40 protein-coding genes and 5 pseudogenes are annotated in these 43,827 nt (G+C 68.3%); 16 read left to right on the top strand and 29 right to left on the bottom strand.

Features of this window, described 5'->3' with window-relative positions; genetic code table 11:
- Positions 1-97: 97 nt before the first annotated feature.
- The 5 genes from ABEA87_RS35435 to ABEA87_RS35455 form a co-directional block, all read right to left on the bottom strand.
- Positions 98-754, bottom strand: coding sequence for a tetratricopeptide repeat protein (locus ABEA87_RS35435; protein WP_345637343.1), 657 nt, complete (start codon positions 752-754; stop codon positions 98-100).
- Positions 755-1,005: 251 nt separating this feature from the next.
- Positions 1,006-1,812, bottom strand: coding sequence for a GOLPH3/VPS74 family protein (locus ABEA87_RS35440; RefSeq protein ID WP_345637268.1), 807 nt, complete (start codon positions 1,810-1,812; stop codon positions 1,006-1,008).
- Between the two features lie 765 nt (positions 1,813-2,577).
- Positions 2,578-3,822 carry a Clp protease N-terminal domain-containing protein gene (locus ABEA87_RS35445; protein ID WP_345637270.1) on the bottom strand — a complete coding sequence of 415 codons (1,245 nt, stop codon included), beginning with the start codon at positions 3,820-3,822 and terminating at the stop codon, positions 2,578-2,580.
- 274 nt (positions 3,823-4,096) lie between these two features.
- Positions 4,097-4,687, bottom strand: a complete 591-nt coding sequence (locus tag ABEA87_RS35450; protein ID WP_345637272.1) for a VanZ family protein — start codon at positions 4,685-4,687, stop codon at positions 4,097-4,099.
- 103 nt (positions 4,688-4,790) lie between these two features.
- Positions 4,791-5,483 (bottom strand): serine hydrolase domain-containing protein, encoded by a 693-nt coding sequence (locus tag ABEA87_RS35455; RefSeq protein ID WP_345637274.1) that lies wholly within the window; start codon positions 5,481-5,483, stop codon positions 4,791-4,793.
- Between the two features lie 112 nt (positions 5,484-5,595).
- Between ABEA87_RS35455 and ABEA87_RS35460 the strand changes: the two genes are divergently transcribed.
- The 5 genes from ABEA87_RS35460 (at position 5,596) to ABEA87_RS35480 (ending at position 9,745) form a co-directional block, all read left to right on the top strand.
- Complete coding sequence (locus ABEA87_RS35460; RefSeq protein ID WP_345637276.1) at positions 5,596-6,252, top strand: response regulator transcription factor; 657 nt, start codon at positions 5,596-5,598, stop codon at positions 6,250-6,252.
- Complete coding sequence (locus ABEA87_RS35465; protein WP_345637278.1) at positions 6,249-7,322, top strand: sensor histidine kinase; 1,074 nt, start codon at positions 6,249-6,251, stop codon at positions 7,320-7,322. Before ABEA87_RS35460 ends, ABEA87_RS35465 begins: the two co-directional genes overlap by 4 nt.
- Positions 7,323-7,426: 104 nt before the next feature.
- A complete protein-coding gene (locus tag ABEA87_RS35470; protein WP_345637280.1) occupies positions 7,427-8,383 on the top strand; it encodes a S66 peptidase family protein in 957 nt (318 codons plus the stop codon).
- Between the two features lie 354 nt (positions 8,384-8,737).
- Entirely contained in the window at positions 8,738-9,169 is a 432-nt protein-coding gene (locus tag ABEA87_RS35475) for a hypothetical protein (protein ID WP_345637282.1), read from the top strand.
- Between the two features lie 246 nt (positions 9,170-9,415).
- On the top strand, positions 9,416-9,745 hold the full coding sequence (locus ABEA87_RS35480) for a hypothetical protein (protein ID WP_345637284.1): 330 nt from the start codon (positions 9,416-9,418) through the stop codon (positions 9,743-9,745).
- A 250-nt stretch (positions 9,746-9,995) separates the two neighbouring features.
- Here the strand turns inward: ABEA87_RS35480 and ABEA87_RS35485 are convergent, their stop codons facing one another.
- From ABEA87_RS35485 to ABEA87_RS35500, 4 genes are all read right to left on the bottom strand, one after another.
- The gene (locus tag ABEA87_RS35485) at positions 9,996-10,709 is read right to left on the bottom strand and encodes an alpha/beta hydrolase (RefSeq protein ID WP_345637286.1); all 714 of its coding nucleotides are present in this window, start codon (positions 10,707-10,709) and stop codon (positions 9,996-9,998) included.
- Positions 10,710-11,034: 325 nt separating this feature from the next.
- A complete protein-coding gene (locus tag ABEA87_RS35490; protein WP_345637288.1) occupies positions 11,035-11,424 on the bottom strand; it encodes an HflX-like GTP-binding protein in 390 nt (129 codons plus the stop codon).
- A gap of 124 nt (positions 11,425-11,548) precedes the next feature.
- On the bottom strand, positions 11,549-12,148 hold the full coding sequence (locus ABEA87_RS35495; protein ID WP_345637289.1) for an AAA family ATPase: 600 nt from the start codon (positions 12,146-12,148) through the stop codon (positions 11,549-11,551).
- Positions 12,149-12,213: 65 nt separating this feature from the next.
- On the bottom strand, positions 12,214-12,684 hold the full coding sequence (locus ABEA87_RS35500) for an SUKH-4 family immunity protein (RefSeq protein ID WP_345637291.1): 471 nt from the start codon (positions 12,682-12,684) through the stop codon (positions 12,214-12,216).
- Positions 12,685-12,789: 105 nt separating this feature from the next.
- On the opposite strand from ABEA87_RS35500, the pseudogene ABEA87_RS35505 reads away from it, so the two are divergent.
- Positions 12,790-13,313, top strand: a pseudogene (locus ABEA87_RS35505) (IS5 family transposase); the annotation flags it as partial.
- A gap of 359 nt (positions 13,314-13,672) precedes the next feature.
- Here ABEA87_RS35505 and ABEA87_RS35510 read toward each other — a convergent pair.
- A complete protein-coding gene (locus tag ABEA87_RS35510; protein WP_345637293.1) occupies positions 13,673-14,122 on the bottom strand; it encodes a hypothetical protein in 450 nt (149 codons plus the stop codon).
- Between the two features lie 239 nt (positions 14,123-14,361).
- On the opposite strand from ABEA87_RS35510, the gene ABEA87_RS35515 reads away from it, so the two are divergent.
- A complete protein-coding gene (locus ABEA87_RS35515; RefSeq protein WP_345637295.1) occupies positions 14,362-15,267 on the top strand; it encodes a haloalkane dehalogenase in 906 nt (301 codons plus the stop codon).
- Between the two features lie 164 nt (positions 15,268-15,431).
- On the opposite strand, the gene ABEA87_RS35520 is transcribed toward ABEA87_RS35515, so the two are convergent.
- The 4 genes from ABEA87_RS35520 to ABEA87_RS35535 all read right to left on the bottom strand — a co-directional run bounded on the left by ABEA87_RS35520 (position 15,432) and on the right by ABEA87_RS35535 (position 19,037).
- Positions 15,432-15,923, bottom strand: coding sequence for an SgcJ/EcaC family oxidoreductase (locus ABEA87_RS35520; RefSeq protein ID WP_345637297.1), 492 nt, complete (start codon positions 15,921-15,923; stop codon positions 15,432-15,434).
- 110 nt (positions 15,924-16,033) lie between these two features.
- Entirely contained in the window at positions 16,034-17,038 is a 1,005-nt protein-coding gene (locus ABEA87_RS35525) for a sigma-70 family RNA polymerase sigma factor (RefSeq protein ID WP_425571017.1), read from the bottom strand.
- A gap of 695 nt (positions 17,039-17,733) precedes the next feature.
- On the bottom strand, positions 17,734-18,795 hold the full coding sequence (locus ABEA87_RS35530; protein ID WP_345637300.1) for a hypothetical protein: 1,062 nt from the start codon (positions 18,793-18,795) through the stop codon (positions 17,734-17,736).
- Between the two features lie 2 nt (positions 18,796-18,797).
- Complete coding sequence (locus tag ABEA87_RS35535) at positions 18,798-19,037, bottom strand: TrfB-related DNA-binding protein (RefSeq protein ID WP_345637301.1); 240 nt, start codon at positions 19,035-19,037, stop codon at positions 18,798-18,800.
- Between the two features lie 61 nt (positions 19,038-19,098).
- Here ABEA87_RS35535 and ABEA87_RS35540 point away from each other — a divergent pair.
- Positions 19,099-19,350, top strand: a pseudogene (locus tag ABEA87_RS35540) (transposase); the annotation flags it as partial.
- Between the two features lie 383 nt (positions 19,351-19,733).
- Positions 19,734-20,222, top strand: coding sequence for a hypothetical protein (locus tag ABEA87_RS35545; RefSeq protein ID WP_345637303.1), 489 nt, complete (start codon positions 19,734-19,736; stop codon positions 20,220-20,222).
- A gap of 239 nt (positions 20,223-20,461) precedes the next feature.
- On the opposite strand, the gene ABEA87_RS35550 is transcribed toward ABEA87_RS35545, so the two are convergent.
- Positions 20,462-20,902, bottom strand: coding sequence for a tetratricopeptide repeat protein (locus ABEA87_RS35550; protein WP_345637305.1), 441 nt, complete (start codon positions 20,900-20,902; stop codon positions 20,462-20,464).
- 321 nt (positions 20,903-21,223) lie between these two features.
- Here ABEA87_RS35550 and ABEA87_RS35555 point away from each other — a divergent pair, with 321 nt between their 5' ends.
- Entirely contained in the window at positions 21,224-21,724 is a 501-nt protein-coding gene (locus ABEA87_RS35555) for a hypothetical protein (protein ID WP_345637307.1), read from the top strand.
- A 63-nt stretch (positions 21,725-21,787) separates the two neighbouring features.
- Here the strand turns inward: ABEA87_RS35555 and ABEA87_RS35560 are convergent, their stop codons facing one another.
- Entirely contained in the window at positions 21,788-22,024 is a 237-nt protein-coding gene (locus ABEA87_RS35560) for a hypothetical protein (RefSeq protein ID WP_345637309.1), read from the bottom strand.
- A 609-nt stretch (positions 22,025-22,633) separates the two neighbouring features.
- Here ABEA87_RS35560 and ABEA87_RS35565 point away from each other — a divergent pair.
- Positions 22,634-23,065, top strand: coding sequence for a hypothetical protein (locus ABEA87_RS35565; RefSeq protein WP_345637312.1), 432 nt, complete (start codon positions 22,634-22,636; stop codon positions 23,063-23,065).
- A gap of 477 nt (positions 23,066-23,542) precedes the next feature.
- Here the strand turns inward: ABEA87_RS35565 and ABEA87_RS35570 are convergent, their stop codons facing one another.
- The 4 genes from ABEA87_RS35570 to ABEA87_RS35585 form a co-directional block, all read right to left on the bottom strand.
- Entirely contained in the window at positions 23,543-24,346 is an 804-nt protein-coding gene (locus ABEA87_RS35570) for a HEAT repeat domain-containing protein (protein WP_345637314.1), read from the bottom strand.
- Between the two features lie 277 nt (positions 24,347-24,623).
- Positions 24,624-25,529 (bottom strand): DUF3592 domain-containing protein, encoded by a 906-nt coding sequence (locus ABEA87_RS35575; RefSeq protein WP_345637316.1) that lies wholly within the window; start codon positions 25,527-25,529, stop codon positions 24,624-24,626.
- 250 nt (positions 25,530-25,779) lie between these two features.
- Positions 25,780-28,731: a helix-turn-helix transcriptional regulator gene (locus ABEA87_RS35580; protein ID WP_345637318.1), complete on the bottom strand. Its 2,952-nt coding sequence runs from the start codon at positions 28,729-28,731 to the stop codon at positions 25,780-25,782.
- 360 nt (positions 28,732-29,091) lie between these two features.
- On the bottom strand, positions 29,092-30,999 hold the full coding sequence (locus ABEA87_RS35585; protein ID WP_345637320.1) for an Ig-like domain repeat protein: 1,908 nt from the start codon (positions 30,997-30,999) through the stop codon (positions 29,092-29,094).
- 368 nt (positions 31,000-31,367) lie between these two features.
- Here ABEA87_RS35585 and ABEA87_RS42785 point away from each other — a divergent pair.
- Positions 31,368-31,526 (top strand): annotated as a pseudogene (locus ABEA87_RS42785) (isocitrate lyase/phosphoenolpyruvate mutase family protein); the annotation flags it as partial.
- 71 nt (positions 31,527-31,597) lie between these two features.
- Here the strand turns inward: ABEA87_RS42785 and ABEA87_RS35590 are convergent.
- The 4 genes from ABEA87_RS35590 to ABEA87_RS35605 form a co-directional block, all read right to left on the bottom strand.
- Positions 31,598-32,065 carry a monooxygenase family protein gene (locus ABEA87_RS35590; RefSeq protein ID WP_345637322.1) on the bottom strand — a complete coding sequence of 156 codons (468 nt, stop codon included), beginning with the start codon at positions 32,063-32,065 and terminating at the stop codon, positions 31,598-31,600.
- Positions 32,066-32,433: 368 nt separating this feature from the next.
- Positions 32,434-32,634, bottom strand: coding sequence for a hypothetical protein (locus ABEA87_RS35595; protein ID WP_345637324.1), 201 nt, complete (start codon positions 32,632-32,634; stop codon positions 32,434-32,436).
- A 97-nt stretch (positions 32,635-32,731) separates the two neighbouring features.
- Complete coding sequence (locus ABEA87_RS35600; RefSeq protein WP_345637326.1) at positions 32,732-34,033, bottom strand: amidohydrolase family protein; 1,302 nt, start codon at positions 34,031-34,033, stop codon at positions 32,732-32,734.
- Positions 34,034-34,105: 72 nt separating this feature from the next.
- Positions 34,106-34,720, bottom strand: a complete 615-nt coding sequence (locus ABEA87_RS35605) for a TetR/AcrR family transcriptional regulator (protein WP_345637328.1) — start codon at positions 34,718-34,720, stop codon at positions 34,106-34,108.
- Between the two features lie 105 nt (positions 34,721-34,825).
- On the opposite strand from ABEA87_RS35605, the gene ABEA87_RS35610 reads away from it, so the two are divergent.
- The 3 genes from ABEA87_RS35610 (at position 34,826) to ABEA87_RS35620 (ending at position 36,942) form a co-directional block, all read left to right on the top strand.
- Positions 34,826-35,119: a hypothetical protein gene (locus tag ABEA87_RS35610; RefSeq protein ID WP_345637330.1), complete on the top strand. Its 294-nt coding sequence runs from the start codon at positions 34,826-34,828 to the stop codon at positions 35,117-35,119.
- A 23-nt stretch (positions 35,120-35,142) separates the two neighbouring features.
- The gene (locus tag ABEA87_RS35615) at positions 35,143-35,274 is read left to right on the top strand and encodes a hypothetical protein (RefSeq protein WP_345637332.1); all 132 of its coding nucleotides are present in this window, start codon (positions 35,143-35,145) and stop codon (positions 35,272-35,274) included.
- A gap of 309 nt (positions 35,275-35,583) precedes the next feature.
- Entirely contained in the window at positions 35,584-36,942 is a 1,359-nt protein-coding gene (locus ABEA87_RS35620; RefSeq protein WP_345637333.1) for an outer membrane protein assembly factor BamB family protein, read from the top strand.
- 347 nt (positions 36,943-37,289) lie between these two features.
- On the opposite strand, the gene ABEA87_RS35625 is transcribed toward ABEA87_RS35620, so the two are convergent.
- The 3 genes and pseudogenes from ABEA87_RS35625 to ABEA87_RS42795 all read right to left on the bottom strand — a co-directional run bounded on the left by ABEA87_RS35625 (position 37,290) and on the right by ABEA87_RS42795 (position 40,529).
- The gene (locus ABEA87_RS35625) at positions 37,290-38,522 is read right to left on the bottom strand and encodes a tetratricopeptide repeat protein (RefSeq protein ID WP_345637335.1); all 1,233 of its coding nucleotides are present in this window, start codon (positions 38,520-38,522) and stop codon (positions 37,290-37,292) included.
- Between the two features lie 178 nt (positions 38,523-38,700).
- Positions 38,701-40,011: pseudogene (locus ABEA87_RS42790) on the bottom strand (AfsR/SARP family transcriptional regulator); the annotation flags it as partial.
- A complete protein-coding gene (locus ABEA87_RS42795; protein ID WP_425571016.1) occupies positions 39,912-40,529 on the bottom strand; it encodes a response regulator transcription factor in 618 nt (205 codons plus the stop codon). The pseudogene ABEA87_RS42790 and the gene ABEA87_RS42795, both read right to left, overlap by 100 nt.
- A 268-nt stretch (positions 40,530-40,797) precedes the next feature.
- On the opposite strand from ABEA87_RS42795, the gene ABEA87_RS35645 reads away from it, so the two are divergent.
- Positions 40,798-41,205: a hypothetical protein gene (locus tag ABEA87_RS35645; protein ID WP_345637339.1), complete on the top strand. Its 408-nt coding sequence runs from the start codon at positions 40,798-40,800 to the stop codon at positions 41,203-41,205.
- Positions 41,206-41,355: 150 nt separating this feature from the next.
- Here ABEA87_RS35645 and ABEA87_RS42800 read toward each other — a convergent pair.
- Positions 41,356-41,859 (bottom strand): annotated as a pseudogene (locus tag ABEA87_RS42800) (DUF2399 domain-containing protein); the annotation flags it as partial.
- A 3-nt stretch (positions 41,860-41,862) separates the two neighbouring features.
- Positions 41,863-43,620, bottom strand: a complete 1,758-nt coding sequence (locus tag ABEA87_RS35650; protein WP_345637341.1) for a S8 family serine peptidase — start codon at positions 43,618-43,620, stop codon at positions 41,863-41,865.
- Positions 43,621-43,827: the final 207 nt, after the last annotated feature.

A 43,827-nucleotide genomic window follows, 5' to 3' on the forward strand; every position in this document is an offset into this window, starting at 1 on the left:
TTGATGACCGCGACGTGGATGCCCGCTGGTTGCGCGGCCGGTACGGATACGCTCTGCCAGATTGCGGTACCTGAGGTCCTCAAGGGGGCCACGACTACTATTCGGCTGGTTCGGACCGAGCCATGACCTCCAACTTGATGTGAATTGTCAATTCCACCTGCGCGAAATAGTCTGGCTCGACGCTGGCCGCCTCGCGGTAGCCGGCTATGGACGCATCGAGATCGGCGAGCGCCTCGCGGTAGCAGCCGAGTGTGGCGAGGCTGTCTGCCCGCCACCGTTGGGCGGACGCAAGATATGCACGGTGCTCGTTGTCGGAGGCAGCCAGCGGAGCCCGGAGCTGGATCGCCTCGGCCCAGGCCTTCACGGCCTCGTCATGCCGGCCGGCCGCGTGAAACGCGATCGCCTGGTCGTGGAGTGACTTGACCAGTTCCGGCCCATCCGGGGTGATGTCGCGCCAAAGCGAGATCGCCTCAGCACGGGCTGCGATCTCCTCGTCGTGGCGGCGCTGACGGCAAAGGCAGTAGGACAACGCCGACAGACTTCCGGCGAGCTGCTTACGGGCCCTCAGGTCCAGAACGCTCAGGCGTCGGCATTCAGCGATCGCAACCTGATAAGCGGCGGTGGCATTCGGAGAGCGTCCGGCACGTTCCAGCGTCCAGGCGAGATTGAGTGCAGCGACAACGAGCCGCTGACTGTACCGCGAAGACATCCATGCCGCGACGCGTAGCAGCGCGACCTGAGCCCGCAACTTCATCACCCTCCGAATGGTGCCCGTCATGACCGGCACCGGTCAACGAGGAGGCGGACGAGGAGCGACCGGCCTTGACGCGCCGAAGTCTTGCGGGCCGCTGAGGAAGCCTCGCGGTCAGCGATAGGCCCCCTGAAGAGCTTGGCGATCGAGTTCCCCAGGTGAGTGTCGCGGCGTTGGCGGACCGTCTGGGTGAGGCCCTCAGCTGCGCCCGCAACCCTGACCGCACCCCAGCACCAGCCGTGCGCCGAACCCGATCAATGCCCGTGGTGGCCGCCACCTCCGTGGCTGATCCCACCGTGCCCCGAATGGCCGTGGTGCTCAGCAACCGATACGGCGTGCGTTGCGGCATCCATAATGAATCGCATCGAGTCGCGGACAACGGCGTCGATCGTCGCGCGCGTTACGTCGAGATCCACCTGGTCGTTGGCACCCTGGATGGTTCCGTCGGCAACCACGTTCGTGGGGCTCGGCGAGCCGGCGGCCGCCGGTGCACGCTCAACCGTGGGCGCCGGCCATGTGCCCCGGGCGATGTGTTCCAACCGCTGTCGTCGCGGCCAGCCGGCAAGCCCTGGGTAGACGACGGCGTCTAACCCGGCGGCGTAGATGAGCGCGGCCAGTGTGGCGTCATCCATGGATAGCGGCTTGTCGGACGTCACGATTGCCTCGATCCGCGCGCACAAGTCAGCCCGTGCGACTGCGCGGATGATGTCCCATCTTTCGCGGCCAAGCCGCGTCGAGCGCCGACGCACGATACCCTGTGCGGCCAGCCGGGCGAGATACGCTGCCCGAATGCCGCGCGGCGGATGGCGCATCACCTTGCTCATTCGCGGAGGCGGCTGCTGAACGGCGGCGAGCCGAGCGAGCGTGGCATCCACATCACGGTCACCGAGCGGAAGCGTCGAGGACACCACGACGCGCTGCCGGACAACGCGGATGCGCGCGGCCGTCGCAAGCTGGGCAAGTTCCGCGCCGAGGAGTGCCTGCGGCAATCGTGGCGCCTTAGCCATTCGACCGTCAGCACCGACCGCCAGAAGGACAAGATCTTCACCTAGCCGACCCATGCGGCCAAGGGTAACGCCCCTATCACAACGAGAATTGAAGAGTCACCCCGCGACCCCCTCCCCACGATCTCGAGGAGACGGCTCTGCTCTCCGCCAGCGTGGGGGGTGCAACCTGCCTCGGCGACGGAAGAACCTCACCACCGCACCAACACAGGTTCGGCGGCAAGGACGCCCGAGAAGGGCGGTGAACCGAACCCACACCGGGACTAATCAAACACGAGGTAGTCCCATCGTCGTCAGCAACGCTTCCGCACATCCCGCAGGGATCTCGTGGCCCAGATCTGACGTCCCTTCGACCACTCGAGGTGTCCGAGGCTGTCCTCGAACACATTCCTCAAGATCAGTTGTGCCAGTGGGGAAACCCTGAGTCCTCAGAGGTCCGAGATCGCCGACCGGTTCAGGTCAGAGGGCTGAACGCCGGGGTCGACCTCGGTGGTCCGCGGGAAGCGTTCGCCGTTGGTCCGGATAATCGAGCATTCCAGGGCGACCGCCTCCTTCGCCGGGTTGTAACGGCTCGGGAAGGGCCGAGCCCCAGCCCCCCAACGAGGTATCGCCGCCACCGCCGGCTGATCGTGCTCACCAGGGCTGTGTGTTGATACACCAGGGACGCGTTGTGGCCGAATCGCTGTTGCGACCGAACGGTCCACCGATCGTTAACCGTCGGCACCTACCCGACGGGCGGCTGCTGGTGACGCTGGCTGTCGCTGTGTGCTTATTGAGCGAATACCGTCGCGTCGAGGTACGCGGCGCGCGGCAGGAGCACGTTCAGCTGTACCCGCGGTTGTTGAGATGACGGGTCACCTTCAACCGGACATCGTCGGGGTCCACGCCGAGCTGACGCAGTAACCGCACCGCCGGTCCGTCTGGCTGCGCCAGCAGCGCACCGAGTAGATGGGTGGTGCCCGCGTACGGGTGGCCGAGGCGGTGAGCGGACAGACTCGCGTCGCGCAGGGCGGCCAGCGCGGTTCGGCCCTGCGTCGGTGCACCCAACTCGTTGCGCGGCGGCCGCCAACCTCGCGTCGGTAGCCCGGCCAGGAGCTCTTCCTTGTCGTTCGGGGCGGACGCCAACCGCGTCGCGGCCTTCGTCGCGGCATCCCCCCGCACGCCATGCGCGGCCAAGATCGCACCGGCCTGGCTCCATCGGGCAGCGTCGTCAGGTAAGGCCATGTCGGCCGACTCCAAGTGTTCGTGCAGGTCGATGAGGCTGAGTAGGACATGCGCGGCGGTCACGAACGCGTGCCCGGTGTATAGCGCCTGGCGTGCGGCATCTGTCTGGATCAGGTTCAGGATCGGATGCCCGTAGCAGGCGCCGTGGCGGTGGTACCGGCGCCGGATGTCCCTCCACACCAGCCACATCAGCGCTCGCCAAGGCCAACGCCTCTGCTCGCTGGCGGGCAGGACTTGCCAGAAGGCCAGTTGGGTTACCGCCCGGTTCGGCTGGGGTTCATCTTCAGAGCTGAAGGCGCGATCGGCGCGTACGATCCGATCGAGCGAGTCAGGTTCGGCAATCCGCCACTGGCTCAGCAGCCGGCAGGCCGCGCTGTCGGGCAGCGCCAGCAGACCCACCAACAGGTGCTCCGCACGGGCGTGCTGGACACCTGCGCGGGCGGCTTCCTCCATCGCCTCGTACACCGCGTACCGGACCGCGGGCGAGAAGGCTGGCAACGGCAGCGGGTCCTTCCGGCGATAGCGGCGCGCGAGCATGCTCCTCAACTCGTTGACCGCGGCCTCGCGCAGCACACCATCGACCCGCAGCGCCGCTCCCCCGTCCGGGGTGCCCGGTCGCTTTCTGACGGGCGGGTCCGGATCGGTCAGTCCGGCCTGCCCCTTCCGCACCGGGCGCCAGACCTTCTCCCAGCTGTAGGGAAGCGTGCCCTCGACGCAACGAACGTGCAGTGCCGTATAGCACAGAACCAGATCTGTTCCTATCTCAGCAATGCCGGAACGACACGCGCGCCGGTACGCCCGCCCCAGGGGCCCGAAGAATGTCATGCTCGGTTGTTCGGACATCGTCGCCTCCGCGCCCCATTGTCCCGCGGCCGCGCCACCCCGTTACTCGCGCGCCCGTGCTGCGTACGCAGGCAAGCCGCAATCGCCGGCGGGCGACACCTATCGGGAGTTGCCGCCCGTGCGGCCGCGGCCGGCCACGGCGACAGCACCGAATCACCCCCTGTGTCAACGCCGCTCTCGGCCGGGCCGCCCTCGCCCTGGCTACCGCCGCGGCCGTCTGCCTGTACGCCTCCGGCCACCGCCCAGGGCCGCTGACCGGCATACTGCGGGCGGCTCAGCGTTGCGGTGCCGTGGCCGATCGGGGTCGGTCTGAGGACGCTCTGGCCGTCGCGCGCCACCAGCGGCGCGATGCCAGCGCGGCCAGCCCGGCGCCGGTGGCGTTGAGCAGTACGTCGTCCACAGAGGACACCCGATCCAGCTGCAGGACGTACTGCGCGGTCTCTACCAGGATCGAGCAGCCCGCCGCGAGCGCCAGGATCCGCGGTACCGACGCCAGCGCCGCGAACCGCAGCGGGGCGATGAAACCTAGTGCCGCGAATACCAGCAGGTTGCCGACGACCTGGCCCGTCAGCTCCACCGGTCCCCGGTCGGCGAGGATCGTGAGTAGATCCCGCAGCGGTACCAGGCTCACCCCGGCCCGGTCGCCCGGCAACATGGTCATCCATACCCACGGCACCGTCCCGTAGACGATGCCGACCTCGGCTAGCGACATCCGCCACGCCCACGCCGGCGTGACTGGGGTGCCGCTTCGGCGGCGGGCCAGAGCCCACACCGCCAGCGCGGCCAACGGCAGTGCGGCCACCGTGAGGAATACCACGCCAGTGAACGTACCGACCCAGTCGTGCCAGTCCTTGAGCATGCGCATGCCGCCTCCGCCTCCGTCCGACCATGAAATCCACCCGGGCCGCCCTTGCCGGCGGCTGCCCCAGCAACCGCTGTAAGGGCGTGAACACGTCTTGACAGCGGGCTCAGCCCGGCGCCCGCATCGATGCCAGCAACGTCCACCCGCGAGTACCCACCCGTCCCGCGTGGGCGGTGTCGGGAGCGCCCGGGACACCCACCAGTTTCGCCTGCCGGGCCCGCTGCTCGTAATACTCGTGCACCTCGTCCCGGCTGCCGAAGACGCGTCGCACGTCCTCATCCGGAGAATCCAGCCCGGAGGTGCCGGACAGCAGGTGATGAATGGTCACCTGCTCGGCGATGTCCTTGGCGAAGCCGGGCAGGTGGACGCCCACCGTGTCCGACAACTGCAGCTTGCCCTGCTGGGCCAGCTGCAGCATGGCCACCGCGTGGAACGGTTTGCCCGCCGAACTGAGACTGAATGCCGTGCCCTCATGGTTGGGGATCCCCTTCTGCTTGTCGGCCATGCCGTAGCTGCGGGACAGCACCGTGCGACCCTGGTGCGACAGCAGCACCACACCGGAGAACGTGCCCTGCGCGGCCAGCGCCGCCACGTACCGGTCGTAGGCGCCGCCGGGCAGGGTGTCCGGCGGGAGCCGGTCATGCCCGGACGGATCGGACGCGGCGGGGGTGGTGCCGGCGTGGGCGGGCCCGGCGCCCACCAGCGGCACGCCGACCGCCACGCCGGCAGCCGCCACCCCACCCCATCGGACCAGCCGCCGCCGGTCGATACCACGTACCGAATCCGAATACATGCTCATGGCCCTTTCCCCATCGACCAACGGACCGTCGCAGGTCTACCGGTGATCGCCTATCGGCAACCGATCGACGACCCATACGCGGCCCATATGCGGTGCTGGGGATACTGGGTGGATGCGTGTGTTGCTCGTCGAGGACGAACAGCCGCTGGCCTCCTACATCGCGGCCGGGCTGCGCAAGCACGGCTGCGTCGTGGACGTGGCGCACGACGGCCAGCAGGCGCTGGACAAGAGCGACCTCACCCCGTACGACGTGGTGGTCCTGGACCGGGACCTTCCGGTGGTGCACGGCGACACCGTGTGCCGACTGTTGGCGCAGCGCGGCGCGGCCCGGGTGCTGATGCTCACCGCCTCCGGTGCGGTGTCCGACCGGGTGGACGGGCTGGCCCTGGGCGCCGACGACTACCTGGGCAAGCCCTTCGCGTTCGCCGAGCTGGTCGCCCGGGTGCGTGCGCTGGCCCGGCGCAGCACGCCGGCCCACCCACCGGTGCTGCGCTCGCGGAATGTCGAGCTCGATCCGTCCCGGCGCAGCGCCGAACGGGATGGCCGGCTGCTGTCGCTGACCCCGAAGGAGTTCGGGGTGCTGCACCGGCTGCTCGCCGCCGACGGTGCCGTGGTCAGCGCCGAAACGCTGCTGGACAAGGTGTGGGACGAGCACGTCGACCCGTTCACCAACGCCGTGCGGATCACCGTCAGCACCCTGCGCCGCAAGCTCGGTGACCCACCGCTGATCGAAACCGTGACTGGCGCCGGCTACCGGATCGCCCCATGACCTGGCGACCGACCGCCCGCGGCCGGCTCACCCTGGTGTACATCGGCCTGGTGCTGGCCGCCGGGTCGCTGCTGACGGCGGTGACGTACCTGCTGCTGTTCAACAGCCTGCATCTGCACATCCGGGATGCGATGTCCAAGCTGCTGACCCAGGCGGTACCGGCGCTGCTGGTGGTGACCGCGCTGGCCGGGCTGACGGGCTGGCTGGTGGCCGGGCGGATACTGCGGCCGATCCGGGCGATATCCGGCACCGCGAACCGGCTGTCCGCGGAGAACCTGTCCGAACGGGTACCCGTCCGCCAGCCCGCCGACGAACTCGCCGCGCTGGCCGCCACCATCAACGGCATGCTGGAGCGCATCCAGCACGGCATCGCCGATCGCGACCGGGTCCTCGACAGCCAGCGTCTGTTCGTCGCCAACGCCGCGCACGAACTGCGTACCCCACTCACCACCATGCGCACCGCTATCGACGTCACCCTGGACGGCGAACCCGACCGGGCCGAACTCATCGCGATGGCCGGCGACATCGCCGCCGCCGTCGAGGCCAGCCAGCGCACCCTGGACGGGCTCCTGGTTCTGGCCCGTAGCCAGGCCGGTCCGCTCCGCCGGACGCCCGTGGACCTGGCCGAGGTCGCCGCCGCGGTGGTCGCCGCCGGCGCCGACCTCGCGGCGAACGGGGCGGTCACCCTGCGGGCCGACCTACGGCCGGCGCCGGCCAGCGGCGAGCCGGTGCTGCTGGAGCGGATGGCCGGAAACCTGCTGGAGAACGCGCTGCGATACAACGAGACCGGCGGCCATGTCACGGTGACCTCCGGCACCGCGGACGGGCACGCGTTCCTGCGGATGGTCAACACCGGCCGGCCGGTCACCCCGGAGGAGGAACGACGGCTGTTCGAGCCGTTCGTCCGAGGCGCCGCCCAGGGCACCCGTGGGGCCGGGCTCGGCCTGTCCATCGTCCGGGCGGTCGTCACCGCGCACGACGGCGAGATCTTCAGCACCGCCCGGCCGACCGGGGGCATGGACATCGCCGTACACCTGCCGCAGACCCTGCAAGCCCTTACCTCTGGGTGATGCCTGCCCGGTGCACGGAGCTATCAGATCGGGCATGTTATCGGTATTGGCGAAGGCGCGGGGGTCGCCTAATGAAGCAGATGGTCTCGTGTCAGGATCGGCCAATGGATGTCCGTGAAGTGCTGGAGCCCATCCGGTCTCCGCTGCTGAGTCCTGGGGATCGGGTGCGTATCGTCTCCCCGGCCTGTCCGCCCGGCCGTGACGGCGTCGCTCGCGGCGCCCAGCTGCTGACCTCTTGGGGTCTGCAGGTTGAACTCGGCGAGCACGTCTTCGATCGATGGGGTTATATGGCCGGACGAGACGAGGACCGCGCAGCGGACCTGAACGCCGCCCTCCGAGATCCCGGCGTGCGTGCCATCGTGGCCAGCACGGGCGGCAAAGGCGCCTACCGCATCGTCGACGACATCGACTTCGAAGCGGCGCGGCGCGATCCGAAACCGCTGGTGGGCTTCAGCGACATCACCCATATCCACCTCGCCCTGTGGGCACGATGCGGGCTGGCCAGCCTGCACGGGCCATTCGCCAACTGGAGTGACGAATGGTGCGGGCCCACCTCGGCCGAGGCACTCCGTCGCGCCCTGATGACCGACGAGCCGATCGTCCTGCATCGCGACCCCAACGAAGTTACTGCCGCAGTCACCGTTGACGGCCTGGCCACCGGCATCTTGGTCGGGGGCAACCTCGACGCCATCCGCACCGAGGCCGGGGCTGGCCTACCCAACCTTCGGGGCGCGATTCTCTTCCTGGAGCACCAGAAAGGCACTGGCCTCGGAGAGGTCGACCGCGCACTCACCCAGCTCACCCGCTCAGGAGCACTCGATGGCCTGTCTGGCATCGCGCTCGGCCAGTTCCTGAGGTTCGAGGAGTGCGACAGCGACCCATCACTCGGCGGTTGGCGTATCAAAGACGTCCTGCGCGACCGGCTCACCCACCTCGGCGTTCCCGTCCTTGGAGGACTTCCCATCGGGCATGGACACCACCCGCCGACCCTCCCGCTGGGCACGCGGGCCACCATCGACACGGCCGCGGGCACGCTGAGCGTCGAACCGGCCGTGTATTGACATCAGCACGCCCGCGGCAAACTCTCGAAAGGGTCTGCCAGGGACTGGCCAGCACATCGGGTCAGCACGCGGCGGACGAGTCCGACGGGCGGGCACGCCACCATCTGGGCAGAACCGCCGTGCACATCCCGGCCCGACACGGCGGCCACATCGTGTCGCTGAGATCGGCATGGGTCGAGGGTACGACGTCGCCGGGTCTGCGTACGTCGCGCAGGTCTACCCCGACCATGCCCCGCCCGGTGCGGACCTCGCCCCGATGTGGCGACCGTGGCAGAGAGCCCACCGTGACCGATCCCCTCCGTTTCGTCGTCGCCGATGGACGGCCTGATTGCGGGGCTCCGTTACGATTTGCCGATGGTCGATGCCGACGAGATTCGGGCGCACTGGGGACAACGTCTGGCCACCATCGCCCTCTGGCTGATCGGTGTGGCCTGGCTGTTCGGGTGCGCCCGTCTGACGCTCGCCCTGGTGGTACCCCCGATGTCGTACATCCACAGCAACAAGCTGACCGATCATCAGCGGTACGAGCAAGGCGTTCGGGAGATCGCGTTGGCGGGGGTCAGCGTGGGCTTCGCGGGGCTGGCCGCCATCGTCGCGCTCGTGGCGAGACGGAGAGCGCTGTGCGTCACCCTGCTGATCGTGACCCTGCTGCTGTGTGTGCCGGCGGCGTGGCTCGACCACGCCGGGACTCGGCTGCGGCACCAGTACGGGCCGCGGCCACCGGCACCGGCCCACACCCGGTGCGTCAACTACAGCGGCGCACCTCCGGGCTGCCCCGGCGGGTGATCGCCGCAGAGCTGCCGGAACGGTTTCGGTGGTGACGGTGCGGCCGGAGTGGGTCTCGTCGACGTGGATGCGTTGTCACGCAGGTCCTGTTACCGATCCGTCAAGCAGGTCATGAGACCGGACACAGAGGGCCGAGCCTGTGTCGTGTCACGCCTGATGCTTGACACCGGCGTTCCACCTGATGCTCAACACTCGCGGCGAACGTCCTCCCCCCCATCGGGGAACGACTTCTGCCACACTCAGCCGGTGAAGATCACCAAGCTCCTGGTTGCCGGACTGCTCGTGTCCCTTGCAGGGCAGGGGGTTGCTGTCTGGGTCACCAATGCCGCGGCTATCGCCGCTGGCGGTGGCCCGAATGCTGACCTTGATGCCGGTGAGAAATTCGGGGTGTTCTACTCCTACGCATCAACGTACGGCTTCGCGCAGCTGATGTTATTGGGCAGCTGCGTCGCACTGCCCCTGTCCGTATTCCTGTTCCTCCGCCGTGGGTCAGATCTCGTGGCTGGTCTCGCGGCTGGCTGGGTATTCGGACTGGCCGCGAGCCTGTTCTTCCTGTGCGGCGGGTTCGGCGCCTAACGGCCACCTTCGGTTATGCGTGGCCAGGCATGCTGGGCGATGGGCGCAACTACTAGCTGTGGATATCCGAGCCGGAGGATCTAGACCAACCGTCGAGGATCAGGCGGGACGGGAACGTCAAGCATCAGCTGGGACTCGACATGCTGTTCGTGCTGTGTCCGACTCCGGGTGATGCTTGAGTTCGTGGCCTCGGATGAGGCTTGACATGATCCGGACGACCGCGCGACTCGCGGCATGAGCGCGCGTCGGCTCAGTCGGCCGACGAGCCCCACCTCTTGGTCATGGCGACAATGCGCGCGGTCACCGCGTCTGGATCCACGAGTTGATGCAGGTGCCCGCCGCCGACCTCGGCAACGTCCCAGCCACGCATCTCCGCCTCCCGCGCCATATCATCGTATGGAGGCCCGAACAGCACATACCCGCACGGCCGGTCGTCCCAGCCGGGCGGGACAGGAATCTGCTGCTCGTAGTAACTCAGTGGAAGCCGGGGCTGCTCGGCCGAAACGGTCGATCGGGTCTGCGGATCAGGAAACAGCAGCGCGACATCGTCCTCGGCCCACCACGTCGTCCACCGCGGCAGCCGACCCTCAATCACCCTGGTGCGCAGGTGCTCCAGTCGCTCGGGCGACGCGGCAGGGGTCACCCCGGTACGGGAGGGCAGCCGGGCATCGACGAACATGCACCCGGCGACCGGACGCCGAGACGCTTGCACGAGAACAGGAACGAACGGGCCGGCGTTGCTGTGCGCAACCAGCACGATCGGCTGCTCCCGCGGCAGATGGGAGACGGCATCGCTGACCTCGGCGGCAATGCCCGGCCAGAACGGCGGATCGTCGACATCGGCGACGTCAACCAGCGATGGCACCACCGCCGCCTTGCCTAAGTCTGCCAGCCTCGCCGCAACAGGTGCCCACGTCAGTGGGCCCAACAACAAGCTATGGACGAGTACGAACGCGGGATCCACCCCTGCATCATTCACGACGCCGCCGGTTGGCCGCTACCTAAACCAAGGCCCAAGGCGAGCAGAACCGCTCCCACACCGGTACCGTCCCCACAGCATCCGCGGATCAAGCGGATCCGGTTGCCTCGGTCCGCGCGACTTGCGGCAGATGTGTGCACGTGTTCAAGGCCCGAACGAGCTTCGTGACACTACCGGTTGGTTGGGACGGGACGTAGCGCCCGGGGATCGTCCTGAGACATATACGACGGGAGGTACGGCTGTCGGGCCCTTGAGTACCGTCGATCGGCGAGGACCTACTCAACGCGGCATATCGAGCAGGTGTGGACGCTCACTGGCCGCCGGGAAGGTCCTCGCTGCTGATCACCGGGCACCGGAACATGTCGCCGAGGACGGCTCGTTGGTGTTTCGTCAGCGGGTTCGCGAAGACCGCAACGGCGACCTCCGCGGCTCGGCACGCTTGCGCGATTTCGCGTGCTTTGCCGGGGCTAAGCAGTGTCCGCCGCGAAAATGGCGCGCTCATCTTGGCCACACCGCCATGCGAGACACCACGCCGCTGGACGTGACGGCTCACGACCCGGCCGCCATGCGCCTCCACGGAGCCTGCGAGCAGGTCGAGCTTCTCACTGAACGCTTTATCCTTTGCGGAGAACAGGCCTACAAGCGCCACGTCGGCGCCCGCGAGCACGGAGGCCGACGCTTCGGTCGAATATCGCCGCATAGGGCCATGGTGCCAGACGCGTCACACGCACCCACTCATCGGCAGACCGCACACCGGCCACTCCAGCTGCCGAGACTGTGGGTAGCGCGCGGATCACGGCACGAGAACGAGCGCTCCGCCAGCGTCAAGTCTCGACAATCTCGAACGGTTCGTCACTGCCGAGTTCCTCGAAACGCGCCTTGAGGTCGCGGTACGCGGCCGCGTCGATGATGAACGCGCTTCCCGGGTGGTCGTTACGAGTCAGGCAGCGCGACAAGGCGGTCTCGTCGTCGGTGCGTACCCAATACAGGCGGTGGTTTGCCGATACAGACCTGGCCAGCTCGCGCGTCATGTCGCGTTCCGACCTGCGCCAGAAGCCGAAGTCGAGCACGACGTCCACACCGGCACGCAGAAGCTGGGGCCAATGACCATGCAGCACGCCTGTGAGCCGGTCCAACAGCTCATAGTCCTGATGGGGAGTGGGGGCTCCATCGGTGTACAGCCGGAGGTACCACTCGTCCAACGAGATCAACGCGGCGCCACTGCGGGCAGAGAAATCCCGGGCGAAACGACTTTTCCCGACGCCCAGGTAGCCATGGATGAGATGAACAGTCGCCACGCCACAATCATGCGGCAGGGCGTCGTCTGTGGCTAACGGCGCATTCTCATCGGCACGAGCGGACGTCGCCAGCCCGCCCCCGCAGGCAAGCGTTGGTGATCCGATCATCGTGATCATGTCAAGCATCAGCTGAGGCTGATTCGTCAACCATCACGCGAGCCCAGGCAACGCTGTTGGTGGTGTGTGTCCCGTCACGGCTGAGGCGGCATGACCGACGACCCGTCTTGCGACCAGGCTTGCGGGTCGATCGGCTTCAGTCTGGTGCGTAGCCTGTCAGCAGCGGCTTCGAGATCGGCGTCCGGGTCGGCGTCGTGGTAGGGGAACAGTTCAGTTGCAGCCTTCACGGTTCGGATGAACTGGTCGAGACTGGAGTTAGCCAGGAGGGGACCCCGGACGATCTCTCCCCGTGACGCGACCATGTCGACCACCTGGCCGGTATCAGGGTCGAGGCAGACGAGTCCGTATCCATACGTACCGAACTGGATCAGCTCGCCTCCGCTTGGTGTCAGGACCACACGGAGCTTGGGTTCGGCTGTTATGCCGCCGATTTCCTGGCTCGGTACGCGTAACCGGGGGAAGCGGCTGGCCAGATGCTCTGGAAGATCGCTGCCAGAGAGCTCAACGGTGGCAAAGCGCGGCCATGGCAAGGGCTGGTTAGGCACGGACCGAGTCTCGCAGCATCAGAAGTGTTCCCTCAGCGGTGGACATTGGGCGAGGTCTCCGGTATTTGGAAAATCGACCAAGAAGATCCAGATACCGGAGACCTCGTGGACACCCTAGCGGTAACGAGGCGGTTCGACCTGACCGACGGGCAGTGGACGGTTCTGCAACCGTTGCTGCCCGCGCCGAAGCGCTCAGGTCGGCCGTCGTTGTGGAGTAGGCGTCAGCTGATCGATGGGATCCGGTGGCGGGTCCGGGCTGCCGTGGCGGGACGTACCAGCGTGTTACGGGTCGTGGGCGGCGGTGTATGCCCTATTCAGGCGGTGGCAGCGCGACGGCACGTGGGCGCGGATGTCAACCGCGTTGCAGGCCCAGGCGGACGCGGCCGGGCGCATCACCTGGGACGTGTCGGTGGACTCCTCGATCGCGCGGGCTCATCAGCACGCCGCCGGAGCGCGTAAACAGGGGATCTGCAAGCAGATCCGCCGGGTGGGGTTCGGACAGAGCCGGCTGACCACGCGCTGGGCCGATTCCGCCCGGCGGGCTGACCACGAAGTTTCATCTCGCGTGTGAGCACGGCCAGAAGCCGTTGTCGATCATGCTGACTGCGGGACATCGTGGCGATAGTCCGGGCGGTGGTAAACGCCGCTGCATGGGACCCGAACTACTCGCCAAGGCCCGGAAGGAGACCATCGACGATCAGGCTGACGACACCTCCACCAAGCCACAGCCTCAACTGACCACCGCCGCCTAAACTCGCACCAGGATCACCGGTGGCCGCCTATTGCTACACCACGCCACTGGACGTGACCGCGTGCGGCGGCGAGCGCTTCCGGGTGTAGTTGGCCAGCCACACCGCTGGCGATTCCTCGAATGTCCTCCCAGTCTGAGGCCCTGAGGAACATGAGCACTGGGGCGGCCGACCCCTCCAGTAACTCTTTGAGTTTGTCCAGGACCCAACGGCCGACTTTGAGGAGCTTTTCCGGCTCTTCACGATCCAGGGTGTTGCTGTGGTCTGAACCCGCCGGTCTCGAGTAGCGATCTGGCGATGACCTGCACGGCAATGATCTCCATACCGACGGCCCCAATTAGCAGAATCACACTGAGGAGGACATCCGTCTGTCCCGTCGAGACGGCGAGAGCAGCACACGCGAGCACAGCCACCGTCGCGCCGAGCACGATTACCAGCAACGCGACACCCCAGCGCAGGGTGCCGGACGCAGCCGGAGCCACGAACGAGACGACGGCTCCCGCGATGCTGACAACGACCGCCACGAGCAGGACTGCCACCGATCCGATCCGAGCAAGCACTACATGATCGCCCGGGCGGCCCGGATGAGCGATCCAAATGGTAGCGACTGTACCGATGCAAATAGCAGCAACGACGCCACCCACCAAGCCGTTGTCGCGCCGGCCACGTCCGGTGAACACACCGCTCACGGCCGACGAGGCTAGCGAACATCGAAGCGCTTAGGTGTCTGGTCGGCGGCTTTGGGCCCATACCGGACCAACGTGTTGCGGCGGTGTCGCGCTCCGTCCCCGACGGTGGCCATGCAAAAGGCTCACCATCAGCGGTCTCCGCAGCCCCGAGACTCGCGAATGAGCTGCGATTCGCTGGGTACACCGAGATCGCTGGCCGGGCGGCCGGCTGACAGCAGCAACTCACAGAGGGGACCGGCGTGGCCAAGACCGAAGGGCATCTCCGCAGCGGCGCCTGGGCGCGCGAAAAGCGTTTCGCCGAAGTACTCGGCCGCCGGATGGCCTATGTCGAACGCGGTGAGGGGCACCCGATCGTGTTCCTTCACGGCAACCCGACCTCCTCATTCCTGTGGCGCAATGTCTTGCCGCACGTGGAGGCTCCAGGCCGCCGGCTGATCGCGCCTGATCTGATCGGGATGGGCGACTCGGACAAGATCCCCACCGGTGCGGAGCCTGACCGCTACCGCTTCGCGGGCCACGCCCGCTATCTCGACGCCTTCATCAACGAGGTGGTCGGCACGCAGCCGCTGACGCTGGTCCTGGACGACTGGGGCGGGGCCTTGGGCTTCGACTGGGCATACCGCCACCAGGAGCGTGTCCGCGCGATTGCCTATATGGAGACGTTCGTCGCGCCGCTCACCCTGGACGATCTGCCGGAAACTCTGCGTCCGACGCTGAAGACTGTGCGTTCCCCGCAGGGCGAAGCGCTGGTGCTCGACCAGAACATGTTCATGGAGAAGGCGCTGCCCGCCTTCATGCAACGGACGATGTCGGATGAGGAAATGGCCGAGTACCGGCGACCGTTCCTGCAGGCTGGCGACGACCGCTGGCCGACATTGCAGTGGCCGCGCGAGGTGCCGCTGTCGGGCGAGCCCACCGACGTCCACGATCGGATAGCCGCCTACTGCCGATGGCTGCAAGAGGCACGGTTGCCGAAACTGTTTATTGACGCAGACCCCGGCGTCTTCATCACGGGCCGGATCAGGGCACTGGCCACCAGCTTCCCTAACCAGAACCGTGTCGTGGTCAGAGGTCTGCACCTCGTGCAGGAGGACAGTCCCGACGAGGTCGGACGGGCGATCGCCGAGTGGCTCGATCGAGTCTGACGAAATCATTCGAAAGTCGAGTGCCCCTATGGAGTTAATCTCTAGTCAAGACCTGCTTCTACCAGGGGCTTCACGCGGTTCGACGCAGGGCTCAGACATCGGGTCAGCGACGTCAGAGCCCTGCGCCACTACACACGGTCACTTCCGGTTTACGGGGAAGGGGTTCACTGCCCTGGCGCCAGCACCGGGCTGTTGTGATAGGCGGCGATCCGCCACTGGCCGTCCCGCTTCTCGAAAACCCAGGTCGCGTTCACCTTACCCGTGTCCGCAACCTCGGTCTCGCCAGCGAACAGGATGCCGGATTCGCTGACGACGATCGCGGCGTCCCTGCCGACGAAGCGGAGGCTGAGCTGCTTGTTGTAGGTCGAGCTGCCCTTGAGTGGCCCCTCGAAGGCCAGGGCCATGTTCTGACGGATCACGTCACGGCTGTCGCGGAGCGAGCCGGTCATGATGGCGGTCGCGTCCGCGGTGTAGTTGGCGACCATGCCGTCGGCGTCGCCAGCCTCCCACGCCTTATAGGAGTCAACCAGCACGGCCTGGATGGCGGCCTCGTCTTCCGCACGACTGTCTGACATCGGATTCTCCCTTGTGATCGGTTTGCCCGGGGTATTCCGGCGAACTCGCCAATACATACCGGCGGTGGGGTCGGAACTCATCGCGCCCGCGGTAAAGACTTTTGAGGCGTGCTCGACAGACAGGGGTTCCCGACCAGGAACCCGGCGAACAACCGCGACCGCCGACGAGCGGGGACGGGCGGGCTGCTCTGTCAGGCTTCGAGTTTGGCGGGAAGCTTGAAGGAGGCGAACACCTCGGCCTCCTGGAAGACCGAGTTGCGGCTGATGCCGTTGGTCGTGACCGTAAAGACCTGCAGCGTGTGCAGCTCGAACGCGCCGCTCGGGCCGCGGTTGTAGGCTGCGAACGCCGGCTGCGAATTGGCGCCGACCGGCAGGAAGCGCCACTGGCTGCCGACGTTGGTGAAGACCCAGTCCATGAACGCACCGTAGTTCTCGCGCCCGACGAACCAGTTGACCATCGGGGGCATCTCCATGAGCACGTCTTCGGTGAGCAGTCGTTTAAGCCCTTCGACGTCGGCCTGCTCAAAGGCCTTCATGTACTTGTCCACCCAGGCGCGCTGCTCGGCTTCGGACGGTTCGGCGACCTGCTCCTCCAGAATCCCCGCCTCCTTAAGCCTGGCCCTGGCCCGTTGCAGGGAACTGTTGACCGAGGCGGTCGTGGTGCTCAGGATGTCCGCTGCCTCGGCTGCGGAGAAGTCGAGCACCTCACGCAGGATCAACACTGCGCGCTGCCGCGCGGAAAGGTGCTGCATGGCGGCGACGAAGGCGAGCCGGAGGCTGCCGCGGTCGATCGTGGCAGTCTCCGGCTCGCGCAGGCTCAGCAGAGAGTCGGGAAGCGGTTGGAGCCAGGTGATCTCCCCGCCGTGGACGAACGGTCGGCCCGGGTCGCTCTCGGCGACCAGGCCGGAGGGCAGCGGACGGCGGCTGCGACCCTCAAGCGCGGTGAGGCAGGCGTTGGTCGCGATGCGATACAGCCAGGTCCGCAGGGAGCTGCGGCTCTTGTCATACTGGTCCTTCGCGCGCCACGCTCTCAGATAGGTCTCCTGGACCAGGTCCTCCGCGTCGTGGACCGAGCCGAGCATCTGGTAGCAGTGGGCCAGCAGCTCCGGTCGGTACGGATCGATCCTGCGATCGAACTCTTCCGCCGTCGCCGTCGCCACGTTCATGCCCTTCTTGTGATGTGCCGGGGCGACCATATCGCACCCGATCGGCGGCGCAGCGCAGCCGTGGTGCAGCACAGCCGACTCCTCGAATGACCCCGCCCCAAGGCCGGTACGCAACTAGCCACTTAAACAATCTTGACCCACAGGTCTCGACAATAGCTCAATCATTCGGAGTGGCTGACCGCGATGCGGTTGCCCGTTCGCACGGCGGAACTCAGTGCGGTTCAAGGCGGGTGGGCGCACATGACGTCTGGACCTCACCGCCAGCGGCGGCGGCGCCCCTGCTTGCTCTAGTCGCGGGCGTTGGGGCAGGCGAGCACGGGTCGCCTAATTCACCTGCGCTGCCTCCGGGGCTGAATCATGAGCACCCAATCGCTAGCTGACCTGGACGTACCCCGCAACGCTCAGTCATCTTCACCGCCTGGAACGCCAGGTCGACCCAAACGAGAATTGATCCGCCGGAGTGCGAAGCTCGTCAGGGTCGCCGTCCGCGAGTTCTGCGCCGGGCTCAGCGCGGACAAGACCGATTTTCAGCGGGCTGAGCGGCGCGGGTCGCGGGTCGGCTCCCATGACCCGCCAACGGTGACCACGCTGTCCGGCCGGAACGGGGTGGGCAGCTGGCTCAGCTTCGCCTCGCATGACCGCGAAGCGAGCACCACGCGGGGAACCGGGCCGGCGACAGGTGCCAGGATCATGGTGACGCCTGGCTCGATGGTATGTCGGGCGGGTCAATGGGCAGCGTTCCAGGCGGCAACGGCGTGGAACGACGCCTTGGGTTCCCAGGGCATGTCCGGGTAGGTGCTGCCGTGCTTCGTGCTGTCGAACGGGACCTTCGGAAATTCCTCGGCTAGGTCGCCGAGCCTGCTGGCGAAGCTCTTCACCAGACTGTAGCTGGCCAGGTCGAAGTCGAACCGGGGGTCGGGGCTCCACGGATTCAGGGGCTGGACGAAGGTCTGCACGAACGCGATGTCCGCGCCGCCCGCGTTGAAGATGTCCAGGCATTCGGTGATCTCCTGGGCTTGCCCTGCCTCGTCCCGCATGTAGCCGTTGACGTGGGGCTGATCGCCGCCATGATCGATGATGTCGAAGCCCGAGCCGCCACGGTCCGCGGCCCCCTGGTAGGTGCAGCAGCCGAACTCACCGATGATCAGCGGCCGTCCTTTCGCCTTCTTCTTGAGCACCTGGACGGCCCGGCCGAAGCGGGGCCGGGTGAGCCTATCCCGGTACAGGTCGACGGCGGCCACGTCGAATCGTGTCCAGTCCACCTGCTCAGTCGGCAACGCGCAGTAGGTGATCTGCCCGCCGAACTCCGCCCGGACGGCTGCTGCCGTCCGGGCGAGGAACTCATCCAGCGACTCCTGGGTGGCCTCGGCGCGAAGCAAGACGTCGAGGTCCGGCCGGGCGATCCGTTCGGGCACGGCATCGCCGGGGATGATGCCCTGCATGAAGAGGCAGAGCTCGCCCCCCACGCTGAGGACGACGCGGCCCGGATAGGCGTGCCGCAGTTCTTCGGCGAGGCGCGCTGCGCTCATGACGTGCGCGAGTGTGTCTTCGGCATCGTGGTCCCACAGGTCCGGTGACAGCCACGCCTCGAGTCCCAGTTCTAGCGCGACCTGGGCGGTCCAGCCCAGCCGGGGCAGGTCGGCACTGTGGATCTTCACCGCCGTGCAGTGCAGGTCGCCGGCGATTATCTCCAGCTCTCGCCGTACCTCCCCGGGCCGGAAGTCCGGCCGCCAGCTCCGCCCCTCAAGCTCCCGGCCAGCCTCGTAGCAGACACCCTTACGCCGCACTGTTACTTTCCCCGCCGCTCGGCCCCGACGGCGACCATCTTCTGGATGGCCTGCCGGGTGACGCCCAGTTCCCGCGCGAGGTCGGCCTGCGAGAATCCCTCGGCGAGCAGCGCCTCCAATATCCTCCGTCGGTCCCGCGCCAGTTCCGCCGCCCGCTGCGCCGCCTCAATGGCCGCCGCCCGCACGTCCTTCAGCTGCGCGACCAACTCCCGGTGCTCAGCTGTCTCAACCTGCTTGCCCATCCTTCCATCCTGACAACCAGGGGTTGTCACAGTCAATAGAAAGCCAGCACCGAAGAAGTACCCCGACGAGCTGCGCGAGCGCGCTGTGCGCCTGTACCGAGAGTCGGACCCGAAGCCGGTCATCCGGCGTCTTGCCGAGCAGCTCGGCGTGCATCATGAGGCGTTGCGGAACTGGATTCGCCAGGCTGAGGCCGACGCGGGTGAACGCGCCGACCGGCCCACCACCGACGTGGTCGAGGAGAACCGGCGGCTGCGTAAAGAGGTCTCCGAGCTGCGGCGGGCCAACGAGATCTTGAAAGCCGCGAGCGCGTGAGGAATGCCGTTTGTGCGCGTCCAGCCGATGCTGACGTCGTGGGCGTGCCGCAGCGAGGACCTGACCTTCGACAAGACCAATGCGAAGACGCGATGATCATCGCTCGGGCGTGGCGTTGGTGAACGTCCACGAGCGGTCGAAATGTTCGACGCGACCGATCACTGTCCATACCGTAATGATCTTTCATGCCACCACCCGCACTCAGATCAGAGCCGGTAGCCCCCGGGCGGCAGGTCGGCACGGCCCGGCCGTTCGTTGTTGAGGGTAGGCACCCGGCATTACCGAGGATCAGGAAGTTCGTATGACTCTCGATGAACAGCGGGAGTCCGGCGACGCGTCCGACCTGGTCGACGGCCCCACGGTCACGACTTCGGAAGGAAAGTATGAGACGCACTCGTAAGCTGCAGGCGCTCCTGTGCCTCGCGGCCAGCACCGGTCTACTACTGACACCCGCCGTGGCAGGGCTGCCCGCGACAGCCGGCGGCGCCGCTCAAACCGCCCCACCTCAGGCTGCCCCGCCATCTGAACCGGCTGACGCGAACGGGGTGGACTGCGTCCGGCAGATCACCGTGGCCTACGTCGACTCGATCACCCCCGAGGGCGTCGAGGTCCCCCTCACCCCCGGGCTGGCCACCGTCTATCACTACGACACGGGTTACCCAGGGGACGACGTTTGGGAGGTCGTCCCGCCGGGCGGGTGGGCACCAGTCCAGGCCAGCGACGAAGAGTTGGAGACGTACGGCTTCCCGCCCCGCCCGTCGGACCCGGATCTCCTCGCATCGTGGATTAAAAGCTGGTCGGGGTACCGGTCCGCCGATCAGGGGGCGCCGCAGATGTGCGAGACCAACCGGAGAGCCGGGCTGATGCACTGATCACCCGCAGGCACAGTCCGCCGCGTTGCCCAACACGCCGCGAGCGCATCGGCCCGCAGCATCGGCGGGGTGGCGGTCGACCGCACCTGGGGCAGTGCCGACCGGCGCTACCCGGTGGCACAGGTCTACGAGGAGCCGGGAGTCGAGTAACTGGCCCTGGGACGCCGAGGGCATACCGGTCCCCGAAACCTGGTCACTTAGCGGCTGCCTTGAGCGCCGAAGAGTCTCCGAGCAGTGTCCTATTCGGGGCGGCCATCGGCGAGCCACTGGCCGAGGCCGCGCAGCCCGACCGCCCACCGCCCGAGGTCGGTGACGTCCGCGTGCCCGGTGACAACGGTGAGCAACTCGGCTACCGCCTCGTCTGGCCGCTGGGCGTCGTTGAGGGTCAGGGCGCGAAAGACGCGTACAGAGTCGGAGTCGGGGAACTCCCTGCGGGCGCGGGCGAGTACCGTCAGCGACTCGTCCAGCTTGCCCAGCCACCTCAGAGTGCTGCCGTACTGGCACAGGCACCGGCGCAGGGCGTCGCCGCCGAGGCCGAGGGCGAGCGCCCGTTCGTAGTACCCGCGGGCGGTCTCCTCCTGACCCGCGGTGTCGTAGGCGCCACCCACTCCATACACCAGGACTGGGTGGTCAGGGTGTTCGGCGAGCAGCGCCTGGAAGTAGGCGATCGTCGGCGCCATGTCTGCTACGCCTGCGGGAGCATCGAGGCTCCTCCCACCTCATTGCCGTGGCCGCGGAAGGACTCACGCCGCTGGAGGCAATCCTCTCCGGATCTGGACCACGGAGGGCACGAGCCAATGGCTGGCTCCCACCCTATCCGGAGCCGTCGCAGGGCAACACGAGTCGCCTGGCCGCTGCCGAGCGCCGCACGGAGATACTCACCGGGCAGGCGTACTCAGCTCTTAGCTCACAGGAACGCCCTGCTCGATCCGGGTGCCGCCGTCCCGAAAGGCGTTCGGTAGCGTTCGCTGGCTTGGTGGCCGAGGTAGGAGGGTTGGGTCATGACGCTGTGGGAGGTCAAGGCTGACGCGCAGCGCGGCTATTGGGACTTCGATCCGCTCGTGAGTGTGGGCCCACTGCGGTTCGGGATGAGCTGCGGGGAGGCGTTGACGGCACTCGGCTCACCGGAAGACCCGCCCGCCAAGATCCCCCAACTTGAAGCATCTGAAACCTCGTACCAAAATGTGACAATGTACTTCGCGACCGGACGCCTGTACTGCGTGGCGATCGACGCGCTCGTCGGACCGCAGGTCACGGTGGAGGGCACACCGCTCGTGGGGCGTGTGCCTTCCGAGGTCGAACAGTGGCTGTTGGACTACTCGCAGCAGCAGAATTTAGAGCTGCGCTATACGCACGCCGCGGATCCACATTTGCCAGATCTCGGGTTGATAGTCCGCGTTCAGAGGGCAGGGGACGTTGTTCTCAGCCGGCCTGTCTTCCTCGACGATCGCGCCGAGGTCTCGTGGGACTATGTCCCCTCAAGTGAATGGCACAGGTTTTAACGGCGGCCGCGGGCCTCGTCACAGCCGCCTTTTCCCGCGACCCGTCGATGTGACCGTGGCGCCTCACGACGCGACGAGCGGCACCTCGATCGCGGGGCGGTAGCGCCGGCGGCGTACCCCGACCTTGCCGGCCTCGCAGGCAACGATGTCCGGGGCGCGGAATGCTGGTGCCCGCAGCACGGCGTGGAAGAAATCGGTACGTCCCCCGCAGCTGGCCTCGCCGAAGTCGCTTCCCCGCACCTTGGCGCGTACGCTCGTCAGCTCGGGCCAGTAGGAGTCGCCGAGCCGCAGCCCGGTCACCGTCTCCGCGGCGGCCCAGCCCCGCAGTCGATCACCTTATGCAAAACAGAGTTCCGGGTCCGAGCCCGCAGGCGTACTCCCACTCGTCCGGGGTCATGAGTCGCCGGCCCGCCGAAGCCAGCTCCGTGGTGACCTCGGCGAAGGTGACATGCGCGGCGGTGTGGTCGGTGGTCGGTCACTGGGCGTATGCACCTCACCCAGCTACCCGCTGGTGCGGGTGGCCCCGGCCCCCTCGACCCGGGACCACCCGCACCAATGGAGGATCCGTTGTGGCTGCTACTTGCCCACGGCTGAGCCAGCGTGGTGCCACGGCCGCCCGGCGGCACACTCATCGCGGGCCGTCGGGACCGCAGTGGGCGACGAGGCGTTCGTGAGCGACAACGGCGGCGCGGTGCGACGCGGCGACGCTGTCGTGATGCTGACCCTCCACCGCGGCGGCCGGGGCGGCAGCCGCCCATCTCTCCTGGCTCTGTTCCCGACCCCCCACCCGCCTGGACTGACAAGAGCGGCAAGGGGCGTGGCAAGCATCTTGGCAAGGGGCCCGATCTGTGCTGTTAAGCGCCGGACCGAATGACCGTGTCCGTATCAGGCTGGCCGGAAGGAACATGGATGGTTGCCAGGATTGTCAGAGCCGTAGGCGCCGTACTTCTCGGAATGGTGATAGCCACATCCCTCGCCGCCGCGCCGGCCAGCGCGGCGTACTCGTACGAATGGGATGAAGGGGTTCTCAGCCAAGGGCCGATCGGGGGCAGCTTCTATTGCATCAACACCGACTATTCGGAGGCGTGTTTCAGGCCGGACGGGGACGTGATCTACGTGCTGGACCTGTCCAGTGCCGACCACAACTCGGCAGTCGCCCGCTGGGTAACCGACTACGGTCGCTGGGGCACCTGCCGTAACGCCAATGGCGCCGGCACCTGGGTGACGTGCAACAAGAACTTCAAAGAAGGCGCGCAGCTTGGAATGGTAGCCACCCAGTACGACGGCACGACCGACAGTTGGTGGGGACCCGAAACGTCGCGCGAGTGGATCATTACGTAACGAGATCCGGCGGAGGCCGGTCCTCCGGGGACCGGCCGATCTCCAAGCTTGAGCGCCTGATCCAACACCGCCTGCGAGGCCAGCCTCGGCGGCGCCGGTGTGCTACGCCGCTCCCACCCACACACGGTGGCCGTGGCCAACCCCAGATATTCGGCGAAACCCCGAACACTCATCCGCAACGCCCGCGTCTCCCGCCCCGACCGCCACCGGCCCACCGCAACCCCACACCCACAACCCCCACCACCTGCCGGATCCGGATCGGCCGCCTGGACAGCCCGCCGCTGAGTTTGCGGGTCCCGCACCGGTGACTGCTGCCTCTGGACGGCCCCAACGAGCGCGTCCGCCGCAGGCCTGATGCACGAGTAATCGAGGCCGCGAAGGCTAACCGACTTTACGAGCCCCACAGGCATCGCAGGTCTTCGAGTTCAGTCTCGTATGCGGGCTCGGCGAGGTCGACTACGACTCTGCCGTGGCCGCCTATTCGCGGGAGGCGATCGCTGCCTGGATGCGCCGCAGCGTACGCAGACCCTTCTTCGCCGCGACGTCGACCCGGCCGTCGAACACCGTCGTACCCCGGTCTTCGGCGATCAGCCGCTCCAGGGTGGGGACGGCGCGATCGTCGCCGGTGGAGCCGAGCGCGACGGCGGCCCAGTAGCGCTTGTCCGGGTCCTCGTCCGAGGCCGCGTCGCGCAACCTCGCGATGACCTCGGGGGCGAACAACGCCAGCGCGCTGGCGATGTACCCGATCCGGCGGAACCGGCGGTGCTCGAACTCGTCCCACAACACGGCGAGCGCCTCGTCGCCACCGATCCTCGACAACGCTTCGGCGGCCCGCTGACGCATCCAGTCGGCCGGGTCCCGCAGCAGCGGGGCCAGCGCCGCCACGGCCGATTCGTCCGCGAGTTCGCCGAGCCCGATCACTGCCTGTTCCCGGGCCATCCACTGTGGATGGTCCAGCAGGGCGAGCAGGCCGGGTACCGCGGCGCGGAAACCGAGAGCGGTGCAGCCCATCGCGGCCCAGGCCTGACAGTTGTGCCGGGTGTCGGCAAGCGCGGCGACCAGCGGAGCCTCGAGGGTGTCGTCGCCGAAGAGGGCGGCCTGGTTCAGCGCCCGCGTGTAGAGAGACCGGTGGTAGTCCCGGTAGTCCCGCACCAGCGTGCGCAAGGCTGCCGCCGCAGATTCGTCGCCTCCGGCCCGGACCCGGTCCAGCAGCAGATACAGGCTCGCCTCACGGGCCTCCAGGTCACCAACCTGGAGCGAACGAAGATCAGCGGGGTTCACCCCCTCACGCTACCGGCCGGCTGCCTGCTGCCCGCCGGCAGGCCGCGCATCCGACTGCTGCGTTTCGCGAGTTGACCTGCGCTCGAGCGCCGATCGAGGTTAGTGTGACGCCCAGCGACAGTCGGCAGCGAAAGCGGACATCAGCCCGGGAAGATCCCATGTCCAGCAGTTTGACGGCACCGACTCCTGGGGATTCTTGACGCTGGACGCAGCCGGGTCATGAAACGGCGGGGGTAAGCCCACGAGGACCTTTCGACCCGTGCGCTTGGTCGGGTGTTCACGAATCCGGCGGCAAGGCCGCGGCATCGAGGCAGACTCGAGCCGGGTCGTTCGGGTCGATCCGCACCGGCACCTGCGCCCCGGCAAAGCCGATCTGTGTCCGGCGGACCGCCGATCGGAAGCCGAACCGGGCAGTGGTGGCGTACTCGGTACCGTCCGGCCGCCGTACGCGCAACGCGACATTCGCCAGGGTGGCCTCCGGGTTCGGCAGCGCCTTCGCCGGAACACTGAGGTAGTCGATCCCGGTGATCGTCGCGGTGGCCCGCTGACCGGTAACGCGCAGCTGCTCGGCCTCCGCCAGGGTGACCGGGCGATTCCCGTCGGGCAGGGGGTGGCGGCCGTACCGGCGTTCGAGCTCTTCGTTCGCCAAGTCCCGGAAGCTCGGTGCCGGGCCTGTCTGTGCCGGAACCATCGACGGGGCGAGGCCGAGGCGAACCGCGGCGGCCACCTGCTCGGCGTGCATCTTGTCCCGGATCGCCTTGATGGCTCGATCCTCCTGGGCTGGCCAGGCGATCACGTAGCGGCTCGGGCGGGCTCGGTCAATCGTGGCCAGTAGTTTGTCGCCCTCGGAAGGAGAGTCCACACCGGGCCGGAACGTCCGGCTGACCTGCACGGCCGCCGCCGGAATGCCGTCGCCGCTCAGCACCCCGGAGTAACGGACGTGGCGAGCGCCGTCGTTATCGACGGTGACGGTGGTGTCGGTCACCGAGAACGTGCCTTCCACCGGATCGCGCAGCGTTTGCCCGGTCAGGTTTCGCCATAGACTCATGATCACGATTTTCCCATGATTTGGTGCGATCCCCCAATGGTTGACAGGTGGACTGCGGCGGCCGACACGTACCCCGACGAAGTGCTGAGCGACATCACCTGCCCGACCCCGATGGCCACCAATCAGCGCGGTCACGAGGTTTGAGCCGGGCGTTCTTGCCTCGTTCGGGCTGCCTCGCCTGCTGCCGGCTGCGTCCACGGTGACCTGTGAGTCTGGGAACGCCGACGTTAACGGTGGGTCGGGTTGTGACGCGGCCAGCTGATCAAAGCGGGTCACGGAGACAACTGGCAAGCGGTGGTGGAGCCCAAGGAACTCCATCTCCCGGTTCTGGATTTCGCTCGGCTGGACATCGCGGGCGTCACAGGCCGATCGCCCCAGCCCGCGGCTATGCCGTGGTCAACAGACCAAGCCGGTGCGCATGCGCGGCCGCCTCGGTACGGCTCGAGGCGTTGAGCTTCGTCAAGATGTTCGACACGTGCACGCTCGCGGTTTTGGGGCTGATGTAGAGCGCCGCGGCGATCTGTCCGTTGGAGCGGCCTTCGGCGACTAGTCCAAGGACTTCGAACTCACGGTCGGTGAGCCGGATCCGCAGGCTCGGATGCGTGGCGGCGGTGCCGGCCGGGGCGGGCGCGATCCGCAGTCGAGCGCGTCGGGCCAGGGTGCGAATGTCGTCGGCGGTCGCGGCGGCGAGCCGTTCGGCCAGCAGCATGCACTCGGTCGCGGTGGCGGAGGTGCGGTCCGCGCTGGTGGCCGGATCCGTTGCCTGTGCCTCGGCGAGTCGGAAGAGGCTGTAACACAGCGGGTACGCTTCGGCGGCGGCTCGCGTCGTGTCGACCGCGCGTTGCCAGCCTGCCACCTCGTCACGGCGGTCCAGGCGGGCCGCCTCGGCGTCGACCATGGCCGCATACCCGTGTGCCGACGGCGTGGTGTTCGGCACGTCGCGCGCCAGTGCGTACAGCCGATCGCGCTCGCCGGCGGTGTCGGAGTCGGGTGATGGTGAGGAGTTGGCGATGTCGGCCTCGATACGCATGCCGAGCCACAGCAGCGGCCACACGTACCTGGCGTAGGCGCCGGTGACCGGGCCGCCCAGGTCTCGCAGGGGATTACGCGCCTCGGCGAGTCGACCGCGGCTGCGGGCCAACTCTGCCTCGATGTAGCGCATCGGCGTGACGAACTGGAGTTCGGAGCCGTCACCGAAGTGCCGGCGCGCCTCTCGGAGATCCCGCTCGGCGCCTTCCTCGTCTCCCTGCCACAAGTGGATCTCGGCACGCAGCAGCAGCAGTGTGGCCGCGAACGTGCCGCTCGGCTCGTCGGCAAGTGATTCGGTGATGAGATCGAGCGCCTCACGCCAGCGTCCCAGCCGGACGAGCGGTTCCGCGAGATTCCCAGTGATCATCGCGCCCCAGGAACTGGCCAGCCCGACGCGGCCGGCCAGCGCCACTCCGGCGCGGGCGACCTCGGCTGCCTCGGCGAACCGGCCGAGCATCGCCAGGGCGTCGGACAGGTTGGTGTACCCGCGTACCGATACGGTGTGTAGCCCGTGCCGTTCGGCCAGCTCCACCCCCTCGCGCAACGCGGCCAGCTCGCCACGGCCATCGCCCAGGTACGCGAGCACGCTGCCAAGCGTGATGAGCGCGTCGGCCTGCTGGGCGACCGCACCGACCTCGGCGGCTACGGCGACCGCCTTCCGCGCCGTGCTGGCGGCGCCTTCCATGTCGTCGGTGCGCATCCGGGAGTTGGCCAGCGATGCCAGCACCATCGCACGGATGGGCTTGGCCTCCCCGTCGGGCAGCAGCGCCAGCGCGTCCTGGAGTTGCCGAACCGCTTCCCGGTCACGGCTCAAGGCGCGCAGCATGAACGCGCGGCGCTCCACCAGCTCGGCGCGCCGAGTCACGTCGAGGTCGAAAGCCGTCTCGGCAAGCACCTGGTCCAGGATGAACAAGCCGCGGTTGGGCTCGCCGGCGCCGAACGCCGCCTCCGCTGCCATGATGTTGAGTGCGATCCGATCCACGCCAGCGCCTTCGATGGCGTCTGGAACGCGGGGCCAGATCTGTAACGCACGTTCCAGGTGGCGTGATGCTTCGGCAGGCGCGAACGCTGCGGATGCTTGCCTTCCCGCTTGCACCGATGCCGACAGGGCACGGGGCAGGTCCAGCGCGGCGTACCAGTGGTGCGCCAGTGTCGCCGCGGCGTTGCCGTCCTCGCCCAGCAGCGTCGGGTCGGCGGACAGTGCGGCTCCGTACGCGGCGTGCAGTCGCGCCCGCTCACCGGGCAGCATGTCGTCGTAGAGCGCGTCGCGGGTCAGGGCATGCCGGAACGCGTATCCATGACCTGCCTCGTCGACCACCAGCAGGTGGTGCTCGACGGACTCGCGCAGCACCGGGTACAGCTGCGCCTCAGGGACCCCGGCGACGACTTCCAGCAGGCGCTCTTCCACGGATGGGCCGGCCACGGCCGCGGTGCGCAGGATGCGCTGTGCGACTTCCGACACGGTCTCGGTGCGCGCGAGCAGCACGTCGCGCAGGGACGGTGGCAGCTCGTATGGGTCGGCGCCGCTGTCGGTCGCGGCTAGGATCTCCTCAACCAGGAACGCGTTGCCCTGTGAGCGTTCGAAGACCACGTCCATGAATTCCGGGCTGGGAGTCGTCTCGCAGATCGCGTTCAGCTGCTCGGCCACCTCGGCCCGGGTGAACCGTTCCAGCTCCAGACGCTCCGTGTTGCGCACCCGTTCCCACGCGGTGACGAGCGGGCGCAGCGGGTGCCGCCGGTGCATCTCGTCCGACCGGTATGTGAGCACCATCAGCACGCCGAGCTCACGCAACGTCTGCACCAGGAACGCCACCAGATCCAGCGTCGATCGGTCTGCCCAGTGCAGATCCTCGACGACGATGAGCAGCGGTCGGGTCGCCGCGAGCCGGGTGATCAGGCCCAGCACGTACTCCAACAGCTGAGTCGGTGAACCTTCCTGCGCGGGGCCGCTGCTGCCCGGACTGAGTTCGGGCAGCAGCCGCGCCAACGGCAGACGCGCCGCCCCGAGGCACCGGTCCAGTTCCTCGCTTGAGCTGGACCGGACCACCGCACGCAGCATGTCTGTCAGGGGTGCCAGCGGCAGCCCCTCGCCACCTAGCTCCACGCATCCGCCGACGAGCACGCGCGCACCCGAATCACGCGCGATGCGGGCGACCTCCTGGACCAGGCGGCTCTTTCCCACGCCCGCCTCGCCGGCTACGAGTGCGACGTGCGGCTCCCCGGCGACGGCCTGGTCCAGCAGGGAGCGCAGCCGGCCCAGCTCGGTGCGACGGCCGACCAGGACGGGGCTGACCAACTCACGATTCACGCCGAGACGGTACGTTGCGGGGAGGCGCTCGACCATCGGACCATCGGTTCGACCGTCGCGCAGCCAGCCCCGATCGCGGCGGCCAGCATCACGGCTACGGGCACGGGCGGCGCCACCGCCAGCAATGCCGCGGCACGCGGCTACCTCAGACGCCGCTGAGCAGAGGTTTTAGCCCGTTCGTAGAGATCTGCCCCGCGCTATTCGGTCCCAGAGATCACCCGGACAGGCCCAGGCCGCACGATCCGGAGCCCCGCAGCGGGCTCGGGCGGCTTCGACTACAGCCAGCCCCGGCTGCCTTAGCTCGATGCGCAGCGGGCGGGGCACCGGTTTCCGGTGCCCCGCCGCGAACCCGCCCGGAGCTCAGGCGACCTTGAAGGACTGGTTGGGGTACCCACCGTTCCACGGCCACGCATCGATGGCGGCGTTCCAACTCGTGCTGCCGCCGTACACGTCCATGTAGAGCTGGTAGCCGGGGTTGAGAATCCAGGAACTGCCGCCGGACTCCACGGTGGGGCCGATCTGCCACAGTTGGCCGGGGCCGCCGAGGCAGGGCGCTTGGTACAGGGTGTGGCCGGCGGTGCCGTCCGTGGTGATGCACATGTTGCTGTTGTTGTTGGCGATCAGGTAGTCGTCACCGTACGGCTCGAACGTCCAGAACTCGGTAGGAAAGCCCCACTGCGGCCCCTGCGCGAGCTGGGCTCCGGAGTCGGTGGAGGAGGCCCACACGCCGAGGTCCAGGCTGGGGTTCGAGCCGGGAATGATCCGGCCGCTGAACGTCTTCGCGGACGGCTCGATGATCTGCGTCCTCGTACCGGAGCTGCTGGTGTACCGGCTGTCCCCGCTGTACGTGGCGGTGATCGAGTGCAGTCCCTCGGCCAGCGACGTCGTGCTGCAGTTGGCCTGCCAACTGGAGCCGCCACCGGAGCTGAACAGCACCGCCTCGCAGCCGGGGATCGGGTTGCCGTCGCTGGCGAATTTCACCGTACCGGCGCCGTCAGTGGGCGAGACCAGAGCCTTGAGGTTCAGCGTGCCGCCGACCCGGGCGCTGCCCGTACTGGACACGGTCAGGGTGGTCGGGGTGGCGATGACCTCCTGGCCGGTGGCCATGGCGTTGGTGTACTTGGCGTCGCCGCTGTAGATGGCGGTGATGGTGTGGGTCCCTTGCCCCAGCGTCGAGGTGCTGCAGATGGCCTGCCAGGTGGCACCGCCGCCGGAGCCGAAGCCGACCGAGCCGCAGCCCTGGATGGTGACGCCGTCGCTGAGGAACCGCACGTTACCGCCGCCGTCGGTCGGGTCGACCAGCGCCTTGAGGTTCACCAGGTCACCCACGTGCGCGGGCGGTAGGGTCAGGGAGATGCTGTTGGGGTTCGGCCCGGTATAGGCCACGCAGCCGTAGATGGTGACTTGGCCGCCGGGGCTGCGCGCGGTGTTGAGGTCCCAGGCGTCGGCGTCCTGGGGCGGGTCGTCGCCCTTGTCGCCGCTGGACCAGAAGTACTCGTAGGGTCGCAGCATCGGGTGGTAGTCCGGGCCGAAGTACTTCTGGCAGTAGCCGTCAAAGGTCTTCGCCGCCTCCAGGTACGCGAAGCTCCCAATGATGCTGGTGTCCACACAGTCGGTCGTGACACAGTCCGGCAGGGTGCCCGGCCCCCACATCAGGAACTGCACGTCGCGGAGGATCCTACCGGCCGGGGTGGGGAAGTAGGTGGTCCCCTCCCCCGGGTTGACCTCGTAGGCGCTGCCACCGTTGGAGCCCGGCCGGTGCACGCAGTAGTTCAGCGGGTAGTACGGGTCGACGTCGAAGAAGACGGCTCCCGAGTTCAGGTCGCCGTCGATCTTCGTATCGTCGCCGAGGCAGCTGATGATCCTCTTCGAAGTCACGTACAACTCACCGATGCCGGGGTTGGTTACGTTGAGGCTGGACGTCGGCGCGAACAGCAGGCAGGTGTATACGTAGTCCGCGGTCTCGCCACTGAGCTGCTTCACCTGCGAGTACCCCGTGTTGAGATCCGGGTAGCGCTTCGTGTAACCGGCGGGGCACTGGATGCTCGGGTCGCGACCGGTAATCACCTTGATGTCGGTGACCACCGTCCCGGCGGGCGGCTCGCCGTAGTTGTCGACGGGATCCGTGCTGTACGCCGGGTAATACGGGTCCGCGGTGTGCAGTTCAGCGCCGTCGGCGAAGCCGGGGCCTGTGTTGGCCAGCGCGACGCCGGCGCTGACCGCCAGCACCAGCAGCCAGCCGAGATGGCGGCGGATACGGGAACGCATCGGGACGATCCTCTCTTCTGTGGGGGTCAGCGCCCACAATCTCCGTCTGAGGTACCGGACCGGATCAGTCAACCGCCTTATCCGGTACCTCAGACGTGGCGCGCGGAACCCGCCAGGCCAACCCGATGCTTAGAAGAAAGTCCCGTACCCGACACAGAATCGCGGTCCTAAAGATCCCGCCCGGTCACGGCGTGCCGACGGTCTCGATGCTGCCCGCCTTCGACAACATCCGGGACATGCCTTGCCCTGAGCGTGCCCCGGGTCGGCGTGCCGAGACCGGTGAGCGAACCGGGATTGCCTGACGTAGGGGCCCGCCCGGTCGTCCACCACCCCCAACGGATCCCGCTCGTCGAGGAAGGCAGCGCCGCATGTCCGATACCCCAGCGCGCCCGGAACTGGTCGACGCGTTCCGCGAGCTGCACCTTCCCGGCCGGCCGCTGCTCATTCCGAACCCCCGGGACATCGGCTCGGCCCGGATGCCCGCCAGCCTGGGGTGCCGATCGCTGGCAACAAACAGCAGCGGCTTCGCAACCACCCTCGGCCGCCTGGATGGGACCGTCTCGCGCGACGAGGCGCTGCGGCGACTCCGCTGCCCGTCTCAGCCGACCTGGAACGCGGGTTCGCCGACGACCCGACGGCATGGCGGCCCTGGTGCGGGACGCGACCGGAGTGGGCCGTCGCCAGCTGCTCGACGAAAGATGCCCCGGGACGGCCCGACGACCCGGTGTACGGCCTCCATCCCATCGCTGATCAGGTCGGTCTCGTGCCAGAAGCCGGTGCCGCCGCAGTCGCGCAGGAAGTTGAGCCACCACTGACGGTGCGGCTCGGAGCGGGCCCACGTCAGGAGCGAAGCGTGGTCCCGCCAGTACTGACGCGCCGAGGTGCATGGGAACAGCAACCAGAGCAGTGACTCATGCAGCAGTAGCCCGTCGGGCTGGTAGGTCGCGGACTCGCCGATCTGCGGGCGGTGGCCGATCAGCGTCCGCAAACCGTAGAGCCGGTTGACACGTATTCCCAGGTAGATCACCACGAGGTCTGGATGGGCGGACAGGTCAACAGTCTGCAAGATGCGCGCCAGCCGCTGTTTAAGCGGTCCTGGTCCTGCTCGACCATCCATCCCGGACCGTCGCGCAGCCTGATGGGGCTCGGCCGCGACCCGTTGACGCAGGACTGGACCGCGTCGAGGTCATCGTCGAGTACAAGCTGCCGATGACAGCAAGCGCGCGCCGATGTCGTCCTGGCTGGCAGGCATCCCCGGACCGGAATCGACTCCTTCGCATCTGCTGGCGCCGGACTCGACCGGGATTGGTCGCCTGGCCAGAACGACTGTCTAGGGTGTGTTGCTGAACGCGGTCCCGTTACCGGGTGATTGCCCGCCCGTGGAGGACTCGCCGCTCAGCAGCGGGTCGGTACGCCGCTCGCTTTCGGGTAGATTCATCTCACCCGCTGGCGTACCAGTGCCCCGCCCACGCCCACCATGAGCACCGCGAGCAGCAGGTAGGTCGGCAGCAGGACCGGGTACGCACCTTGCAGCCCCCGCGACCAGCCGAGCAGCTCAATGCACAGCAGCGACGCGGCCGGTGCCAGCATGAGCGCCGCCCCGGCGATCGCGGCCCGGGCGCGATCAGCGACCACACCAGGCAGCCGACGGCCGGGTCTGTCGCGGCGACGTGGCGGCCACCGCACCGCCGCGCAGGCCGATTCGTCAATCTCCACCATGTTCGGTCTGGTGTCAGCCGGCCTTGGTCGGGTCGAAGCCGTACCGGCGTTCGCGGACGGCCGCCACGACCTTGGCGACCCGGGCGTCGAAGGCGTCAAGTTCTTCTGCCTCGGACGCGTCGGCGACGAACGCACGTCGGTCACACGGGACACCTGCCCGCCAGATCCGTTCGATGGCTCGGGTCGCGGTGATGTCGGTCAACGGGTCGCCGGATACGAGGATGAGGTCCGCGCGCTGACCGGGTGCGGTGTGCCCGCGGTCGGCGAGGTTGAACACTCGTGCCGGAGCGGCGGTCGCGGCGGTCAGCGCCTGAGCGGGCGTCATGCCGCAGCGGCCGAGCAGTTCCAGCTCCCGGTGCAGACTTGCCCCGAACACGGTTCCCGGGTTCGGGGCGTCGGTGCCGGCCAGGATCGTGACGCCCGCGTCGATCAGGCGGCCGACATTTTCCTCGGCGCGGGAATAGGGCGGCATTCCGTGCCCGCGCCGCGCTGATGTGCCAGAGGTCGACCGCCGCACCTGTGCGTCCCCAAGTGTCCCGGCGAGTCGGGGGTCTCCGAGTGCAGCGGTTCCGCCTGGTTCGCCCAGGACGTTTTCGATGGTTGCCAGCGTCGGGCCGACCGCGATCCTGGCCTCGGCGATCCGCTCGGCGAGGGCTTTGTCCAGTTCGCCGTCCATGGGCACGTGCGCGATGACGTCGATGCCCGCGGACACGACCTCGCCCACCCCGGCCGTGGAGTTGATGTGCGCGACGACCACGAGTCCGCGACTATGCGCCGCCTTGGTCAACGCGGTGATCGTGTCCAGGTCCAGAGACGGCATCGTCCACGGACCCGTCGTGCCCGAGGGGCCGAAGATCTTCAAGTAGTCCGAGCCTTCGGCGACCCGGTCCGCGACGAACCGCTCGGCCTGTTCCGGGCCGGTCACGGTCGGGAACGAGGCGTACATCATCGAGGGATGCCCGCCCGGGGCAGTGGCGCCGATCCCCGCGGAACGCACGTCGGCCACGTCCGACCGAGCGCCCGCTTGTTGCTTGGCCACGGCCATCACATCGGCCTGGCTGAACATGTCCAGTGCAGTGGTCACACCGAAGGTGAGCCCCTGCGCCAGAGCGCCGGGCACCAGGTGGATGTGCGAGTCAATCAGCCCCGGCAGGATGGTGCCGCCCTCCGCGTCGATCACCTCGTCGCCGTCTTGGACAGTGGGACTGGTGGCGCAGTCGGTGATGATGCCGTCGGCGAACCGGACTGACGTCCAGTCCCGCAGTCGGGTGCCGTCAAAGACCCTCGCGTTGACGATCGCCGTTGCTTTGGGCATGAGGCCCCTTCCGAACGGATGCGGTTGATGGTCAGCGGCGGGACGCTAGAGCGTCACGCAACGTCAGGAGTCTCAGCGGCACAGGCTGCGATCGGCGGTGGTGATCAGTGTTGTCGCGGTCTTCTCGATGGACAGATCCCGGCCGGTGTACAGCAGGTCGAAGCTATCGAAGCTCGTCAGTAGCCATAGCAGGTCGGCGGCTTGGTCGGCGGTGACGTCGGCACGCAGTGCCTCTTGGTCAGCCAGACGCGCAGCGAGGCGGGCCATTCCGCTCGCCCGGTCTTGTTCCATCCGCTGGATCGCGCCGCCGACCGCGCTGGCGTCAAGCAGGGCCATCGAGGACAGCGCTCGCAGCACGTCCCGGTGAGCCGCGTACATCTCCACGACCCCGCAGATCCCCCCGCGCATGGCTTCGCGTGCGTCGGGGTGAGCCGCAGCCTGCAGCATGCGACCGAACCCGCCGCGCTCCTGCAGATCCGCCCCGATTGCCTCGAACAATCCGGCGCGTGAGCCGAAGATCAGGTAGACGGTGGGCCGCGCGACGCGGGCCATATGGGCGATGCCGTCGATGCTGACCGGCTCCGAAGGTGCCTCACGCAGCCGCTGGTAGACCGCGTCGAGAATGCGGAGCCGTGTCTCCGCCGCCGCATCCGCCCGCAGGCGCTGCTCGTACTTCCGGGTGGCCATGACCATCACTCTAGCATTGGATTGACACATCGTATTCCAGAATACATGCTGTCATGCGAAAGGCCGCGGGCGTCAGGCCAGCGGCGATCGAGACAAGGGGCCGTGATGCAGGTGATGATCCGCTGCAAGGTCAGACCCCACGGGGTGGAAGCCGACCTGGAGTTGCTCCAGGAGATGTACGAGGAGATGCGTTCGGTCCAGCCGAAGGGTCTGCGGTACGCGACGTTCCAGCTCGAAGACAAGGTGACATTCGTGTCCTTCGCCGAGATGGACGAAGGCCCTGAGGTGCTTCAGCAGCTGGAGACCTTCCAGCGGCTCCGCGCGACCCCCGACGAGCGGTTCGACGAACCTCCCGTGCTCACGATGCTGCACGAAGTCGGCTCCTACGGCTTTCGCTGACGCCGCCCAACCACACCGAGTCGGTGACGGTCACGCCGCTCAGCGCGACGTTGTTGTGGTTGGTGACCGTGATTGTGCCGGAGACCGACCACGTGCTGGGCGATGCCGCCTTCCCAGTCGATGACACCGTGATGCCTGCGGGAGCGGTTGCATGACGGCGTCCACAGTGGTCGTGCTGTTGGCCAGCAGCTGACACCTCGCCGCGCGGCCACCCATCCGGTCCACCACCATCGCCTCGTCCACCAACACTGGACGGACGGCGCGACGTCAGCCGCAGTCACCCTCCGCGATGGCACACCTGCGGACCGCCGGCACACTCGATGCGCACGAATGTACATATCTGAACTCTCGCGACGACCCCTGCGTGTCAACGACTGTGGATACCTGCCCGCGGTTGTCCGATCGGAGGAGAATTGAGCGCAAGGATGATCTCCCAACACAAGCGAGCGGGAAGCGCCACGCTGGTGGGCGCGGCGCTTCTGGCCATGATGACGTTCGTTGCCGGGTCTCCCGCCATGGCGGCAGCTGGCCCAGCGGTGCCGCAGAGGCCGGCTGACTGGTCGACCTACCACGGCGACAACGAACGCTCTGGTGTGCAAAACGGGCTCCATCCGGTGAAAACTGCGCTGCGGCAGGTCACGTCGCTGCAGCTCGACGGCGCGGTGTACGCGTCGCCGGTCGTTGTCCACGGCAGACGGATCGTGGCCACCGAGAACGACAGCGTCTACGAGTTCGACGGCAACAGGATCGTGTGGCAGAAGCACCTGGGTACCCCGGTGCCGAGGTCGAGCCTGCCCTGCGGAAATATCAACCCGTTGGGCATCACCAGTACACCGGCCTACGATCCGGCCACGGACACACTCGTCGTGGTCGCCGAGGTCGCCAACCCGATCCAGCACATCGCATTCGGCCTCAACCCGGCCACTGGCGCGGTGCGTTGGCAGCGCAATGTCGATGTGCCGGGTGAGACGGGCATCGACCCGGCGGCCATGCAGAACCGCGCCGCCTTGCTGGTCCTCAAGGGGCAGCTCTATGTTCCCTACGGCGGGCTGGCCGGTGACTGTTCGGCCTACCGCGGCAGTCTCGTCAGGCTCGACCTGCGTGCTCCCAAAACCGCGCCGTTGGCACACTTCACGGTGCCGACCCCACGGGAGGGCGCCATTTGGCAAGGTGCCTCCGGACCGGTGGTTGAGCCCGGCGGCGACCTGCTGGTCGGCGTCGGCAATGGCGCGTCCGGCGAGGACGACCCGGACGGCCCGTACGACTTCAGCGACTCCGTCCTGAAGATCGATCCCAAGTCGATGAAAATGGTGGACTCCTACTCGCCTGCCACCTGGCTGCAGGACAACGCCGCCGACCTCGACCTGGGCTCGCAGTCACCGGCCGTCGTCGGTGGGCATGTGTTCATCGACGGCAAACGAGGGGTCGCGTACGTGCTCAACAGGTCACACCTGGGTGGCATCGGCGGGGAGGTTTCGCAGGCACCGCTGTGCGATTCGTTCGGTGGCCCGGCCGTGAAGGGCTCGACGGTTTACGTGCCATGCACCGACGGCCTGCGCGCGGTACGGATCAACGGCGACGGCGCCATGACAGTGCTATGGCACGCCGCGTCCACCATCACCGGTTCACCGGTGATCGGGGCCGGTCGCATCTGGTCCCTCGACACCAAGAACGGCATCCTGTACATGTTGGACCCGGCCACCGGCGCGAGCCTCGGCTCGGTCAGCGTCGGCGCCGTTAACCGGTTCGCCACTCCGGCCCTCTACGACAATTCGGTGATTGTCGGCACCCTCAGCGGAGTCACCGCCTTCAGCTGGAAGTGACCCCGCACGCGGGCAGGTAACCACGTTCGCGGACACGTACCGGTGCGCACGACGCAGATCCATCGTGCGCACCGGTACGAACCGCGCCTGCCCACCAACCCGGTGGGCAGCACATCACCGATGACCGTTGGGCGAGGATGGCGAGTCGAGCTGTTCCAGGCCACGCATTCGACCGCACCCGCACCTCCCACCTCGCCCGCCTCGAACTGAGCCTCGCCGTCTGACCAACCCGAATGACCACCAGGGTCGCGCAACCGCTGAATGACGATCGGCCCACTCGCGTCCCACCTGATGCTTGACAGTGGCCGTGTTCGGCCGTTGATCACGACGAGTTGTCGCTCTCGTGATCAAGGGGCCGGGATTGGCGCCGAATCCTGGTGGGCGGCCAGGGCGTCCGCCTCCGCCCAGCACGCACGAGCCTTCTCGATCAGGGCGCACGACGCGTAAGCGCGCGCGAGCAGGTCGAGCGCGTCGAGGAACTGGCGGTCGACGTTGCCGAGTTCGCGGTTGATGGCCATGGCGCGCTCGTGCTGCGCGAGCGACTCCTCGGAGCGGCCGAGCCGATGCAGCGTGTCACCGATGCCGGTAAGGCAGCCCGCCACGCCGTATTGGTAGCCCTCCGAGTCATGGATCTCCAAGACCGACGTGTATGCAGCTAGTGCCTCGTCATGGGCGCCCATCTCGCGGTAGGAATTGGCCGCGTTCTCCAGGATCATTCCCTGCTCCTGGCGCCTGCCGCACCCGGCCGCGATCGCCGAGGCGCTCAGGTAGTGCTTGACGGCCTCGGCATAACGGCCCTGGTAGTGACGGACGTTGCCGATGTTGTTCAGGGGAGCGGCGCAGCCGGCCTCGTCGCCGAGGCGCTGGCGCAGGTCGAGTGCCTGCTGGTACATCTCGACGGCGCCCTCGGAGTCACCGGTCCGAGCCAGCGCCGCTCCCAGGCCGTTGAGCAGCCACGCCTGCACGGGCTCGACACCCAGTGCCCGCGCGCACTCCAGCCCGATCCGCTGGGACGTCACATGGCTGCGCGGAACCACCGCCCGGGTGACATACATCCATAGCAGGCACGCCACGTTCGCGGCCAGGCCGGGCCGGTTGCGGCGGGCCGCCTCCGCGATCACCCACTCCAGGGCGAGGTACTGCGCCTGGCACCACTCCACCGCGGCCCGGTGCGTCGCGAAGGCGGGTACGTCGACGGCGGGCATGGGCTCGGCCTCCGGCGGCGCGGGGCGGCCCTCCGCCAGTTGCCGGCTGGCCGCGTGCAGGGTGGCGGCGTACCAGTCGTGCAGCCGGCCGATGGCGTGGTCGCCTTCGCCGGTGCTGACCTGGGCGTGGGCGAGTTCGGTGGCGAACAGCCGGAGCAGGTCGTGGAGCCGGTACACGCCGAAGGCTGGGGATTGGACCATGTGCGCGTCGGCGAGGCCCTCGAGCAGCCGCTCGGCGTGCTCGGTGCTGACGTCGCACAGCGCGGCGACCTGACCGGCGCCGAACGTGGGCAAGGCGGCCAGCCCGAGCATCCGGAACGCCGCGGCCAGGTCGTCGTCGAGGGTGTCGTAGCTGAGCCGGAAACTCGCCCGCACCGCCAGGTCGCCGACCTTCAGCTCGGCCAGCCGGGATCGCTCGGCGGACAGCTTGTCGGCGAAGGTCCCGATGCCCCACCCGGGGCGGGAGGCGAGCTTCGCCCCGGCAATGCGGATGGATGGCCAGCGGGAGCCCGGCGCAGGCGCGAACCAGCCGATCGACCGCGGCCGGTTCCGCCGCGACCCGGGCCTGACCCACGATCAGGCCGAAGAGTTCCCGCGCCTCCGCCTCGGACATCACGTCGAGGTTGATGTGCCGGGCGCCGGCCAGATCGGCCAGCCCGGCCCGGCTGGTGACCAGGACGGCACAGCCCGCGGCCCCGGGCAGCAGCGGCCTGACCTGGGCGGCTCCGCGGGCGTCGTCGAGCAGCAGCAGTATCCGGCGGCCGGTCAGCAGGCTGCGGAAACGCGCCCCGCGCTCCGCCTCGTCGGCCGGCACGTCGCCCGCAGCGACGCCGAGATCGCGCAGCAGCCGGGCGAGCACGTCCCCCGGTGATAGCGGGGCGGCGGACATACCGGCCAGGTTCACGTAGAGCTGACCGTCGGGGAACGAGTCGGCCATCAGGTGCGCGACGTGCACGGCCAGGGCCGTCTTGCCGATTCCGCCCGCACCCGAGACGGCGGACAGCGCGACCGCCATCGACTCGCCGGCCGCGGCGATCAGGGCCGCGCTCAGCTCCTTCGCCTGCTCACCGCGGCCGACGAAATCGGCCGTGCCCCCGGGCAGCTGGGCGGGCCGGGGGACCCTCGGCGGTGGCGCCGGCGCGATGACATCCGGTGCCATCACCTCCCGGTCGCCGCTCAGGATGGATGCGTAGAGCTTCTGGAGATCGGGCGCGGGGTCGACGCCGAGCTCCTCGGCGAGGCGCCCGCGCAGCTCGTGGTAAGCCGTGATGGCCTCGCACTGGCGCCCAGACCTGGCCAACGCCCGCATCAGCGACGCCTGCAGCCCTTCCCGCAGCGGGTACCGGGCCGCCCACTCTGTCAGCCGGCCGACGAGGACGCCGTGGTTACCCAGCGACAGCTCCAGCTCGGCGAACTGCTCCAGACCATCGACGTACTCCTGCTCGATGGTGTCGGCTTCCACCTGCAGCGCCATGCAGTCGATATCGTCGAACGCGCGGCCCCGCCACAACGCCAATGCGTCCGCCATCCGGGCCGAGGCCGCCGCGGCGTCGCCCTTCTCGCGCAGCGCACGGGCCCGTGCGATCAGCCCGCGGGCCCGGCGCAGGTCGATGTCGTCGTCCACCGCGACCAGCAGGTAGCCGGCATTGCTGGTGCGGATGACGGCACCGGACCGATCCGACAGCGCGTGACGCAGGCCGCTGACCAGTCCGTGCAGCCGGGTCGGGGCGCTGGCCGGCGGCACGCCGTCCCACAGAGCCTCGATCAACCGGTCCCGCGACACCACCCGCCCCGCGTTGACGCACAGCAGGGCGAGCAGCGTGCGTGCCCGCCCACCGGGCAGCCGCACGCCAGCACCATCCACGTCTCGGACCTCGAGCGGGCCGAGGATATCGAACCGCAGCGTCTCCCCCTTGTTCCGCAGATGGTGATCAACGACCAATTCCTACCACGCAACATCAACCCCGCGCGTAGCGGATCCATAGTGAACCCATAGCGCGGGATGGCGCCGCCCGCCGCATCACCAGCCAGTCCCTGATACTCGACGCCGGCATCGCTCACCGACGGCCCGTAGCGGTGAGGGGTCAACGGGCACATCGCCGGATTGAACCGGTACGTGATGGCCAGTGACAGCCAGCCGGCGTCCCGGGCGATGCGGATGGCGTCGATGCGGTTGCGGGCACCGGTCTTGCTGATGGCGTTGGACAGATAGTTCCGGACGGTCGCGGGTGCCGGCGCCAGCCGGGTGCCGATGTCCTCGGTGCAGGTGCCGTTCTTCGCCTCGGGCACGACATCGGTTCCCCTGGGGGTGGGCCCCACGGACGCCCCGGCCGGGACCCTCGCGGCGGGCATCCGCCAGGTCGCCGCCGGCCAGCGCGTCATCGACCCCGCAAGTCGGAGAACAGGCCCTGATCAGCTCCGCATCGACCACCGCAAGCTGGAGGTCGAACGGCTACACCGCGTCACACCCCGAAAGAGTTGATACAGAGCCATATTCGCGAACCACTGTCATCGGATAGTATCCGATCTTGTCGTGATCGATCGCTAGAAACGGTGCGATCAGGGTCGAGGACTCCCGCCCGGCCTGCGGTGCTCCACTCGCGACGGTTCGCAGTTCGAAGCTCGGCACAACCTGGAAGGCAAGGTGACTATGAAAAGGCTCGTGAAGGGGCTCCTCGCCACAGCGGTGGCCTCGGTTGTCGTGGTCGGCGGGTTGTCGGCTCCCGCGCAGGCCGGTTCCGGACTGCTGTACCGGTGGGAGGTGGCCGGCGGAGCCGGGTACATCTATTTCAACCAGGATCCAGGCGACGGCCTGCCCGGCGACTCGATTCAGGCCTGCGACGACGCGTCCGACGGCTGGGGAGTCATCGTCTACCTGGACACCAACCGGGACGGAGTCACCGACCGCACCGCCACGACCCAGGGCCACCCCAACGGCTACTGCACCGGATTCAAGGGCGGCAACATCGCTGAAAACCAGTCCGTGTGGGTCCACGGTGCGATGATCGACGGCAATTTGGTCGAAGACGTGACGCCGACCTACGAGGTCAAGGCCTAGACGACTCGTCTGCACCGGTGGCTGGCCCGCGGGAGCCCGGGCCAGCCACCGGTTGAGGTCGCGTTGCGTGTGTCCACCCTGTGCCTGCCGAGAATTCGGTCCGTGCCGGTCAGACAACGCGCAGTGGTTCTGGGCTTGCCATCCGCCACGGCGTCGCGCCGGTCTTGGCCCGACGTGGGCGGCGATGCGCACGCCTTCCCCATCGAAGTCGCCGTGGTAGCGCAGCACGGATCCGCCGGCGGCGAGTTGACGCAGCAGCGTGATGGCCGCGGTGTTGGGCCAGCCGGACACGCAGACCAGCGGCGGGCAGTCGGCACCGAAACCGCTGGCCACGACCGACGGGTTCTCCACCACGAAGACTTCGCCGCGCGGGCACCACACGGGGTAGGCGTTGAGCTGGGCCAGCGTGACCGAGCTCGCCCCGCCCGCCGCGGCCCAGGCCCGCAGAGTGAGCGCGAGCGGGTCGTTGCCGTCGGGGCGCAGACCGGCGGCGATAACCACCGTGGACAGGTCGTCGCAGGCCACGCCGGCCCGCTGCCACAGCCGGCGCCGCCCGTCGGCGTCGGTGGGAACCTCCTCGCCGTGCAGGGCGGCCAGGCCCCGCAGCACTCCGTCAGCGCAGCGCCCCGCACCTCCCGGCGTCGGCACGGTCACGGCTCACTCCGAGCCCGGACCGTGCCGCCACCACCCGGGCGCCGCTGGCGTGGCCTGCTCGACCCGCGGGGTATCGCCGGTCTCGGCTCCGGTCAGTCGCCCGGCGGCGAGCTGGACCGGCGCCGCCGACGCTGTCATCTGACTGTCCGCATCGGTGCCCCCGGTGACGCCGTCCGCGCTCGCGGGCGCCCCGGCACCGACCGGTACCGGATCGTGCGCCCGGACCGCCGGCGATTCGCCCGCCGGCGCAGGACCAGCCGACTGGGGCGCGTCCGGCAGTGCCGGTTGCGGCGTCACCCCACGCACCATCCAGCGGATGCGCAATGCCAGCAGAACCACCAGCACCATGGCGACCACAAGCGCCGTGATCAGTGCGGCGATCCGGCCCGCCGACCATTCACTGTGGGCATCCGGTTTGAGGGCCGGATCCGGGCCCCGCCGCTCGTCGGGGATCAGCCGGGTCACCGCGGCAGCGGGGTCGATCAGGCCGAATCCGTAGGTCGGGTCCGGGGTGGCGCTGCCGATGCGGTCGGCGGTCGCCTCGATCCGGCGGATGACTTCGGCCACCGTCAGGTTCGTGTACCGCGCCCGAATCAGCGCGGCCTCGCCCGCGACGAAGGCGACCGCGTACTGCGAGCCGGTGAGCTGTACCTGACCGGTACCGGCGATGCCGAGGCTCGCGACGTCCACCCCGGGCGCGACGATATCCGCCGCACCGGCTGGGTACCCGCCGGACGCCTTCCCGTCGATCCCGATCGAGCCGACCCGCAGCAGCCCGGGTACCGCGGCCTGGCCGGTGCCGGACGCACGGCTCACCACGAGCACGCCGTGACCGACCGCAAAGCCGATTGCGCTTGCCACCGTCGGCAGGGCAGGGTCGATGAACTGGCCGAGCGCGATCACCGTGGCTCCGCTGGCCACGGCCACCTCCACAGCGCTGGCCTGGTCCGCCTCGGAGACGGCCGCGATGGTGGGCGCGACTCGCACCGGAAGCACCGTGGCGTCCGGCGCCACGCCGACCGCGGCGGCGCCGTCCGCGCTCCCGGCGACGATGGCGGCCATGCCCGTGCCGCTGCCCAGGCAGTCGGTGTCCCCCCGGCCGGTTCCGCCGACAATGTCCGACCCGACCGCGACCCGCTTGGCCAGCTGCGGCAACGTCGCGTCCACACCGGAGTCGACGATCGCGACCTTCACCCCGCGTCCCCGGCTGTACGGCCAGGCGTGCTGCGGCGCGAGGCGCAGCGTGGCCCACTGCGCCTGATTGTCCAGCTGGGACTTCGGTGTGCCGGCGCAGCCGGCCGTGGCGGACTTCGCCGGGGCGGGCGGCGCGTTCTCGGGCGTGGGCGGCGCCGGTTGCACCACTGGGGGGGCAGCCGCCTGCGGGGAAGCGGCCGGCGAGCCCGCCGATGGCGCCGTCGGTGGGGCCGTCGTTGGCAGCCCGTACCGCACGCCGGCGCCGGTCGCGTCCCAGGGCAGCACGAGCACCCAGCCGGCGTTCAGCTTCGACGGGTCGGTGAGCCGCCTGCCGTCGGGTTGGGGTACGCCCACGTTCAATGAAAAGATTTCGGTCGAACGCGCGGTGCTGTGCAGGAGCCGGCCGGCGATCTCGGACAGGTTCTCCGGCTTTCCCTGGTACGACGCCGTCACCACGTAGTACTTGCTGTAGCTAGGACCGGCTGCGGCCGCGACGGCACTGCCGGTCAGCGCGGCGGCCACGGCGCCGACCAGTGTGATGAGCACGAGCCACGTTCTGCGCGGCATGGGCGGACCTCCCCCCTCGATGGCTGGATCGGCCCCAACTACGGCCGCCGAGGACGTTCCATTCACATCCCTTGAATGAATGGCGGGCGGTATCCGTCATAGCGGTGGAACAGCGGCTGGGAGCTGAAGGAGAGGCGTGAAGATGGCAACAGCGTGGCATCGCCTAGCCCGAGCCTGGCGGCGCGCCAGCCTCGCCAGCCGCATCGC

The sequence above is a fragment of the Rugosimonospora acidiphila genome (genome assembly GCF_039543385.1).
GTDB classification, from domain to species: Bacteria; Actinomycetota; Actinomycetes; order Mycobacteriales; family Micromonosporaceae; genus Rugosimonospora; species Rugosimonospora acidiphila.

What these genes read in the sequence shown, in the direction of transcription:
- ABEA87_RS35650 (WP_345637341.1), bottom strand. Translation starts at nt 43,620, where the DNA reads ATGCCGCGCAGAACGTGGCTCGTGCTCATCACACTGGTCGGCGCCGTG.
- ABEA87_RS35545 (WP_345637303.1), top strand. Translation starts at nt 19,734, where the DNA reads ATGAGACGCACTCGTAAGCTGCAGGCGCTCCTGTGCCTCGCGGCCAGC.
- ABEA87_RS35585 (WP_345637320.1), bottom strand. Translation starts at nt 30,999, where the DNA reads ATGCGTTCCCGTATCCGCCGCCATCTCGGCTGGCTGCTGGTGCTGGCG.
- ABEA87_RS35565 (WP_345637312.1), top strand. Translation starts at nt 22,634, where the DNA reads ATGGTTGCCAGGATTGTCAGAGCCGTAGGCGCCGTACTTCTCGGAATG.
- ABEA87_RS35610 (WP_345637330.1), top strand. Translation starts at nt 34,826, where the DNA reads ATGCAGGTGATGATCCGCTGCAAGGTCAGACCCCACGGGGTGGAAGCC.
- ABEA87_RS35490 (WP_345637288.1), bottom strand. Translation starts at nt 11,424, where the DNA reads ATGCGGCGATATTCGACCGAAGCGTCGGCCTCCGTGCTCGCGGGCGCC.
- ABEA87_RS35450 (WP_345637272.1), bottom strand. Translation starts at nt 4,687, where the DNA reads ATGCGCATGCTCAAGGACTGGCACGACTGGGTCGGTACGTTCACTGGC.
- ABEA87_RS35495 (WP_345637289.1), bottom strand. Translation starts at nt 12,148, where the DNA reads ATGCTTGACATGATCACGATGATCGGATCACCAACGCTTGCCTGCGGG.
- ABEA87_RS35550 (WP_345637305.1), bottom strand. Translation starts at nt 20,902, where the DNA reads ATGGCGCCGACGATCGCCTACTTCCAGGCGCTGCTCGCCGAACACCCT.
- ABEA87_RS35440 (WP_345637268.1), bottom strand. Translation starts at nt 1,812, where the DNA reads ATGGGTCGGCTAGGTGAAGATCTTGTCCTTCTGGCGGTCGGTGCTGAC.
- ABEA87_RS35600 (WP_345637326.1), bottom strand. Translation starts at nt 34,033, where the DNA reads ATGCCCAAAGCAACGGCGATCGTCAACGCGAGGGTCTTTGACGGCACC.
- ABEA87_RS35455 (WP_345637274.1), bottom strand. Translation starts at nt 5,483, where the DNA reads ATGAGCATGTATTCGGATTCGGTACGTGGTATCGACCGGCGGCGGCTG.
- ABEA87_RS35520 (WP_345637297.1), bottom strand. Translation starts at nt 15,923, where the DNA reads ATGAGTTCCGACCCCACCGCCGGTATGTATTGGCGAGTTCGCCGGAAT.
- ABEA87_RS35445 (WP_345637270.1), bottom strand. Translation starts at nt 3,822, where the DNA reads ATGTCCGAACAACCGAGCATGACATTCTTCGGGCCCCTGGGGCGGGCG.
- ABEA87_RS35475 (WP_345637282.1), top strand. Translation starts at nt 8,738, where the DNA reads ATGGTCGATGCCGACGAGATTCGGGCGCACTGGGGACAACGTCTGGCC.
- ABEA87_RS35465 (WP_345637278.1), top strand. Translation starts at nt 6,249, where the DNA reads ATGACCTGGCGACCGACCGCCCGCGGCCGGCTCACCCTGGTGTACATC.
- ABEA87_RS35460 (WP_345637276.1), top strand. Translation starts at nt 5,596, where the DNA reads ATGCGTGTGTTGCTCGTCGAGGACGAACAGCCGCTGGCCTCCTACATC.
- ABEA87_RS35645 (WP_345637339.1), top strand. Translation starts at nt 40,798, where the DNA reads ATGAAAAGGCTCGTGAAGGGGCTCCTCGCCACAGCGGTGGCCTCGGTT.
- ABEA87_RS35555 (WP_345637307.1), top strand. Translation starts at nt 21,224, where the DNA reads ATGACGCTGTGGGAGGTCAAGGCTGACGCGCAGCGCGGCTATTGGGAC.
- ABEA87_RS35470 (WP_345637280.1), top strand. Translation starts at nt 7,427, where the DNA reads ATGGATGTCCGTGAAGTGCTGGAGCCCATCCGGTCTCCGCTGCTGAGT.
- ABEA87_RS35435 (WP_345637343.1), bottom strand. Translation starts at nt 754, where the DNA reads ATGAAGTTGCGGGCTCAGGTCGCGCTGCTACGCGTCGCGGCATGGATG.
- ABEA87_RS35525 (WP_425571017.1), bottom strand. Translation starts at nt 17,038, where the DNA reads ATGGTCGCCCCGGCACATCACAAGAAGGGCATGAACGTGGCGACGGCG.
- ABEA87_RS35535 (WP_345637301.1), bottom strand. Translation starts at nt 19,037, where the DNA reads ATGGGCAAGCAGGTTGAGACAGCTGAGCACCGGGAGTTGGTCGCGCAG.
- ABEA87_RS35605 (WP_345637328.1), bottom strand. Translation starts at nt 34,720, where the DNA reads ATGGCCACCCGGAAGTACGAGCAGCGCCTGCGGGCGGATGCGGCGGCG.
- ABEA87_RS42795 (WP_425571016.1), bottom strand. Translation starts at nt 40,529, where the DNA reads ATGACGCGCTGGCCGGCGGCGACCTGGCGGATGCCCGCCGCGAGGGTC.